General features: G+C 40.5%; 55 protein-coding genes and 2 pseudogenes (2 of these 57 only partly in view). 7 read left to right on the top strand and 50 right to left on the bottom strand.

Going from position 1 to position 57,671, the window contains the following annotated elements:
• Positions 1–294: the 5' end (the start) of an ABC transporter permease gene (locus tag EL097_RS04365; protein WP_003045264.1), read on the bottom strand. The gene continues 738 nt to the left of window position 1, outside the view; the window shows 294 of its 1,032 coding nt (coding positions 1–294); it begins with the start codon at positions 292–294; its stop codon lies off the left edge, out of view.
• 9 nt (positions 295–303) lie between these two features.
• The gene (locus EL097_RS04360; RefSeq protein ID WP_003045266.1) at positions 304–1,218 is read right to left on the bottom strand and encodes an ABC transporter permease; all 915 of its coding nucleotides are present in this window, start codon (positions 1,216–1,218) and stop codon (positions 304–306) included.
• Between the two features lie 237 nt (positions 1,219–1,455).
• On the opposite strand from EL097_RS04360, the pseudogene EL097_RS11040 reads away from it, so the two are divergent.
• Positions 1,456–1,899 (top strand): annotated as a pseudogene (locus EL097_RS11040) (transposase); the annotation flags it as partial.
• Between the two features lie 302 nt (positions 1,900–2,201).
• Here EL097_RS11040 and EL097_RS04350 read toward each other — a convergent pair.
• The 17 genes from EL097_RS04350 to rsgA all read right to left on the bottom strand — a co-directional run bounded on the left by EL097_RS04350 (position 2,202) and on the right by rsgA (position 22,578).
• Positions 2,202–3,857 carry a peptide ABC transporter substrate-binding protein gene (locus EL097_RS04350; RefSeq protein ID WP_003045268.1) on the bottom strand — a complete coding sequence of 552 codons (1,656 nt, stop codon included), beginning with the start codon at positions 3,855–3,857 and terminating at the stop codon, positions 2,202–2,204.
• 230 nt (positions 3,858–4,087) lie between these two features.
• A complete protein-coding gene (gene glnA, locus EL097_RS04345) occupies positions 4,088–5,434 on the bottom strand; it encodes a type I glutamate--ammonia ligase (RefSeq protein ID WP_003045270.1) in 1,347 nt (448 codons plus the stop codon).
• Positions 5,435–5,471: 37 nt separating this feature from the next.
• Positions 5,472–5,843, bottom strand: coding sequence for a MerR family transcriptional regulator (locus EL097_RS04340; protein WP_003045272.1), 372 nt, complete (start codon positions 5,841–5,843; stop codon positions 5,472–5,474).
• Between the two features lie 75 nt (positions 5,844–5,918).
• Entirely contained in the window at positions 5,919–6,440 is a 522-nt protein-coding gene (locus EL097_RS04335; RefSeq protein WP_003045274.1) for an FUSC family protein, read from the bottom strand.
• Positions 6,441–7,204: 764 nt separating this feature from the next.
• Positions 7,205–8,401 (bottom strand): phosphoglycerate kinase, encoded by a 1,197-nt coding sequence (locus EL097_RS04330; protein ID WP_003045276.1) that lies wholly within the window; start codon positions 8,399–8,401, stop codon positions 7,205–7,207.
• A gap of 322 nt (positions 8,402–8,723) precedes the next feature.
• Complete coding sequence (locus tag EL097_RS04325; RefSeq protein ID WP_003045277.1) at positions 8,724–9,581, bottom strand: 5'-nucleotidase, lipoprotein e(P4) family; 858 nt, start codon at positions 9,579–9,581, stop codon at positions 8,724–8,726.
• A 182-nt stretch (positions 9,582–9,763) separates the two neighbouring features.
• Complete coding sequence (gap, locus tag EL097_RS04320) at positions 9,764–10,774, bottom strand: type I glyceraldehyde-3-phosphate dehydrogenase (RefSeq protein WP_003045279.1); 1,011 nt, start codon at positions 10,772–10,774, stop codon at positions 9,764–9,766.
• Positions 10,775–11,115: 341 nt separating this feature from the next.
• The gene (fusA, locus tag EL097_RS04315; protein ID WP_003045330.1) at positions 11,116–13,194 is read right to left on the bottom strand and encodes an elongation factor G; all 2,079 of its coding nucleotides are present in this window, start codon (positions 13,192–13,194) and stop codon (positions 11,116–11,118) included.
• A gap of 339 nt (positions 13,195–13,533) precedes the next feature.
• Entirely contained in the window at positions 13,534–14,004 is a 471-nt protein-coding gene (gene rpsG / locus EL097_RS04310) for a 30S ribosomal protein S7 (protein WP_003045331.1), read from the bottom strand.
• Positions 14,005–14,024: 20 nt separating this feature from the next.
• On the bottom strand, positions 14,025–14,438 hold the full coding sequence (gene rpsL / locus EL097_RS04305; RefSeq protein ID WP_002986049.1) for a 30S ribosomal protein S12: 414 nt from the start codon (positions 14,436–14,438) through the stop codon (positions 14,025–14,027).
• Between the two features lie 210 nt (positions 14,439–14,648).
• A complete protein-coding gene (locus tag EL097_RS04300) occupies positions 14,649–17,270 on the bottom strand; it encodes an SEC10/PgrA surface exclusion domain-containing protein (protein ID WP_039994704.1) in 2,622 nt (873 codons plus the stop codon).
• A gap of 23 nt (positions 17,271–17,293) precedes the next feature.
• Positions 17,294–18,109, bottom strand: a complete 816-nt coding sequence (purR, locus tag EL097_RS04295; RefSeq protein ID WP_003045333.1) for a pur operon repressor — start codon at positions 18,107–18,109, stop codon at positions 17,294–17,296.
• Positions 18,110–18,207: 98 nt separating this feature from the next.
• The gene (locus EL097_RS04290) at positions 18,208–19,146 is read right to left on the bottom strand and encodes a 3'-5' exoribonuclease YhaM family protein (protein WP_003045335.1); all 939 of its coding nucleotides are present in this window, start codon (positions 19,144–19,146) and stop codon (positions 18,208–18,210) included.
• Positions 19,136–20,407: a DNA recombination protein RmuC gene (gene rmuC / locus EL097_RS04285; protein WP_003045337.1), complete on the bottom strand. Its 1,272-nt coding sequence runs from the start codon at positions 20,405–20,407 to the stop codon at positions 19,136–19,138. Before rmuC ends, EL097_RS04290 begins: the two co-directional genes overlap by 11 nt.
• Before the next feature lies 1 nt (position 20,408).
• On the bottom strand, positions 20,409–21,041 hold the full coding sequence (locus EL097_RS04280; RefSeq protein ID WP_003045338.1) for a thiamine diphosphokinase: 633 nt from the start codon (positions 21,039–21,041) through the stop codon (positions 20,409–20,411).
• Positions 21,034–21,696: a ribulose-phosphate 3-epimerase gene (gene rpe / locus EL097_RS04275; RefSeq protein WP_003045340.1), complete on the bottom strand. Its 663-nt coding sequence runs from the start codon at positions 21,694–21,696 to the stop codon at positions 21,034–21,036. The genes EL097_RS04280 and rpe overlap by 8 nt, the downstream gene beginning before the upstream one ends.
• Positions 21,697–21,705: 9 nt before the next feature.
• Complete coding sequence (gene rsgA / locus EL097_RS04270) at positions 21,706–22,578, bottom strand: ribosome small subunit-dependent GTPase A (protein ID WP_093998885.1); 873 nt, start codon at positions 22,576–22,578, stop codon at positions 21,706–21,708.
• 298 nt (positions 22,579–22,876) lie between these two features.
• Between rsgA and EL097_RS04265 the strand changes: the two genes are divergently transcribed.
• Both EL097_RS04265 and EL097_RS04260 read left to right on the top strand, forming a co-directional pair.
• Positions 22,877–24,376, top strand: a complete 1,500-nt coding sequence (locus tag EL097_RS04265) for an MDR family MFS transporter (RefSeq protein ID WP_003045343.1) — start codon at positions 22,877–22,879, stop codon at positions 24,374–24,376.
• A gap of 2 nt (positions 24,377–24,378) precedes the next feature.
• Positions 24,379–25,095: a DUF4811 domain-containing protein gene (locus EL097_RS04260; RefSeq protein ID WP_003045345.1), complete on the top strand. Its 717-nt coding sequence runs from the start codon at positions 24,379–24,381 to the stop codon at positions 25,093–25,095.
• A 70-nt stretch (positions 25,096–25,165) separates the two neighbouring features.
• On the opposite strand, the gene EL097_RS04255 is transcribed toward EL097_RS04260, so the two are convergent.
• The 3 genes from EL097_RS04255 to argF form a co-directional block, all read right to left on the bottom strand.
• The gene (locus EL097_RS04255) at positions 25,166–26,722 is read right to left on the bottom strand and encodes a YfcC family protein (protein WP_003045347.1); all 1,557 of its coding nucleotides are present in this window, start codon (positions 26,720–26,722) and stop codon (positions 25,166–25,168) included.
• Between the two features lie 106 nt (positions 26,723–26,828).
• Positions 26,829–27,761, bottom strand: coding sequence for a carbamate kinase (gene arcC, locus EL097_RS04250; RefSeq protein WP_003045348.1), 933 nt, complete (start codon positions 27,759–27,761; stop codon positions 26,829–26,831).
• Positions 27,762–27,772: 11 nt separating this feature from the next.
• Complete coding sequence (gene argF / locus EL097_RS04245; protein ID WP_003045350.1) at positions 27,773–28,771, bottom strand: ornithine carbamoyltransferase; 999 nt, start codon at positions 28,769–28,771, stop codon at positions 27,773–27,775.
• A gap of 104 nt (positions 28,772–28,875) precedes the next feature.
• Here argF and EL097_RS04240 point away from each other — a divergent pair, with 104 nt between their 5' ends.
• Together EL097_RS04240 and EL097_RS04235 are read left to right on the top strand one after the other, a co-directional pair.
• Complete coding sequence (locus tag EL097_RS04240; RefSeq protein WP_003045352.1) at positions 28,876–30,171, top strand: sensor histidine kinase; 1,296 nt, start codon at positions 28,876–28,878, stop codon at positions 30,169–30,171.
• Complete coding sequence (locus EL097_RS04235) at positions 30,168–31,016, top strand: DNA-binding domain-containing protein (protein WP_003045353.1); 849 nt, start codon at positions 30,168–30,170, stop codon at positions 31,014–31,016. The genes EL097_RS04240 and EL097_RS04235 overlap by 4 nt, the downstream gene beginning before the upstream one ends.
• 57 nt (positions 31,017–31,073) lie before the next feature.
• On the opposite strand, the gene rsmA is transcribed toward EL097_RS04235, so the two are convergent.
• The 5 genes from rsmA to EL097_RS04215 all read right to left on the bottom strand — a co-directional run bounded on the left by rsmA (position 31,074) and on the right by EL097_RS04215 (position 34,254).
• The gene (gene rsmA, locus EL097_RS04230) at positions 31,074–31,946 is read right to left on the bottom strand and encodes a 16S rRNA (adenine(1518)-N(6)/adenine(1519)-N(6))-dimethyltransferase RsmA (RefSeq protein WP_003045355.1); all 873 of its coding nucleotides are present in this window, start codon (positions 31,944–31,946) and stop codon (positions 31,074–31,076) included.
• Between the two features lie 376 nt (positions 31,947–32,322).
• Positions 32,323–32,913, bottom strand: coding sequence for a ribonuclease M5 (gene rnmV / locus EL097_RS04225; RefSeq protein WP_176693512.1), 591 nt, complete (start codon positions 32,911–32,913; stop codon positions 32,323–32,325).
• On the bottom strand, positions 32,885–33,676 hold the full coding sequence (locus EL097_RS04220) for a TatD family hydrolase (protein WP_003045361.1): 792 nt from the start codon (positions 33,674–33,676) through the stop codon (positions 32,885–32,887). Before EL097_RS04220 ends, rnmV begins: the two co-directional genes overlap by 29 nt.
• 93 nt (positions 33,677–33,769) lie before the next feature.
• Positions 33,770–33,934, bottom strand: a complete 165-nt coding sequence (locus EL097_RS10580) for a hypothetical protein (protein WP_003045364.1) — start codon at positions 33,932–33,934, stop codon at positions 33,770–33,772.
• Positions 33,935–33,990: 56 nt separating this feature from the next.
• Complete coding sequence (locus EL097_RS04215; protein WP_003045365.1) at positions 33,991–34,254, bottom strand: hypothetical protein; 264 nt, start codon at positions 34,252–34,254, stop codon at positions 33,991–33,993.
• Between the two features lie 193 nt (positions 34,255–34,447).
• Between EL097_RS04215 and EL097_RS04210 the strand changes: the two genes are divergently transcribed.
• A complete protein-coding gene (locus EL097_RS04210) occupies positions 34,448–35,011 on the top strand; it encodes an isochorismatase family protein (RefSeq protein ID WP_003045368.1) in 564 nt (187 codons plus the stop codon).
• Positions 35,012–35,105: 94 nt separating this feature from the next.
• Positions 35,106–35,936, top strand: coding sequence for a MurR/RpiR family transcriptional regulator (locus EL097_RS04205; protein WP_003045372.1), 831 nt, complete (start codon positions 35,106–35,108; stop codon positions 35,934–35,936).
• Positions 35,937–36,033: 97 nt separating this feature from the next.
• On the opposite strand, the gene EL097_RS04200 is transcribed toward EL097_RS04205, so the two are convergent.
• From EL097_RS04200 to EL097_RS04085, 23 genes and pseudogenes are all read right to left on the bottom strand, one after another.
• A complete protein-coding gene (locus tag EL097_RS04200) occupies positions 36,034–37,551 on the bottom strand; it encodes a PTS transporter subunit EIIC (protein ID WP_003045374.1) in 1,518 nt (505 codons plus the stop codon).
• Between the two features lie 5 nt (positions 37,552–37,556).
• Positions 37,557–38,264, bottom strand: coding sequence for an N-acetylmannosamine-6-phosphate 2-epimerase (locus EL097_RS04195; protein WP_003045376.1), 708 nt, complete (start codon positions 38,262–38,264; stop codon positions 37,557–37,559).
• Positions 38,265–38,589: 325 nt separating this feature from the next.
• Positions 38,590–38,724: a 50S ribosomal protein L34 gene (gene rpmH / locus EL097_RS04190; RefSeq protein ID WP_002885866.1), complete on the bottom strand. Its 135-nt coding sequence runs from the start codon at positions 38,722–38,724 to the stop codon at positions 38,590–38,592.
• A gap of 144 nt (positions 38,725–38,868) precedes the next feature.
• On the bottom strand, positions 38,869–39,255 hold the full coding sequence (locus EL097_RS04185) for a DUF3021 domain-containing protein (protein WP_003045475.1): 387 nt from the start codon (positions 39,253–39,255) through the stop codon (positions 38,869–38,871).
• Positions 39,256–39,274: 19 nt separating this feature from the next.
• Positions 39,275–39,496 carry a LytTR family DNA-binding domain-containing protein gene (locus EL097_RS10860; protein WP_223824837.1) on the bottom strand — a complete coding sequence of 74 codons (222 nt, stop codon included), beginning with the start codon at positions 39,494–39,496 and terminating at the stop codon, positions 39,275–39,277.
• Positions 39,497–40,071: 575 nt separating this feature from the next.
• Positions 40,072–40,980: an RNA-binding cell elongation regulator Jag/EloR gene (gene jag / locus EL097_RS04175; RefSeq protein WP_003045479.1), complete on the bottom strand. Its 909-nt coding sequence runs from the start codon at positions 40,978–40,980 to the stop codon at positions 40,072–40,074.
• An 11-nt stretch (positions 40,981–40,991) separates the two neighbouring features.
• Positions 40,992–41,819, bottom strand: a complete 828-nt coding sequence (locus tag EL097_RS04170; RefSeq protein ID WP_086014936.1) for a YidC/Oxa1 family membrane protein insertase — start codon at positions 41,817–41,819, stop codon at positions 40,992–40,994.
• Positions 41,785–42,144, bottom strand: coding sequence for a ribonuclease P protein component (gene rnpA, locus EL097_RS04165; RefSeq protein ID WP_003045482.1), 360 nt, complete (start codon positions 42,142–42,144; stop codon positions 41,785–41,787). The genes EL097_RS04170 and rnpA overlap by 35 nt, the downstream gene beginning before the upstream one ends.
• A gap of 382 nt (positions 42,145–42,526) precedes the next feature.
• Positions 42,527–42,991, bottom strand: a pseudogene (tnpA, locus tag EL097_RS04155) (IS200/IS605 family transposase).
• 452 nt (positions 42,992–43,443) lie between these two features.
• On the bottom strand, positions 43,444–44,184 hold the full coding sequence (locus tag EL097_RS04150; RefSeq protein WP_003045484.1) for a response regulator transcription factor: 741 nt from the start codon (positions 44,182–44,184) through the stop codon (positions 43,444–43,446).
• Between the two features lie 3 nt (positions 44,185–44,187).
• A complete protein-coding gene (locus EL097_RS04145; protein ID WP_003045486.1) occupies positions 44,188–45,471 on the bottom strand; it encodes a sensor histidine kinase in 1,284 nt (427 codons plus the stop codon).
• A complete protein-coding gene (locus EL097_RS04140) occupies positions 45,472–46,815 on the bottom strand; it encodes a GHKL domain-containing protein (protein ID WP_003045488.1) in 1,344 nt (447 codons plus the stop codon).
• Positions 46,816–47,435: 620 nt separating this feature from the next.
• Positions 47,436–48,884 (bottom strand): glutamate--tRNA ligase, encoded by a 1,449-nt coding sequence (gltX, locus tag EL097_RS04135; RefSeq protein WP_003045490.1) that lies wholly within the window; start codon positions 48,882–48,884, stop codon positions 47,436–47,438.
• 135 nt (positions 48,885–49,019) lie between these two features.
• Entirely contained in the window at positions 49,020–49,478 is a 459-nt protein-coding gene (locus tag EL097_RS04130) for an MFS transporter (protein WP_039994712.1), read from the bottom strand.
• A gap of 22 nt (positions 49,479–49,500) precedes the next feature.
• Positions 49,501–50,178: a hypothetical protein gene (locus EL097_RS04125; RefSeq protein WP_003045495.1), complete on the bottom strand. Its 678-nt coding sequence runs from the start codon at positions 50,176–50,178 to the stop codon at positions 49,501–49,503.
• 3 nt (positions 50,179–50,181) lie between these two features.
• A complete protein-coding gene (locus tag EL097_RS04120; RefSeq protein WP_003045497.1) occupies positions 50,182–50,628 on the bottom strand; it encodes a LytTR family DNA-binding domain-containing protein in 447 nt (148 codons plus the stop codon).
• A gap of 253 nt (positions 50,629–50,881) precedes the next feature.
• Entirely contained in the window at positions 50,882–51,598 is a 717-nt protein-coding gene (locus tag EL097_RS04115) for a TIGR00266 family protein (RefSeq protein ID WP_003045499.1), read from the bottom strand.
• A 153-nt stretch (positions 51,599–51,751) separates the two neighbouring features.
• The gene (locus EL097_RS04110; RefSeq protein WP_003045500.1) at positions 51,752–52,246 is read right to left on the bottom strand and encodes a beta-class carbonic anhydrase; all 495 of its coding nucleotides are present in this window, start codon (positions 52,244–52,246) and stop codon (positions 51,752–51,754) included.
• 191 nt (positions 52,247–52,437) lie between these two features.
• Positions 52,438–53,799 (bottom strand): DNA repair protein RadA, encoded by a 1,362-nt coding sequence (radA, locus tag EL097_RS04105; RefSeq protein WP_099983187.1) that lies wholly within the window; start codon positions 53,797–53,799, stop codon positions 52,438–52,440.
• A 97-nt stretch (positions 53,800–53,896) separates the two neighbouring features.
• Positions 53,897–54,343: a dUTP diphosphatase gene (locus tag EL097_RS04100; protein ID WP_003045504.1), complete on the bottom strand. Its 447-nt coding sequence runs from the start codon at positions 54,341–54,343 to the stop codon at positions 53,897–53,899.
• Positions 54,344–54,448: 105 nt separating this feature from the next.
• Positions 54,449–55,216: an epoxyqueuosine reductase QueH gene (locus EL097_RS04095; protein ID WP_003045505.1), complete on the bottom strand. Its 768-nt coding sequence runs from the start codon at positions 55,214–55,216 to the stop codon at positions 54,449–54,451.
• 116 nt (positions 55,217–55,332) lie between these two features.
• Positions 55,333–57,117, bottom strand: a complete 1,785-nt coding sequence (locus EL097_RS04090; RefSeq protein WP_003045507.1) for an ABC transporter ATP-binding protein — start codon at positions 57,115–57,117, stop codon at positions 55,333–55,335.
• Positions 57,117–57,671: the end of an ABC transporter ATP-binding protein gene (locus EL097_RS04085; protein ID WP_003045509.1), read on the bottom strand. 1,155 nt of this gene lie beyond the right edge of the window; only the last 555 of its 1,710 coding nucleotides appear in the window; the start codon falls outside the window, past its right edge — the gene reads right to left on this strand; the stop codon is at positions 57,117–57,119. The genes EL097_RS04090 and EL097_RS04085 overlap by 1 nt, the downstream gene beginning before the upstream one ends.

Below are 57,671 nucleotides of genomic sequence, written 5' to 3'. Positions count from 1 at the left end.
AATGGTTCCGTTCCAAAATGGCAAGCTACTGCTCAATTTAGGAGGTAAATTACGGTAAATGCTAACTTCCTTACTGTTAAAACTATTGGCATCTTGCTTAGAAACCACTGCATTTGACCCCATCGAAAAGACCAGTAGAATGACTAAAAATCCCATCGCAAGAACAGCTAACTTATTATGTTTTAAACGACGCCAAGCATCTTGCAGAAAAGACAGTGCTGGCTTTTGAATTTTTTCTTGTGAATCAGAGCTTCCTGCTCCCACAAGTTGAAATGATTTTCTTTCTTCTAGCATAACACTCTCCTATCCCAAACGCACACGTGGGTCCGCTATACTAATGATAATATCAGTTACCAAGATAGCTACCATCAACATAAGAGCATATACAATGGTTGTTCCCATAATCACAGGATAATCCTTGGTTGGGATGGACGACACAAATTGCTGCCCAATTCCAGGAATTGAAAAAATTTGCTCAATCAAGGCTGACCCCGTCAAAATATTAGCAGCCATAGGGCCCACTAGGGTTAAAACAGGAATCATCGAATTCCGATAGGCGTGTTTCCTGGTCACTTGACGCTTGGTCAATCCCTTGGCACGTGCCAATTGGATATAGTCAGAATTAAGGGTTTCAATCATCTCACTACGGAAGAAACGAGTCACTTGGGCAAAGACTGGAATAGCTAAGGCTAAGGTTGGCAAGATGGTTTGCCCAAAGGTTCCCCAGCCAGAAAGTGGCAACAAAGCCCATTTGAACCCAAAATAGTCCAACAACAATAACCCAATAATAAAGGCTGGCACAGAAATACCAAGTGTGGAAATCACACTCAAGACGGCATCAATCTTATTGTTTTTATTTCGAGCTGAAACCGCTCCAACAAACAAACCAGAGCTGATTCCCACCACAAGAGCTTGAAGCCCCAAATGGACAGAAACGCCCAAACGTTGTGAAATCAGTTTGGTCACTGACTGATTGATGGATTGGTAACTGGTCCCAAAATCACCATGAAGAATGTCCAAAAGATATTTCACATACTGCTGCCATAAGGGTTTATCCAACCCATATTGTTTATTCATGATGGCAATCATCTCGTCTGTTAATTTAGGATTATTGTAGGGGGTCCCCGGCATGACTTGCATCAAAAAGAAAGAGAGAGTAACCACAACCCCTAATGTCGCTAGCAAAATAGCCACACGCTTTAATAGATATTTCGTCATCATTATCATTCATTCCTTTCGTTTCACTCAAGGCACAACACTGAATGAAAAAGTATTGCGCTCTTTCTTTTGTTCTATAATATAAATGAGAAGACCTATCACTACTACAAATCACGGGGAAAAGAGTAAGTGAGAGGCAGAGCCACTAGCTCGCATATTTATAGGGGTAGCCCATTTCCTCAAGCATAACTAACTGTGACCAAGAGCACGTAAACTTATCCTTGAATAAACAACTCGTCAGACATTGGGTGTGATATAACTGTCTTTATTTCAGTTAGAAAACTTGGGTCTTGGGCTGGTCTTGTTCCTGCTCACAATGAAAGCGCTGGGAAACGTTTTCTACTCGTATTCCTAAAGAAGGACAATACCTACCATTTCTTGTTCAAATCGCAAACGCTGTTGTCAAGGCTAACAAGCACCCAGAACTGAGAAACAAGTATCTCAAATTCAAGAAACGACGTGGACACCGAAAAACGATTATCGCTATCTGTCGCAGATTACTCGTTTTTAGTTACCAAGTTCTCTGTAAAGCAAGACTGTTACAAGCCTGTTTGACAGGGACTGACCGAAATCAGAAATTCTGATAACACACTGTCTGTTCAAGACGCTGTTTGTTTTGCACAACAACATGGATTCTGTGTTGCTGAATGGCAAAAATCAGATTTCAAAACCTCTCTTTAGTACGCTCGACATTAGGGTAAGCAATAAATCAGTTAACTTTGATGTTTTCAAACGTCTCCTCTAACAAAAGCAAGAACTGGCCAAGGCCAATTCTTGCAATATTTCGGTACCATAGGCTTTGGAAATAGATTGAGATAGTCTAAATGTTGTAAACCTCACTGTTATAGTTGAATCCTGACTTGCTTAACACGGCTTGCTATAATCAAGGACAGCCATTCTCCCTTTGCCCCATTTAAAAACTAATCTGAACAACTAAACTAGCCTAACTGAACCTATTTCCATCAGTTACAGCGCTGCTTATCTTATTTTTTATAAGCGTATGTAAAGTCAACGTTTAAACCAGTTGAGTTACGGACAAGTCCTTTAATGCTTGGGTTCTGCAAACCTTTACCACTACGGAAGTAAAGTGGGTTGTAAAGAGCATTGTCATAAAGAGCTTTCTCAGCAGCCTTGTAATCATCAGCAGCCTTATCAGTATCAAGAGCATCTGTTGTTAAGGCTTTTTCATAAGCTGAATCGTAATCTGAGTTAGTGAATTTACCATAGTTATAAGCAGATCCTGATTTAAACAAACCATAGAAGGTTGAGCCTTCTGGATAGTCACCTCCCCAGAGGGTTACGGCTACTTCAAAGTTTTGATTTTTAGTATCTTCCAAACGTTGTTTAAACGGTACAAATTTTTCTTCAACAGTTAACCCTGGAAGAGCTTTTTCCCACGTTTCTTTAATGTAATCAACTGAAGCTTTGGCAACTGGAGTATCCGCATCAGCAGTGATGGTTACTTTTAGGGAATCTTTTCCAAGCTCAGCCAATCCTTCTTTGAAGAGCTTGCCAGCTTCTTTGTCATCGTATTTGTAGCCTGGTGCAACATGTTCTGCTAAGTCTGTTCCATCAGCTAACTTCGCTAAACCAGTGGGTGCAATTCCAGTCGCTGCTTTTGAACCAGTATCAACGGCCGCAGAGACAATTCCTTTACGATCAGTGGCTAGGTTTAGGGCTTGACGAATTTTAAGATTACTCAAGGCTTCAACTGAACCTGTTTGGTTATAAACCATGTAAGCAGTGGTTGCTTCTAACACTGGGATAACATCTTTATTCTTTTTATTGGCATTGTAGATGGCAGATGTTCCCGAAATATTAGCAAAATCAAGTTTGCCTTGTTTATACATTTGAACGGCTGTATCAGGTTTTTTAACCGTTTGAACCTTGACCGTTTGGGTCTTCACGTTTTTCGCATCCCAGTAATTTTTGTTTTTCACTAACTTAAAGGTGCCGCTGGTACCGTTCCAATCTTTAACTGTATATGGTCCAGAGTAAAGTTGTTTTTCTGACGATGTGCCATAATCTTTGCCAGCTGCTTTTACAAAGGATTCTTTTTGAGGAACAAAGTTAGAGAAAGACAACAAACTCTTGAATTGTGGAGCTGGTTCTGTCAAGGTAAAGATGACTTTGTTACCTTCAGCCTTAACCCCTAAACTATTCAAATCTGTATTTTTACCAGCGTTAATATCTGCAGCATTTTTTAAGTGAGATTCTGTTGCTAAATAAGCATATTCAGAAGCTGTCGCAGGATCCACCATGCGTTTCCAGGTATAAACAAAATCTTCAGCTGTCAAATCACTACCGTCAGACCATTTCAAGCCATCACGCAAGGTGGCTGTATAGGTCAAGCCATCTTCTGAAACATCTACTTTTTCAGCCAAATCAGGTTGTAGTTTTCCTTTGGCATCTACACGAAGAAGGTTACTACCAGAATTCCCAATAGCTAAGCTTGAATACGTGTCTGTATTTTTGGAAACATCAAGAGTAATGATTTCAGTTGGTGTGTACCAATTGATTTCATTCTTATTATCAGTAGATGCAGCTTTATTTCCACATGCCATTAAAAGAGTTGTTGATGCCAGTGTCAGTGTTCCAAGACCAACACGTTTCCATGTCTTTGATTGTAATCCTTTCATGTCAAAACCTCCTTGAAAAACAATAGTTAAATTTATTAAATTAAATTATATCACAATTCTGAAAAAAGGAAACACATTTATCTGAAAATTTTTGAATTTATTTTTATAACTCAATATTTTGTATAACCCTTATATAACAAGGTGTGTTATATTTTTACAGAATAAATAACCAAATATAATGAATAATAACATAAAAAGCCCACTCAAAAAAAGAGCGGACTTTTATTTTTCTAATAATTGTGGAGGTAATTATCAATTTCCCATTGTGACACAAAGGTAGCGTAAGAAGCCCATTCAATCCGTTTAGCCTCTAAGAAATTGGTGTAAATATGGTCACCAAGCGCCTCTTGTACCACCTCATCTTTTTGCAGCGCCTTCAAAGCATTGTGCAGTGTTGATGGTAAGTCAATAATACCCGCTGCATTGCGTTCTTCGACCGTCATGGTGTAAATATTAGCTTCCACTGGCTCTGGCGCATCAATTTTGTTAATAATACCATCCAAACCAGCTTCAAGCAAAACAGCAAGAGCTAGGTAAGGATTGGCAGTTGGGTCTACTGAGCGTAATTCCAAACGTGTTCCCATACCGCGTGATGCTGGTACACGAATCAATGGAGAACGGTTACTTCCTGCCCAAGCTACGTAAACAGGTGCCTCATAGCCTGGAACCAAACGTTTATAAGAGTTAACGGTTGGGTTGGTGATAGCCGTGTAATTGTAAGCATGTTTCATCAAACCACCCAAGAAATAGTAAGCATCTTCTGAAAGTTGCATGCCACGTTTATCATTTTCATCGTAAAAAGCATTCCTACCTTGCTTATCAAACAAGGACATATTGCAGTGCATTCCTGAGCCAGCAATCCCAAATTTAGGTTTGGCCATAAAGGTTGCATATAGCCCATGCTCACGCGCAATTGTTTTCACAACAAGCTTGAAAATTTGGATATTATCACAAGCTTTCAACACATCAGCGTATTTAAAGTCAATTTCATGCTGACCAACAGCCACTTCATGGTGACTAGCTTCCACCTCAAAGCCCATCTTGGTCAAAACATTCACGATTTCACGGCGAGTATTGTCAGCCAAGTCAATTGGCGCTAGATCAAAATAGCCACCATTATCATTGACGTCAAGGGTTGGATTACCCTTGTCATCCATCTTAAAGAGGAAAAATTCTGGTTCTGGCCCAAGGTTGAAGGATTGGTAACCCACCTCATCCATGTGTTTCAAAGCTTTTTTCAAATTCCCTCGAGGGTCTCCTGCAAAGGGTTTGCCTTCTGCGGTATAAATATCACAAATCAAACCTGCTACCGCTCCATTTTCATCTCCCCAAGGGAAAACAATCCAAGTATCTAAGTCGGGGTAAAGGTACATATCAGATTCATTGATACGGACAAATCCCTCGATAGATGAACCATCAAACATGGCTTTATTAGATAACACTTTTTCTAATTGCTCTTCAGTTGCAGGAATTTCCACATTTTTCATAATTCCCATAATATCAGTGAACATCAAGCGAAGGAAAGTCACATTTTTCTCTTTGACTTCGCGACGAATATCAGCTGCTGTGATTGCCATTGAATAGGTCTCCTTTGCGTTTCATCCAGTTCGTATCCTAGATACGAAAGTTGCTAATATGTTGTGAAGGGGTTGAAAAACCACTTTGAGTCAGCAATTCATCATGTAAGATTCGTCTCACATCCGCATCAGTCAAAGCTTTCTGCTTTTGTAACAATTTATCTTGGCGCTCAGCATATTCACGCTTAATCGCAGCAATATTGAGCCCTTCAGCCAAAAAGTCCTTGATTTCCAAAAGCCGATCCATATCATTTAAGGAAAACATACGGCGGTTACCCTCTGTTCGTTCAGGTTTGATCAGTTCCTGATCTTCATAATAACGAATCTGCCTAGCAGAGAGATCTGTCAATTTCATGACCGTCCCGATAGGAAAAACAGCCATTGACCGTCTAAGTTCTTTTTCTTTCATGACAAACTCCTTTCACACCCCTATTATAGGCCGAAAAAAATAGGCTGTCAAGTCTATATGTCAGATTATCTAACATCATTTCGTGGATTTTTTAGAAAACCACTTATTTTTGATGATTTCCACGTCAGTATTGACCAAAATAGCCACAAAAACCCCACAGAAAGTTTCAAATACTCGAGAGATCACGTAAATAAACGTTTGCCCCGTTGGAATAGACAAGGTGATAATCAAAAGAGCTGCTACCGCACCGATAATCCCAGATTTATTATTAAAAGCCACATTAAACATAATCGTCAACATGGTTAAAATAGGTACCAAAATCAAGGTCACTAGGATATGTTGGTGAAAAAGAGCATTAAAAAAATAAAAGACCAGAGCCAAAATCCCCCCGATACTATTTCCGAGAATTCTTGAAAAACCAAAAGAGACTGTTCTATCCAAATCTTCCCTCAAACTAAAAACAGCCGTCAAGGCTCCAATTTGTAATCCTTCCCAATCACATAGAGTAAACAATAGTAAAACAAAAAAGACTGACAGTCCTGTCTTAAAAGTTCTCATGCCAATTCTAAATTTTTGAGAATCAAATCTATATTTCATGCTTCTTGCTTTCCTTACCTTGCTTTCTTTTTTAGCTACAGTTTATTCTAACACGATTGAAGAACAATGAAAACTAATTTTATGTTTCCGATAAAAGAAGGCAATTGTTTTCCGATGGCTACAGACATAGAGGACTAAACTCGTCTTCACCACACCAAACATAATGCTTGCTAATATCAACTCACCTTCTCATCTACTGGCTCATTTTATCCTTTGAGTTCTTTTTTGGCACACAAAAAAGTAGCTGAGCACTACCTTTATGTTATTAGTTTAGTTTTTTGCTTTTGATCATCTCAAAGATTTCAGGAGCAGGCTAGCAAGATTTAGATTGCTGTCAAATCTGACAATCCAGAAATACATTATCTATATTTAGACTCATTGTTCCTATTCTCTTTATCTCCTAGAAATGATAACCGGTGTACTTAAAAAGAGTTGGGTCTCCAACTCTTTTTATTTTCATTCGAAGTAGCTGATTAATGGTTTGCTTCACCTTGTTCGCAACCCATTTAATCAGCCTTGCTGGGGCGCGTCAACAAAATCATTTTTGACAGAAGCTTCGCTTCTTCTATTTCCAGCCTCAAACTATCTCCCAAATAATTTGAGCTGACTTGCCGCCTATTTTTCAGTAAAGACCACAAGGCTAGGTAACACTTTATACCTTGTTAGATTTTCTAGTTCGCTACGCTTCACAGAAACTCTACCAATGCACAGAAAAAGACCCATATAAGGTCTTTTTCTAGCCTTCCCACAGGAGAAGGAGAAGCTTATTTTTCTGTAAGAGCCGCTAGGCCAGGCAATACTTTACCCTCAAGAAGTTCCATACTAGCGCCTCCGCCCGTACTGATCCATGAGAATTTGTCTGCACGACCAAGGTTGATAGCGGCAGCAGCTGAGTCACCACCACCGATAATTGATTTCACACCTGGTTGTTTCACAATCGCATCCATGACACCGATTGTACCAGCTTGGAAGTCAGGGTTTTCAAAGACACCCATTGGGCCATTCCAAACAACAGTTTTGGCACCAGTCAAAGCTTCGTCAAATTTAGCAATTGATTTAGGACCGATGTCAAGACCAAGGAAGCCTTCTGAAACTGCTTCACCTTCTGTATCACGAACAACATCGTAACCAGCAAAAGCATTGGCTTCTTTAGAATCAACTGGCAAGATCAATTTACCGTTTGATTTTTCAAGCAATTCTTTAGCCACATCAAGTTTGTCCTCTTCAACAAGTGAGTTCCCGATTTCGATACCTTGAGCTTTGTAGAAGGTATAAGTCATTCCACCACCAATAAGAACTTTATCAGCTTTTTCAAGAAGGTTTTCGATAACACCGATTTTATCTGAAACTTTTGATCCACCAAGGATAGCTACAAATGGCCGTTCTGGTGTTTCAACAGCTTCTTGAATATAAGCAATTTCATTTTCAAGAAGGAAACCAGCAACAGCTTTCTCAACATTTGCTGAGATACCAACGTTTGAAGCGTGAGCACGGTGAGCTGTACCGAAAGCATCGTTTACGAAGATACCATCGCCAAGTGAAGCCCAGTATTTACCAAGTTCAGGATCGTTTTTAGATTCTTTTTTGCCGTCAACGTCTTCAAAACGAGTGTTTTCAACAAGAAGAACTTGTCCATCTTCAAGTGCATCAATAGCTGCTTCTAATTCAGCACCACGTGTAGCACCAGGGAAAATAACGTCTTGTCCAAGTTTAGCAGCCAAATCAGCAGCTACTGGAGCAAGTGATTTACCAGCTTTGTCCGCTTCTTCTTTCACACGGCCAAGGTGAGAGAAAAGAATTGCACGACCACCTTGTTCAATGATGTACTTGATAGTTGGAAGTGCCGCAGAAATACGGTTGTCGTTAGTGATCACGCCATCTTTCAAAGGTACGTTAAAGTCAACACGAACAAGGACTTTTTTACCTTTCAAATCAACGTCTTTAACTGTTAATTTAGCCATTTGAATAGACTCCTTAATATTTTTTATACCCTTTTATTATACCACAATTCTTCTGATAAAGATAAAATATGAAAACAATAAAATAATTATTTCACAAAATAGAAAACCCTTTCCAAATAAAGAGATAGTTTTCAGAAAACAATTATCGAAAAAAGAGACTGGAGCAAAAAGATTTCTATTTTTGAAATTCTTTATTATCAGACCTAATAAATTCATCATTAAACAAAAAAAGCGAACAAAACTAGATTCCTGACAATCAGAATTATGTTTTGTTCGCTTTTTTTATTTAAGGTTGGACTTTTGTCCCCGTCTCTTATCTGACTTACTCTTCAAAACTTTTAAGAGCTTTACGACGTTCTTTCAATTGGTGAGTGGCATCAAGTTTTTCACCTTTGTAAACAGCACTTTCCCATGAACCATACATTGGGTTAGGGAAGATGATAAATCGACGTCCAAATTCTTCTTGTAATTCTGACAATAAAGCTGTTCTATCTTCTTGAGATTTCTTTGAAAAATCAGCAAAGTCAACAAGGTTATCCCCAAATAACATGATCAAGTTAGTTGTTTCCTTAACCTTTTGGCGACGACCTTCTTTAGATTTTACGCCTTCTTCTAGGAATAACAAGTGATCACGACCTTGAACAGGAATACCTTCTTTTTTGAGATTCTCCATTGTAGCATCAACTTGGCTAGCAGCACGGTCTGAAATATAATAGATTTGAACACCATTTTGATCCGCAAACTGCAAGAATTCCTTAGCTCCAGCAACTGGCTTAGCTTCTTTCTTTTGAACCCAAACATCCCAGCTTTCCGGTGTGAAACTTGTTCCTTCTAAAACATTCTTAGCTTGGTAAGGGCTATTGTCAAGAACCGTTTCATCAATGTCTAGCACAATAGAATAGGGCTTATCTGTTGCCTGACCTAGTTGATTTTTCAACCGATCAGTCGCTAATTGATAGCCTTGTAAATAAAGTGCTTTGGCTTCTGCAGCTTGCTGATACCACAATACAGACATGGTATTCTCATTAGAACGCAACTGCTCATCGCTATGTTGAACCTTGGTTTGTTTAACAGCTTCCTTACTGTTAACATTAGCCTTATGTTCACCCTTGGCACATCCTGTCACCAAAAAAATAGACAAAGCAAGGGATACGACGCTAGCAACTTTTTTCATTTTCATTGAAAATCTCCTTTTTTCTTGCTAAATTGATTTTAACCCGATTTAATTTAAAAGTCAAGATAGCCTAATCAGAAAATAAAATCATTTGATTTGCCAAACTAAGATAGGCTTTCCTCTTACCTTTTCCGAACAACATTAAAAAAGAACCTAGCAAAAGCTAGGTTCTAGACTTTAATAACTAATTATTTAGCGATTTTTGCAAAGTACTCAAGTGTACGAACAAGTTGAGCAGTGTAAGACATTTCATTGTCATACCATGATACAACTTTAACCAATTGTGATCCGTCAACTTCCATCACTTTAGTCTGAGTTGCGTCAAACAATGAACCGTATGAAATACCAACGATATCTGAAGAAACGATTGGATCTTCAGTGTAACCGAAGCTATCGTTTGAAGCAGCTTTCATAGCAGCATTAACGTCGTCAACAGAAACATTTTTATCAAGAGTTACAACCAACTCAGTTACTGATCCAGTTGGAACAGGAACACGTTGTGCAGCACCGTCAAGTTTACCGTTAAGCTCTGGGATAACAAGACCGATAGCTTTAGCAGCACCAGTTGAGTTAGGAACGATGTTTGCAGCACCTGCGCGAGCACGACGAAGGTCACCACCACGGTGTGGTCCGTCAAGAATCATTTGGTCACCAGTGTAAGCGTGGATTGTAGTCATAAGACCTTTTTGGATACCGAATGCTTCGTGAAGAGCTTTAGCCATAGGAGCTAAACAGTTTGTAGTACATGAAGCACCTGAGATAACTGTTTCAGTACCATCAAGAATGTCGTGGTTAGTGTTGAAAACAACTGTTTTAACATCGTTTCCACCAGGAGCTGTGATAACAACTTTTTTAGCACCATTAGCATGTAAGTGTTTTTCAGCTGCTTCTTTCTTAGCAAAGAAACCAGTTGCTTCAAGAACGATTTCAACACCGTCAGTTGCCCAGTCAATGTTTTCTGGATCACGTTCAGCAGAAACTTTAATGAAGTTTCCGTTTACTTCAAATCCACCTTCTTTAACTTCAACAGTTCCATCAAAACGACCTTGAGTTGTATCGTATTTCAACAAGTGTGCAAGCATGTTTGGATCTGTAAGGTCGTTGATGCGAGTTACTTCAACACCTTCAACATTTTGAATACGACGGAATGCAAGACGTCCGATACGACCGAAACCGTTAATACCAACTTTAACTACCATTAGTGATTTCCTCCTTATGAAAATCAAAAAAATATTATTAAAGGGAATACTCCCTACCTATTGTGAAAAGATTAACTTACAGTCATCTGCAATAACCTTCCAACAGAACTATTATATAACTATTTCAGAAAAAATGCAAATAAATTAGCTATTTTCACAAATTACAAATTCCCTAATGTATGCCTTAAACCAGCCTAAATTTAAGAAAACCCTTTCCTGATTCTCTCTTACCAAGCACCACTTTATTAGAAACATCATCTTCCCTTTTAAGACTGTACTATAACGTTATTTGAAACCCAAAAAAGAGGTTAGGGTAGAAATCCTTAACCTCTTAGTAGTGATTATTCACCTTTATTTTTCTTAATGATTTCTTCTTGAACTGACTTAGGAACATCTTCATAGTGGTCAAATACCATCATGAACGTACCGCGTCCTTGAGTAGCAGAACGTAGAACAGTTGCGTAACCGAACATTTCAGCAAGCGGTACATAAGCACGAACGATTTGGCTGTTACCATGTGCTTCCATACCATCAACACGTCCACGACGAGCTGTCACGTGTCCCATAACATCTCCAAGGTTATCTTCTGGAGCTGTAATTGTTACAAGCATCATTGGCTCAAGGATAGCTGGTTGTGCTGACTTAGCTGCTTCTTTAAGAGCAAGAGATGCTGCAATCTTGAAGGCAGTTTCAGATGAGTCGACATCGTGGTATGAACCATCGTAAAGTTTAGCTTTAACGTCAACCATTGGGTATCCAGCAAGAACACCGTTTGCCATAGATTCGATCAATCCTTTTTCAACAGCAGGGATGAATTCACGAGGAACCACACCACCAACGATAGCGTTTTCGAATTCGAAACCTTTACCTTCTTCGTTTGGTGTAAATTCAATCCAAACGTCACCAAATTGACCTTTACCACCAGATTGGCGTTTGAAGAATCCACGAGCTTGTGTAGAAGCACGGAATGTTTCACGGTAAGATACCTGAGGAGCACCTACGTTAGCTTCAACTTTGAACTCACGACGCATACGGTCAACAAGAACGTCAAGGTGAAGCTCACCCATACCGGCGATAACTGTTTCACCAGTTTCAACGTTTGTTTCAACGCGGAAGGTTGGATCTTCTTCAGCAAGTTTTTGAAGGGCAACCCCCATCTTGTCTTGGTCAGCTTTAGATTTTGGTTCAACCATCAACTGGATAACTGGTTCTGGAACTTCGATTGACTCAAGAATAATTTTTGCTTTTTCATCAGTCAATGAGTCACCAGTTGTTGTGTCTTTCAAACCAACAGCAGCAGCAATATCACCAGCGTAAACTGTTTCGATTTCTTGACGGCTGTTTGCGTGCATTTGAAGGATACGTCCGATACGCTCACGTTTACCTTTTGAAGTATTCATAACGTATGAACCTGAGTTAAGAACACCAGAGTAAACACGGAAGAAAGTCAAACGACCTACGAATGGGTCAGTCATGATCTTGAAGGCAAGGGCTGCGAATGGCTCTTCATCAGATGCTGGACGTTCTTCCTCAGCATCTGTATCTGGATTGATACCTTTGATGGCAGGGATATCAAGTGGGCTTGGAAGGTATGCGATAACCGCATCAAGCATCAATTGAACACCTTTGTTTTTGAAGGCAGATCCACAAAGAACTGGGAAGAATTCAACGTTGATAGTTGCTTTACGGATACCAGCAACCAATTCGTCGTTAGTGATTTCTTCACCTTCAAGGTATTTCATCATCAAGTCTTCATCAGTTTCAGCAACTGCTTCAACTAATTTTTCACGGTATTCTTGTGCTTGTTCTAAGTATTCTTCTGGAATATCTTCTTCAAGAATATCTGTACCAAGGTCATTAGTATAGATTTCTGCTTTCATCTTGATCAAGTCAATGATACCACGGAAGTCATCTTCAGCACCGATTGGTAATTGGATTGGGTGAGCATTTGCTTGAAGACGGTCATGAAGTGTTTGTACTGAATAAAGGAAGTCAGCACCAATTTTATCCATTTTGTTGGCAAATACGATACGTGGAACACCATATTCAGTAGCTTGGCGCCAAACTGTTTCAGTTTGAGGCTCAACACCTGATTGTGAGTCAAGAACGGTTACCGCACCGTCAAGAACACGTAGGGAACGTTGCACTTCGATGGTGAAGTCCACGTGTCCTGGTGTGTCGATGATGTTAACACGGTGACCATCCCATTGAGCTGTTGTAGCGGCAGAAGTGATTGTGATACCACGTTCTTGCTCTTGCTCCATCCAGTCCATTTGTGATGCACCTTCGTGCGTTTCACCAATTTTATGAATTTTACCAGTGTAGTAAAGGATACGCTCTGTTGTTGTTGTTTTACCGGCATCGACGTGAGCCATGATACCGATATTACGAGTTTTTGCAAGTGAAAATTCGCGAGCCATGTGTTTCTCCTATTTTTTAGTTTACTCTTTATTATAGCACTATTTAGTAAAAACGGATAGGCAGGACCTACCCGTTATGCTAAATATTTGTTGGTAAAGATGATGCCTACTGCCTTTTTAGGGCTCGGGATCTTATTGATTGAGGTCGAGCTAGAAATCATTGCCAAAAAGATAATCGTTCCTATTTTGGCTTGGACTTGCTTAACGCTCTCCCGTCTTATATTAGTTGAATTTTAGCTACAAATGTCTGCCAAAAAGATAAAATTGCCTAGAAACTGAAGTTTCTGCGTCAATTTCCCTATTTTGGCTAGCATTTGTTTGACGCTAAAATATCCTATATTACCAACGGAAGTGTGCAAAGGCACGGTTGGCTTCAGCCATTTTGTGAGTGTCTTCACGTTTCTTAACTGATGCACCTGTGTTATTTGCAGCATCCATGATTTCTTTTGCAAGACGATCTTTCATGGTGTGCTCACCACGTGCACGTGATGCGTTTACTAACCAACGAAGTCCAAGTGTTGTACGACGTTCTGGACGAACTTCAACTGGGACTTGGTAGTTAGAACCACCGACACGACGTGCGCGTACTTCAAGTACAGGCATGATGTTGTCCATTGCTGTTTCAAATACCTCAAGTGCATCGTTTCCTGTTGCCTCTTTGATAGCATCGAAAGCACCGTAAACGATGGTAGCAGCTATACCACGTTTACCGTCAAGCATAACACGGTTGATAAGACGTGTTACGATTTTTGAGTTATATAATGGATCTGGCAATACTTCGCGTTTGGGCGCTTGATTTTTACGACTCATTGATTCTTATCCCCCTTCTATTATCCTTTTGGACGTTTCGCACCGTATTTAGAACGGCCTTGTTTACGGTCAGCAACACCTGCAGTATCAAGTGCACCACGAACGATATGGTAACGTACCCCTGGAAGGTCTTTAACACGTCCACCACGGATAAGAACAACACTGTGCTCTTGCAAGTTGTGTCCGATACCTGGGATGTAGGCAGTTACTTCGATAAGGTTACTCAAACGTACACGAGCGAATTTACGAAGGGCTGAGTTAGGTTTTTTCGGTGTCATTGTTCCAACACGAGTTGCAACTCCACGTTTTTGTGGGGCTGCCATTTTAGTTTGAACTTTTTTGTGACTGTTGTAACCAATGTTTAAAGCTGGTGAATCTGATTTTTCAATTTTAGATTTACGTGGTTTACGTACCAACTGGTTAATTGTAGGCATCTACATTCTCCTGTGTTTTTTTATTTTTGGTTGACATGGCACTTGGTGACAGTCCATATCCGGTGCACTTTTTGCAACAATTGTCAGCACGTCTCTGTACACTTTTGAGAGACCAAAAGTAAAAAGTACCGTCTAATATAATAACACAGACAGTACTTCATGTCAAATAGAATTTCTTGTTTTTAGCTTATTTCACTAGCGTTTATGGAACTACTTGGTCTCCTTACGAAGCTTAACACCTGTCAAACCGACAGCAGCCAACATAACTACTCCTGCTTTAAGCGCCCGTTGGGTACTCTCGTCAACTTCAGATGTCATATTACTTGTAGTGGAAGAGCCTGCCCCATAAGATTTTTTACTTGAGGTTTGGGTAACGGCTGACGCTACTTTAGAAACAATAGCATTAGTCGCCACCATTTCAGAAGCTTTTCCAACAAGGGCTTCTGCTACAAAACTTGTATTTTCAGCAGCAAGTTTAGCTGATGCATCCAACAAATCTTTGGTTTCTTTGACTGCTTCTTTCACAATAGGAGCTCTATCCTCTCGAGTTGGTAAAAGAAATTCATGGCTATCGAGGATCGGAAGACTAGCCGACTCTCTTAATTCGCGAAGCCTTGCTTCTGACCAAAAATCTTCTTTTTCCCTAGCTAATGTTTTCAACAGAGTTAATTGCTGTTCTGCTGTTGCAATAGCTGCTGCTAAATGAGCTTTTTTAGTTTCTAATCTAGTTAAAACTTCTTGAGCATTTGTCAAAGCTGTTGTTGTTGCTGCTAAGTCTTGCTTTGTATGGTCAATCCGCTCACGTACCAACTGAATACGGTTAGGATTTGCTTTAAAGTCTCGAAGGGCTTCTAAATTAGCTTTTTTAGCCATCAATGCAGCTACTCTGGTACTTGCTTGAGCAGTCGCAGCCTCCATTTTGTGAAGGGTTACTTTGGATGAGGCTAATTTAGCTAAGGCCTGATCTAGCTCAGTTTGCAGTCTTTCTTGATCTGTTTTAGCAGCTAACAACTGAGTTCTCAAGGCACCTTTAGTATTCCTCAATTGTGTGACTTGATGACTTAGGTTGGCCGACCGATTGCTTGATGCTGCTAACTTGTCCTGCAATTGCTCCACTTTCGCTTGGGCTGCCATTATTTCTGCCTCTTTATCAACGGCTGTCAAACGGTTTTCAAGCAGGGCCATTTTCTCTTTAATCGTTGCAATACTAGTGGTCACCGTAGCCACTCTTGATGAATGATCTTGTGTATTTCCAGAAGCGCTAATTTGAGACCTGCTGAAACGTTGGGGATTAACAATGTTTGACTCCGGGAAAATCACGAAATGTTCGTTCAATGACTGAACATTACTTGTTGAAAAACCAAGGTAAACAGGGGCATCTGGACGATGTTTGTCCACTCGCAAAAAGTTAACTGCATGACCGTATGTGTTGCCATGCAAGTTATCTGTAAAGAGCATGTATTTAATACTGTCGTAAATACCACGTTTAATCCCGTTCACCGTATGAACATCGTTGAAGGCACCAATGTTTTCATACATGTTGTCATCTCGCTGAACAAGACCTACTGCTGCCGCAGAGGCTTCAATGATAGTTTTGTCATGAGGCCCTACTCCATAGTGACCCGAAACACCTGGTTGTCCATAGACAAAAGAGGGTCTAACATTGCCATGGGTTTGTTTGTAGCTAGTGCTAAGCAGGCGAGCAAATTCTTGAGAACCTGCGGTAACTACCACCGGCACTAAACCAAATTGCTGACGCACACTGTTAATCATGTGGGCAGCAAACTGAGCAAGTTCATTTTGAACTTCTGGCGTTAAATTGTCTGGGTCAACAAAGCGAGTGAGGTCAGCAGGAATATCCACGTATTGGTTTTGCTGATCACCTGGTTTTGCTTTGGCAATAATGGTTTCAGCATGCTCGTTATAATAACTATTGTAACTGGCAGAACCAATATAACCGCTGGCTGTTAATTTTTTGATTTCTTCAAAAGGATAACCTTGCGGTGCCTGCATGGTATTGTTGCCAACAATGCTGCTTTGTGTCGTTGGAGCACTTATTTTCAGATGATTTAATTCAGCCTCTTTAACGGCGAGAGCTGCTCTATTAGCTGCCAAATCTTCTGTCAACTGTGTTGTCACTAAAGCTCTCTGTTTGTCTAAATCTGCTTTAGCCTTTTCCAATTCAGCAGTAACCAATTTAGTGTTTTCATTGGCAACTTGAGCTTCTTCAGAAACTGCCTGTGGCTTACTAATCATATCATTTAGTTCTGCTACCTGCTTTTGAGCATCTATCACTTGCTTGGTTAACATTTTTGCTTGAGCGTTCTCTGCTGTCACAATCGTTTCTTGAGTTGCCTGTTCAGCTATCTTTGATTGGTTGTCAGCTTGAGCTTCGGTTAGTTCTGCTTCTGTAGCAATCAATTGGTCTTGGTGCTCTTTTGATTGGGCAATGAGCGTTTCCTCGCTGCTCGCAAGGGTTTCTGTATAAACCGTTTGTGTAGCTGTCAAGGCAGCTTCTTGTTCAGCTTGCTGCGCTTCTAACTGTGTCGCTTCAGTCCTTGTTTCCGAAATTGTCGCTTCAAGTGCAGCTAGTTCTTCTTTTTGTTGACTAAGATTTGTTTCAACAGTCTCAACAGTTGCCAATGCCTCTTCAAAGGTTTCTGGTTTTGGTAAGCTGTCTTCACTGGTATTGCTTGATTGGGTGCCTTCTGATGTTCGGTCATCCGCTTTTACTTGATGGGATACTCCTACACTGGCACTCAATAAAGCGATGGTCGATGTTAAGGCAATTTTTTGCTTAACTTGATTTTGCTTTGGTTGTTCTAAATCCATGCCCTCTCCTTTTCCCACTTGTCTCATTTGTCAAAAATATTGCCGACTTCTACCACAACATTGTTGTTTTTGACATCAATTTCTGATACTTTTAGCAATGATTTGAATGTCATTTGTTCACGTTCTGATTGGGCGTTTTCTGCAAAAACAGCTACCCCAACTAGGGTACTGTCAAATTCTGCCAAGAGGCTAATCATCCCTGTGATGGTTCCCCCACCTTTCAAAAAGTCATCGACAATCAAGACACGACTATTTGGTTTCAAACTACGTTTTGATAAAAACATTTTTTCGATACGGTCACTTGAGGCACTGGCATAGTTGACAGAAACAGTGGAGCCTTCTGTGATTTTCAAATCACGACGTACAATAACAAAAGGCACATTCAAAATATTAGCAACTGCATTTGCCAAAGGAACACCCTTGGTCGCAACCGTCATAACAGCATCAATCTTTTGACCCTTGAAGGCATTCGCAATAATGCGACCAATATTTTGTAACGTTTTAGGTGTGCTCAAAAGATCTGATAGGTAGATATAGCCCCCTGGCAAGATACGATCACTTTCTGATAAACGTTGGCACAAATCGTCAACAATGGTACGAGCCTCCGCCTCTGAAATGCTTGGTGTAAAAATCACACCTCCGCTTGCCCCTGTTAGGGTATCAATTTCCCCAATGTTAGCTTCTTCAAAAGCTTTTTTAATAATAGCGATGTCTTCTGAAATAGAAGATTTTGCAGCTTCATATTTAGTTGCAAAGGTATTTAAGCTGGTTAATTTATAAGGGTTGTTAATCAAATAATTTGAAATCACAACCATACGTTCACTTCGTCTTAATTTCATAGTTTCCCCATTTTTGTGTACTTTTTAATATTATATCATAAAAGTCACAAAAAACGAACATTCGACTAAGGAAATGTTCGCTTTTCTTGCTATTATAGTTAATATTTTGGTTTGTAGAAGGACCGATTATCCATGGCAAAAATACGATTGGTCATTTCACCCTCACCAACACGCCCTAGAGCTGTTGTCATCATCATCATATTAGCATCAATATTATCAATCATGTGAATAATTTCAGCTTCCATAATGCGTGGACGAACTGGACTACCATATTCTAGTTGCCCGTGATGGCTTAAAATCACATGCCGAAGGACAATCACTTCTTCCTTGCTATCATCAATATTGAGTTCTGCAATGGCCTTGGTGATTTCTTCATTAATCAGAGCAATATGACCAATTAAATTTCCACGCACTGTGTATTCAGTGTTATCAGGACCCGTCAACTCCAATACTTTTGCCAAGTCATGCAACATAATCCCAGCAAAGAGGAGGCTTTTATTTAATTCAGGATAAATATCACCGATGCTATCTGCTAATCTGACCATGGTTGCCGTATGGTAGGCAAGGCCTGATTCAAAGGCGTGGTGATTGGTTTTAGCGGCCGGGTAGGTGTAAAATTCCTTGTCGTATTTGCGATAGAGTGCTCGAACAATGCGCTGCCAGGTCGCATTTTCAATTCTAAAAAGCATCTGTTCTAAGTAATCACGTACGTCACTAACACTAACCGGGGCCTTTTCCTTAAAATCTTTAGGGTCATTAGGTTCACCCGGGCGAACATTTCGTAAGGTGATTTGATTAACCTGAGGCGTTCCGTTATAAACCTCACGGCGACCTTTCATAAAGACAATTTTCCCAGCAATAAACTCTTCAACATTATAAGGTTGAGCGTCCCAAAGATTACCTGAAATCTCCCCGGTATCATCTTGAAAGGTAAGGCTAATAAAATCCTTACCAGCCCTTGTCTTACGAACTTCTGCCGACTTAATGAGGTAAAACCCTTCAAAAAGCTGGTCTTTTTTCATTTGATTAATTTTCATCATTTTCCTCTTCTAATAAGGGCATGTTCAAAAGAGATGCCGTTGCTTGGTCTTGGTAGGTCTCAACTGTATTCAAGGCCCGAACAATAGCATTGGTTCTTGTTGAAATCAGTTGATCCAGTGTATTATTGGCTGTGTTAATTTGTTTTTGAGCCTTGACAAGCAAGCCACCAAATTTGTCAAATTCTAGCTTAACATTCCCCAAAATTTTACTGATGTCATCTGCATTTTTTTGGATATTAAGGGTTTTGAAACCAACAGACAAGGAATTGAGCAGAGCAGACAGGGTTGATGGCCCTGCAACCACAATGTTTTCTTCCCTACGAAGACTATCAAAGAAAGCCGCATTCCGAACAGCTTCTGAGTAAAGACCCTCGGTTGGTAAAAACATAATGCCAAAATTGGTCGTTTCTGGTGGGTTTAAGTATTTTTTATGAATGTCTTTGGCAAAGCGTTTGATAGCTGCTAGAAGTGCCTTGCGGCTAGCTTCGATGGCCAATTTATCGCCAACTTCGTAAGCATCTTCTAATCGGTAATAATCTTCAAGAGGGAATTTTGAGTCAATCGGTAGATAGATATAATCTCCTTGCCCATTCCCTGGCAACTTAATAGCGTATTCTACCCGTTCACTAGAGCCACTAACCGTTACAAATTCTCTTTCGTACTGGTGAGATGTCATAATGTCTTCAATGATTTGGCCTAGTTGAAGTTCGCCTAAAATGCCGCGTGTTTTGGTATTGGACAAAACTTTATTTAAGGTCCCTACATCTTGAGCCACGCTCCGCATTTCTCCCAACCCTTTATTGACACTTTCCAATTGTTTGGATACAGAATCAAAAGAGGCGTGTAGACGATTTTTTAAGGTTTCTTCCAATTTTTCTTCAACGATTTGGCGCATTTCCTCCAAACGTTTTTCGTTGGATTCCTGCATGTTTTTGAGGGATTGGTTGACCTGCTGGTTAATTACTTCTAAGCGTTGGTCAGATCGGTCTCTATTGTCTGACAAACTGTGATGCAAGACGTCTCGAATATCTGTTAATTGTTGGTAAAGGTCTGCCTGTTGCCGGTTCATCAGCTGCGTTAGCTCTAACAATTGTTGCTTGTTAGCGGCATCCAACTGATAGGTCATCTGGTCAGATAAGTTATCTGCATGACTGTCCAAAATTTGAGCAAGCTGTTGTTGAAGGCCATTGACTTTGAACAACAGATAAACTCCTAGACCTAAGAGAACCAATACCAAAAGGAACAAGATAAGGTCCATACTAACTCCAATCTTTACTTTGAATAATAATCAAGTAGCTACTTGGCAAACTAACTGTAATCGGTCGATGGATAAAGGCATTACTGGAATAGATTTTCTTTTTGAAAAAATGATCCTGCGTCAACTCAAACTTAGCGCCAGTAATGGTTAGGTCAGCCTCCCCCTCTGCCATGAAAGCTACATAGGTCATTCCTTCTTCTTGATGAATAAGGTGTCGACCTGCCGGTCGGTAGGTCAGCATATTTTGTTGGTCACGCAAGGCAATTTGACTCATAAAAGGAGCAATATCAGGGTCACTTGGCAAAAAAATATTGGATAAGAGGTGATCCATTCGACCCCCAAAAGCACCGAAAATAGTTACTTCTGCCTCAGGGAAACGTGCAAAGACCTCTTTAAGGGCTAATTCCGTATCCGTGTCATCTTTTTCTGGATGAGCAATAATGAGGAGCTCTGCCTTCTCTTTTATATCCGTAAACGTTTCTTGGGAAACCGAATCAAAATCACCAACAGCCATATTCAGAGGAAGCCCATTTTCTAATAAAAACAGACTCCCTCTGTCAATGCCAACAAAATAATCAAAGTCACGGCTGATATAAGAGAGATCTCCTCCCGCAAAAAGGGCAACTTTAGCCATTCAAGGCCGCCCTTAAGGTCTGTACTTGGCTCACTAGGTCACTGGCCTTGAAAAGGTATGAACCTGCCACAAAGACATTGGCTCCTGCTTGGTAGCAGGCATGGATAGTGTTGTTATCTACCCCACCGTCAACTTCAATGTCAAAGGATAGTCCTTTTTCATCTCGCCATTTAGCCACGGTGGCCACTTTTTCTAAACATTCTGGGATAAAAGCCTGACCACCAGACCCTGGATTGACTGTCATTATCAACACTTGGTCAACCAAGTCGAGGAGGGGTTCAAGAGCTGTTACAGGGGTACCAGGATTAATGACTACTCCTGCCTTCATGCCAGCTGCCTTGATTTTTTGAAGAGCTCCATGACCATGACGGGTGCTCTCTGTATGAATGGTCATGATGTCGGCACCAGCTTGAGCAAAGGCCTCAATATAACGTTCTGGGTCAACTACCATTAGATGACAATCAAATACCAATTTGCTGTGCTTTCTCATGCTTGCCACCACATCAGCACCAAAACTGATATTAGGGACAAATTGACCGTCCATAATATCAATGTGGACATATTCAGCATCTGTTTCTTCAATACGAGCTAATTCAGAAGCAAAATTAGCGTAATCAGCTGCTAGAATAGATGGGGCAATTTTTAGAGTTGACATGGGGAATTCCTACTTTCTTTTAATTACTTTTTTGTATGTTTCACGACGATTTTCAATTTCACTGAGAAATTGCAGGTAATGCTCATAGCGAACTGGCCACAAGTCTCCTGATTCCAGCGCAGCTTTGACTGCACATTTGGGTTCGTGGGTATGGGTACAAGACCTAAACTTACACTCATGGCTCAGTCGGCGCAGCTCTGGAAACGATTCGTTCAAATCTTCAGCATTATCAATATCATAGTCTAATGATGAAAAACCTGGCGTATCCGCGATTTTTCCGCCATGGGTATTATAAAAACTAACAGCTCGGGTGGTATGTCGACCACGCCCTAGGCTATCTGAGATTTCTCCGGTTTCAAGAGCCAATTCTGGAGCAATTCGGTTGAGGAGGGTCGATTTTCCAACCCCTGTTTGGCCCATAAAAACAGTGATGTTATCTGCTAACAACGGCAATAATTCTTCCAAACTGGTCACAAAATCATAACCAATCTCCTGATACCGTCGACCAGTAGCCTCAATCTCCTCTGCACTGTCCAAAAGATCCATTTTGGAAATATAAATCACTGGATGAATGGCTTTGTGTTCGAGCAAGATGAGGAAACGGTCTAGGAGATTACTGTTAAATTCTGGCTCTTTAGCAGACATGATGACGACCGCTTGGTCAATATTGACGATAGGAGGCCTGACCAAACTATTTTTACGGGCATGGATAGCCAAGACATAACCTTCAGAATTGTCCTCTGCTGAAAAATCCACGATGTCTCCAACGTAGGGTGTCTGTCCCCGTTTTCTAAAATTGCCACGCGCCCGTGTTTGATATACTTGTCCTTCTGACTCAACGTAGTAAAAACCAGCCAGAGATTTAATGATTGTGCCTTGCAACTGTGCTCCTTTTCCCTACTATAATAGTTTCATTATATCAGAAAACCGCTCCCAATTCAGCATTTGACTATAAGTTTCCTGCAAGTTATCCCCTTTGCATTAAGCACGGCAGGTCCAAATAAGAGGTGAGACCTCCAAGATTTTTTAATAATCAGAATTTCCAAGACAAAGATTTTGCTCTTGAATCTTTTTTGTGTTATAGTTCTCTAGGTAACTATTTTGTTTTCTGAAAATATAATATTTCATGAGATAAAGATCAGTTCACTAATGATAATTATTTTTTGAGATAGGAGATAATATGAATTCTAAGAAAACCTTTGATATTCATGGAAAAGAGTATAACCGTACCGCTATGGTCATGCTCTTGTTGATCGCTACTTTTGCAGGAGTGCTAAACCAAACCAGCCTTGGAACCGCTATTCCTACCTTAATGACCAGTTTCAAGATTAACTTGGCTACTGCCCAACAGGCTACTACTTGGTTTCTATTAGCAAACGGGATTATGATTCCGGTGTCAGCTTATTTAACCACACGTTTTTCAACTAAGTGGCTCTATGTCACCGCCTATGCTATTTTGATTTCTGGACTTTTAATAACTGCCTTCGCGCCGACAGATAATTGGACGCTTTTTCTTTTTGGACGTATTATTCAAGCTTCTGCTGTTGGTATTACCATGCCCTTAATGCAGGTAGTGATGGTTAATATTTTCCCAGCTGAACAACGTGGTGCAGCTATGGGCCTAAATGGACTTGTCGTTGGTCTCGCACCAGCCATCGGCCCTACTTTTGCTGGGTGGATTTTGAAACACGATCTTGTCTTGCTAGGCATTCACTTATCTTGGCGCGCCATCTTTATCTTGCCCTTGCTTATTTTAACACTAGCCTTTTTAGCGGCACCTTTTGTCATCAAAGATGTGATTGCTAATCGTGACATGACGCTAGATATGCCTTCCCTAATGTTATCCATTTTAGGTTTCGGAAGCTTCCTTTGGGGCTTCACCAATGTGGCTAATAATGGCTGGGGAAATCTCACTATGGTGATATTACCTATCCTTATTGGGGCCGCCGTTATTGCCCTCTTTATCCACCGTCAATTACAGCTTGACGTCCCCTTCCTTGATGTCCGTGTTTTTAAAGTCAAACAATTTTCTATCACTACTGCGGCCATTACTTTATCCATGATGGCTATGATGGGAGTTGAAATGATGCTCCCCTTGTATTTGCAAAATGTTCATGGTCTGTCAGCGCTTGATTCTGGTTTAGCACTATTACCTGGGGCTCTTATGATGGGGCTTGTTAGCCCGATTGCTGGTCGTGTTTATGACAAGGTTGGCGCCCGCCGAATGGCTCTCGTCGGTTTTAGTATTCTAGCTATCGGTACCATTCCTTTCATCTTCTTGACAGCAACCACACCAGACCACTTTATCACGCTCATGTATGCCATTCGTATGTTTGGGATTGCCACGGTCATGATGCCCTTGACTGCTTCTGCTATGAGTGCCCTACCACCACATGAAGCAGCTCACGGGACAGCAGCCAATAACACTGCTCGTCAAATTGCTTCTGCCATCGTTGTCGCCCTCCTCTCAAGCGTGACCCAAAATGTCATCAATACCAACAAACCAGCTAAACTATTACTAACCAATGACCCTCTGGCCTATGCCTCTAAAATGATTGATGCCAGTTTAAAAGGTTTCCAAACCTCGTTTACCATTGGCCTTATCTTTGCTTTACTAGGGATTATTGTTGCCCTTTTCCTCAGAAAAGGCAAACACATTGAAATAGAAAGGGACTTGTAAGCATGATTATTCTTATTATTGGTTTAGCAACCATTGCTTCTTTTATCAGTTGGATGTTAATTACTAAAGCTCGTACACGATTTTTCTTAGGAATTCTCTCGCTCTTGCTTCTACTTGGCTCTGTTCTTTATTTGACGAACCATTTTATCCACCATACAGGTATGGGCATTGAAACTAAGCATGAGACACAGGCTATTTATTCTGCTGGTGACACCAAAGCTCCTTTTGGCTTATTAATCTATCAACCTATTGGAAAAAGGAGTAACAATCAGGTCTTGATTTACCGAGATAAAGCCTCAGATCCAAAACCAAGCGCTCATTTTATGCCTGATCAAAAACACATGAGCCAAGCCATCAGAAAAGAAGCTCATTATCTTACCACCAATAGTGATGACGCTAAGGTCACAACCACTACCAAACGTTATATCTGGAAGTCCAAACTTGCCAAGGCTATGTTTGGTTTCGCTGGAGAAGAAGGTCAATTACTATCGCAAAAAACCGTGGTAACCATTCCCAAAGACACTTGGTTAGCCTTGACGCAAAAGCAGGCTCAGCAATTAACAACCCTCCTTCCAACAGTAAAAGAAGAGCAAAGCAAGCTAGCACAAAGCAATCCTCAAGCTGCCGCACAACTACAAGAACTCTTGAAAAAAGATTCTAAAACAGCCGCTAAACAGCAAGTTCAAGCCTTAAAAAAAGCTTTGGTCATCACTCCATAAGAAAAACCCCATACCTAGTGCCATGCACAACCAGGTATGAGGCTTTTTTAGTTAGTCATAAAGCAGCCGACTAGCCAGCTACTAACACTAAGAAAACTAAGAGGCAGCCGCCAAACACTAAGAGAAAAGTGACAACCGGCCAAACAAATTTTAACCAGTGAGAATACTTCATGTCCAACATTTGTAGCGTTGCCATGACCAAGCCAGTCGGTGCCAAAAAGAGCATGGCATATTGACCAAATTGATAAGCCATGACCACAATATAGCGGGGGATACCCACAGTGTCCGCTAGTGGGGCAAGAATTGGCATGGATAATACGGCTAAGCCTGAAGAAGAAGGCACGACAAAGCCCAAAAAGAAATAGATCATCATCATGACAATGATGAAAATAGGACCACTGACATGTGAAGCCACTTTTGAGGCCGCAAATAACATGGTATCTGAAATAAGCCCTTGATTAAGGATAATATTAATCCCACGTGCTAAACCAATAATCAAGGACACTCCTATCAAGCTAGCTGCACCATTTACAAATTCGTCAATAACTTCTTTTTCACCAATTCCATTTGGTCCAGTCGCTGTTAAAAACATGATGACAATCGTAATGGCTAAGAAAGAAGAAGCCATTGTCGGGAACCACCAGCCTTGGGACATAACCCCCCAGACCATTAAAGGAAATGATAGTGTAAAAAGAACTAAAATGAGTTTTTGCCTTAGGGTAAAGGCGACCTCTCCTAAGCCCGCCACTAATCCCCATTTTTGATTAAAAGCATCACGGTCTTCATAAGCATAAGAAAAGCGAGGATCTGCCTTGATCTTTTTAGCATACCAGCGGAGATAAGTCACTACAAAAATAGCACCTACAACGCAGCCAATGCTACGCCAACCCAAGCCTTCTGTAAAACTAATACCTGCCGCATTTGAGGCAATCACAGATGAAAAAGGATTAATGGTAGAAAATGAAGTCCCTACTGAACTAGCTAAGAAAATGGCACCCACACAAATAATAGCATCATAGCCCATGGCCAAGAAAACCGGAACAAGAATTGGATAGAAGGCCACTGCCTCTTCTTCAATCCCACAAAGAGTACCGCCCAAAACCATCAGCAAGGACACTAAAAAGACAAGGGTAAATTCTCTTCCCTTGGTTTTTTGCGTTAAAGCAAGTAAACCTGACTCAAAAGCACCACTGCGACGAACAACTCCAATCATTCCCCCTAAAACCATGATAAATACCATAATATCAACAGCTTCTATGGTTCCGTTTACCATACTGGTGGTAATATCAGCAGGACTAGCAGGATTTTGCTGTAATCTTTCGTAAGTATTGGGAACAGAAATCGGTTTACTAATGGCACCTGATGTAAACTCTTCAATGTTAATATGGACACCAAGCTTGTCCAATTCTTTCTGAGTAGCTGCCAGAGTCTCAACCTTTCCAGAAGGTTTGGTAACCACTAATTGAGAGGTTTCTGGCTTGTACAGCAACTTAGCATAAGACCCCGAGGGGACAATATAGGTAGCTAGAACAGAGACAATGGTTAAGATAAATAGTATCGTGAAGGCACCGGGCATGCGAAAACTCTTTGTTACCCTTCCTTCTTTTTTAGTATCACTCATTTTCATATCAATTCTTCCTTTACGATGTGCGGAATATTGTCTGCTTAAGGGCATCAAAAAGGGGGTGAAAATATTGGGGGGCTAACCCTCCTTATTTTCACACCCTGAGGCTTTACTTGGTAATATGGGTACCCGTTTTACCATTTAAAGCGTCTTCTAGACCTTCTAAGGAGGTTATGATAGCTGTTCCTGCCGGATTGTGATCAAGGAAACTCAAGCAAGCTATGATTTTAGGCAGCATACTGCCTTTGGCAAATTCCCCACGATTGACATATTCTATCAGTTCCTTGGTGGTTACCGTTGTCAAACTCTCCTGATTCGCTTTGCCATAGTGAATATAGACATGTTCAACAGCCGTCAGAATAATTAATTGGTCAGCTCCTAATTTCCCAGCTAGCAGAGCACTGGACTGGTCTTTGTCAATAACTGCTGGAACTCCTTGATAGGAACCGTCAGTGGTTTTGATAACAGGAACACCACCGCCACCCCCTGCAATTACCAAGATCCCTGCTTCAATCAGGGTCTTGATACTGGTCAATTCTAAAATATCTTTTGGTGCAGGTGATGCCACCACCCGACGATAGCCACGTCCTGCGTCTTCAACAAAGGTATAACCTTTTTCCGACGCTATTTTTTCAGAGGTTTCTTTATCATAAAAACGACCAATTGGTTTCGTCAGGTTTTGGAAGGCCGTATCCCTTGGATCAACCTCGATTTGAGTGACAAGGGTGGCTACTTCTTTTGCCATACCTTCTTGACGCAAGGCATTTAATAAACTTTGTTGCAGGTGATAGCCAATATAACCTTGACTCATGGCGCCACATTCTGGGAAAGGAAAAGTCGCCCCTTGACCATGTTCTGCCGCAAGATTCATGCCAAGGTTAATAGCTCCAATCTGAGGCCCATTACCATGACTAATCACCACTTCATGACCTGCTTGAATGAGGGCAACTAGAGATTTAGCTGTCCCTTTAACCAACTCAAGCTGTTCTTCTGGAGAATTGCCCAGGGCATTTCCTCCTAAGGCTACTACGATTTTTGCCATTGGCTTTCCTCCTAATCACCTAAAGTTGCCACCATAACGGCTTTGATTGTGTGCATGCGATTTTCAGCTTCTTGGAAGACAACAGAATGCGGCCCTTCAAAAACCTCGTCAGACACTTCCATTTCCTTTAAGCCATAGTGGTCGTAAATCTCTTTCCCAATTTTGGTATCACTATTATGGAAGGATGGCAAACAATGTTCAAAAATGACATTTGGATTTTGTGTCATGTCAATCATGTCTTGGGTGACACGGTAAGGTTCTAGAAGAGCAATTCTTTCCTTCCAGACGTCATCAGGTTCCCCCATAGAAACCCAGACATCCGTATAAAGGACATCAGAATGAAGAACCCCTTTTGCAATATCATCTGTAATCTCAATAACGGCACCTGTTTTCTTAGCAATGTGTTGACATTTTTCCAAAAGTTTTGGATCAGGACTTAATGCTTTAGGGCAGACCAAATGGTAGGTCATTCCCATAATGGAAGCACCAATCATTAACGCATTGGCCACATTATTACGACCGTCTCCAACATAAGTAAAGTTTATCTCACGATAGGGTTTGTTAAGGCATTCTTTAGCAGTTAAAAAGTCAGCCAAAACTTGGGTTGGGTGATCAGCATCTGTCAAGCCATTCCATACTGGTACCCCAGCATATTCAGCAAGGGTTTCAACGGTTTTTTGAGAGAAGCCGCGGTATTCAATCCCATCATACATGCCTCCAAGAACCCGAGCGGTGTCTTTGGCAGTTTCTTTTTTACCCATTTGACTACCAGTTGGTCCAAGGTAAGTCACACGGGCACCTTGGTCATAAGCTGCTACTTCAAAGGCACAGCGGGTGCGGGTAGAATCTTTTTCAAAGATGAGAGCGATGTTTTTACCAACCAATCGCTGTTGTTCGACACCTGCGTATTTGGCCCGTTTTAAATCTTCGGAAAGATTTAAAAGAAATTCGACTTCCTGAGTTGTGAAATCCAATAAGGTTAGAAAATTACGGTGACGTAGATTTTTCATTGCTTATTACCTCCTTTTTATTTATACTTATAATATAGTTAGCGCTTTCACAAATCCTCAATTTTACTCACAAATCTTCAAAAGATATTTTTTAGGAAGTCTCTATGCTCGATATTTTAACCAAAAATCATGTGGAAAGACGGCAACGAATTATGATTGCCGCCATCACTATTGCCTTAGCTGCCCAAATTTATATTTCTGTCATTACCGACGGTTTTATCCTAACCTTGTCGCTTTTTATTTTGCCAGTTTTTCTTTATTTTAACGATGATGTCAATCCTTTTCACATTTGTCTAGGCATTGCCCTTGTCTCTCCTATATTTAGAGGAATGATATTGACACTGGTCGGTGATGCCTCCTTTTTTAAAATTATAGAGTTTGTCTTTACCGACATGGTTTTTTACTTATGCTATGGCTCTTGTTTTTACATGTTATATTGGAAACGTTCCTATCGCCATAAAGGGACTTTTTTTCTAGCCATCATCATTTGTGATTATTTATCCAATATTTTGGAAATCAGCCTTCTCCTTAATTTTCAAAACTATACGGTTAAAACCTTTCAAATCCTTTTTCTGACAGCCCTCATTCGAGCCTTCGTCAGTTGTACTCTGGCCTATACTTATCGCTACCTGACCCTCTTGTTACTCAAAGAATACCACGAGCAACGCTACTATTATTTCATTTGGTCAACGTCCGCTGTCAAAAGTGAAGTTTATTTTATGCAAAAAAACATTCTTGAGATTGAAAACATCATGAAGAATGCCTACCTCTTAAATAAGGAATTAGAAAAACTGCAATTACCACAACACTACCAACATTTGTCCTTAGACATTGCAAGAGACGTCCATGAAATCAAAAAAGATTACCAAAATGTTATTAAAGGATTGGGGACTTATTTTAGCGTGGAAAATGAGTCCAGCATGCTTCTCAAAGACATTTTTCGGATTGCCTTGTCCTATGTTCGGAGTCTCATTCAAGCCCACCAGCAAGATATTATCATTACCGAACACCTTCAAAGCAAGATGACCGTTTCCAACTATTATTTTCTGTTGACGGTTATCTCTAATATTGTTCTAAACGCTGTGGAAGCTATCGGCGCTCAGAAAAAAGGAACCATTGTGGTCACTACCGAGGAAAACGGCCAAATGCTTCGCATTATCATTAGTGATAACGGCCCTGGTATTTCTGATAAAATGAAACCTCACATTTTTCAACCCGGCTTTTCAACAAAATTTGATGTCAATGGCGATATTTACCGCGGAATTGGGCTTTCCAATGTCAAGACAATCGTTGAAGAACAATTTAATGGGAGCATTTCTTGTTCAGATACCCTACCCAAAGGAGCTACTTTCACGATTACCTTGAGCAAAGAGCAGTTAATAAATGGAGTGAGCAAATGAAATTTTATATTATTGATGACGATCCTTCGATAACAATGATTCTCCAAGACATCATTGAGGCAGATTTTAACCACACCATCTGTAAAACAACGACAAACTCTAGAGAAGCTTACAATGATTTACTGGTTTCTGATGTTGATATTGTCCTTATTGACTTATTAATGCCCAAGCTTGATGGGGTAACCTTAGTAGAGAAGATTCATCAAAGCCGACCAAGTTTAAAGTTTATTATGATTTCTCAAGTCAAAGATGAAACACTACGCCAAAATGCTTATAAAGCTGGCATTGAATTTTTTATTACTAAACCCATTAATATCGTTGAAGTTCGATCAGTCGTGTCCAAAGTCAAAGAAAGTATTGAAATGGAAGCCAAATTAAAGCTAATCCAAGAACTTCTAGGACCCTCCTTAGCTAAAGAAACACAAGACACCATGGCAGCACGACAGCTTGACAAAATTCAGTCCATGCTATCTTACTTAGGGATTACAGCTGAAGCCGGTTATACTGATATTATGACCATCTGTAACCTCATGCTAGAATATACCATTTCCTTTGAACAGATTGATTTTGAAAAACACCTATCCCTAGATGCCCATGCTCAAAAAATTATGCTGCAACGAGTACGGCGAGCCGTCAAAAAAGCAATGGTGAACATTGCTCATCTGTGTATCAATGATTTTGAAAATGACATCTCACTCCAATATGCCAATGCCCTTTTTGGCTATCAAAATATCCACCTTGAAATGCAAGTTATTCAAAAACAAGGTTTACAAGGTGGGAAAGTCTCCCTACGAAAATTTTTTGACGAATTGATTGTTCAAAGCCATAATGCCTTGTTCACTTAGCAACAAACACAGGACACTTGGAAACAAAAAAGCTTCCCAAATAACTGGGAAGGTTGTTTATAATCCAACGTCTTTTAAAGCGTCAGCTAATTTTCCAAAATCTTGAATAGACAAGGCCTCACCACGAATAGAGGGCTTGATATTTGCTAGTGCCAGACCTTTTTCAAGTTTGGCTTTACTGTCTTCAGACTTACCAAAATGGCTGGTCAAGTTATTCCACAAGGTCTTGCGACGGTGGACAAAGCTGAGACGAGACACCCTGAAAAAGAAATCTTCGTCCTTAACCTCAATCAAAGGCTGGTCGCGACGCACCATTTTGAGGATAGCACTATCGACATTTGGAGCAGGTACAAAGACGGTGCGCGGCACAATGAAGGCAACCTTAGCCGTCATGTAATACTGCACCGCAATAGACAAGGAACCATAAGCTTTGGTATTTGGCTCAGCAGAAATACGGTCTGCCACTTCACGTTGCATCATGACTACAAATTCTTGGAATGGAATCTTACTCTCAATCAAGTGCATGAGGATAGGTGTGGTAATGTAGTAAGGCAGGTTAGCCACCACCTTGATAGGCAGATCAGGATTTTTAAACTGCTTGATTTGGGTCTGCAAATCAGCCTTTAAAATATCTTGGTTAACCACCTGCACATTATCAAAATCACGCAGGGTGTCTGCCAAAATTGGTACCAAGCGGTCATCAATCTCAAAAGCCATCACTTCGGCAGCATTTTCTGCCAAAAATTCTGTCAAAGCCCCGATTCCAGGACCAATTTCAATAACGTTGACCGACTGATCAATCTCAGCTGTGTCAACAATTTTCTGTAAAATATTAGTGTCGGTCAAAAAGTTCTGACCAAAAGACTTCTTAAAGGTAAACCCGTGACGATCAAGGACAGCCTTGGTCACGCTATAATCTGCAATACGCATCATGTTAGTTCTTTCTATTTCAAATCGTCAAAATAATAAGGGGTTAGAAACTCAGTTTCTTCAATCAGTCGCTGACACCGCTAATAGGTACGTACGATAGGATTCAACAACTGGACAAGGTAGCGGTAAGAAATCATCTATTTCTTAAGCATCAACAAGGTGGCACAACTTGGTCTGCAAAGAAATACCATCAGCATTCAAATATGAATCCTCCACAAATTCAGCTAAATAGCTTTGCCATTTTTCCTTGTTCATTGGCCTTTCGGAAATCTAAAAGTCAGGCTGCCTAACCAGTAAAATCACTTCATCATAGGAAGAGTAATCCTAATCATCTGATTCAAAGTGGTTGCAAAACAAACACTTGACACCATGTCCTTTATTCCCCATAGACTCCCATCACTTCTTCTACTTCTGCTAGGGTAATGCCAAATAATTCGAGACGCTTGAGCAGTTGTTTGCCGTTGGCATAGCCGATGCGGAGCTTTTCACTCAAGTACTCCCTACGTTTACGGCTATCTGCCGCCATTAAAAGGCCTAGACGAATCAGGTCTGCTTGGCTAATGTCAAAATAAGACTCATCATCATATTGCTGGGTGACCTGAGTAAGCGCCTTTTGGAGATCCTCAAAATTGGCATGTTCAACACCTAAGGAACGACCCTTAGTCTTAGAACTTGGGACAGCCTCATTTCGGTTTAAAAAGGCGTGACGAGCTGTTGGCACAGCTGCCATAATGAGCTTGCGAATACGCTCACCGTTATAATCTGGGTCTGTCAAAACGATGACGCCACGCAAGTCGTTAAGCCGATCAATCCGTTCTAAATCTTCTTCCGTAATGGCAGATCCTCTGGTCTCATAGGTGTCTACATTGTAAAAACGGCGGAGGTTAGCCGTGTCGTCCTTACCTTCTACAACAAGTACCTCTTGAATATTAATTTTTTCAGTCAAGCTTGAATACCCTCTTTGCATTAGCAGTCGTTGCTGCTGCAATTTCTTCCACAGTCATCCCACGTAGCTCTGCGATTTTATCAACCACATAGCGAGTATAGGCTGTATGATTTTGCTTGCCACGTTTTGGCACTGGAGCAAGATAAGGGGCATCTGTTTCTACCAAAATCTTATCCAAAGGCAAGTGCTGCGCTGCCTCTTGAATATCAAGAGCCTTTTTGAAAGTGACTACACCTGAAAAGGAAATCATCATGCCAAGTTCAATAAAACGCTCAGCCATCGCAAGCGAACCTGAGTAAGAATGCATAACACCTCCACGAGGGCCAACACCAGCTGCTTTGATGACCTCATAGGTATCTTCTAAAGCATCGCGGGTATGCACCACAAAAGGCAGGTCGTGATCTTTTGCTAATTGCATTTGGCGGTTAAAAACCTCTATTTGTACCTCTTTTGGGTCCTCCATCCAATAATAGTCTAAGCCAATTTCACCTAGAGCAATCACTTTGGGATGTGATAATTGAGAAACAATAGATTCCTCAACAGCCTGTGAATAGGATCCCGCTTCTGTGGGGTGCCAACCAATCGTCGCATAAACATTAGGATACTTGTCTGCAAGAGCCAGTGCTCCTTCAATGGTAGCCTGATCAAAGCCAACCACGTTGTGATAGGCTACACCCATGCCTTGGGCCAAAGCCAACTCTTCCGCTTCATGTCCTTGAAATTCTGCTACATTCAAATGGGTATGGGTATCAAAAATAGCCAGATGTTCTACTTTATTTATCATAGTTTTATTATAACACAAAGAGTTGATACATATGTTAAAACTTGGCAGCTTTTAAGAGACTAAAAAAGATTCCTAGGAGACTGTCCTCATTGCTTATGGCTTTCGGGGGAGAGTGAAAGATAGCATTAACCCAACAAGAGCAAGACCTGAAATGACCTGATAGGTAAACCGAAACCCCTGTTCTAAGGTTACTTTTGTTCCCATAAGGCTAATCGCTGTCCTAGTGGCTACAAAAAGTTGTCGCGTAGCACTATTCATGGCACTTCATGGCACTTCCATGAGGAATTAACCTTATCGGCAGAGCATTCATGGCACTAGTCGTTAGTGGGGTGCAGTGCCGTTACATATAACTTTTCACTTGAAAAACAGGTTGTGTAACAAGTTGATACAGGAATCATTATCCCATTGACCAACATGAAGATAGTGGTTAACCATTGAGCCCTATCCAAAGACAGATCAAAAGAAGCCATGATGCCTGGGAGAGCTGTTGTTAATAAGGTTTGGTTTAATAAGGCAACAAATACCCCCAACATCATGAACAAAACCGTCCAATAACGCTGTGTCCTACTTAGTGCCATAGATAATTCCCCTTTCAATTCTTTTTGCTTGAAAAGAAAACAAGTTTCATTTACAATACTCCTATCCTATATTACTATATAGTGCTATATAGTGCTATATCAATTCTTTCACCTTGCCTAGTTAAGAGCCTTCCTAACTAAGAAAAATCCTTGGCTAAGCTAACACTCATTGCACTAGAAACGGAGATAGCTCATGATTAACTTCAAGAAAACAGCCCTCGTTTTAATTGATTTGCAAAAAGGCATCTTAGAAATGCCTACAGCTCCTCACTCAAAAAGAACCGTTCTTTCAAATGCTCAAACGATGGTTGACCTTTTCCGCCAAAATGACGCCTTTATCGCCTTTGTCCGAGTTCAATTCCACGATGGCAAGGACAAGCTAGCTCCCAATGCCATCATGGACCTTCCTGGTAAGAAACCTTCTGCTACTTTTAGCGATTTCGCCGATGAACTAGGTGTTACTAAAACAGACTATGTGATTAATAAACGCGGTTTCAGTGCTTTCTTTGGAACTGATTTAGATTTACAACTCCGTCGTCGTGGCATTGATACTATTGTGCTAGGAGGTATTTCTACCCATGCAGGGGTTGATACAACAGCCCGTGATGCATATCAATATAACTATGACCAATATTTTCTTACAGATATGATGGCTGCTGCCACTGCTGAATTGCACGATTTTCCAATCAAACACCTTTTTCCGTTGATGGGGCAGCCCATGACCACCCAAGACTTCTTGGATACTCTAAACTGCTAAGCTTTTACGACTAACTAAAGAAATGGTCAACCACCCTTTTCTGATCTATGTTATACTAATAAGTAGTTAGCCCTTTAAGGAGTGTACCCATACCATGTCTAGAAATCACCGACTCATTACTAAAATCGAAGCTGCCTTGGACCACATGACCAGCTTGGAAAAAAGCATTGCGCAATTTTTTATCACAACTGACTTAACCCCCGAAGAATTAACAGCCTCCCAAATGACTAAACGGTTACACGTTTCTCAGGCAGCCCTGACGCGTTTTGCTAAAAAATGCGGTTTTACTGGTTATCGCGCCTTTGCCTTTGATTACATTCATGGTCTCCAAGAAGCCGAAGATAATTTCCAATCCATCAATTTAGAATTAACCAAAAGGGTCTTGATGGATTATGATGCTCTGATCAACAAGACATACGACCTGGTTGATGAAGAAAAATTACTACCTTTGGCCAACTTGATTGACAGGTCTGATCGTGTGTACTTCTTTGGAAAGGGTTCCTCTGCACTCGTCGCTCAAGAAATGAAACTACGGTTCATGAGACTTGGTTTCATCTGCGATGCCTATTCCGATACAGATGGCTTCATCTGGGCCAATAGTCTCGTTAACGACAACTGTCTTGTCTTTGGTTTTTCATTATCTGGTAAGACAAGCTCTGTGATTAAAGCCCTCCATCAAGCCAGCCAACGTGGAGCTAAAACCATCTTATTGACGACAGATACCGAAACTGACTTTGGTGAGATTTTCGATGTGATTCACGTATCGTCTACCCATCAGTTGAACTACGGTAATCGTGTATCCCCCCAATTTCCCCTCCTTATCATGATGGACATCATCTATGCTTATGTCTTAGCCATCGATAAACCGCATAAGGAGAAAATCTTTAAAGACACCATTATTGCTGAAGACAAAAAACATCTTTAGGAGAAGACAAAGAGAGACTGTTTGTCACAGTCTCTCTTTATTTTTATAGACGGTTTAGCTCTAGCCTTCCATGTGAAAAAGGTACTTGTTATTGAGACTAATCTTCTTTTTCAAGCAGTTGATTAATTTCTTGACTGTATAAGATAGCTTTTCCGCCATAAATAGCCTGAATACCATTTTTAACGTCTAAGACAGCAGTCGCACCAAGGGCTGTTAAAAGGTCTTTATTAACCTGCTGACTGTCAACAAGTGACACTCTCAACCGAGTTGCACAGGCAGTGACATCTTCAATATTAAATTTCCCTCCCAACGCTTCAATAATGGTTAGAGATTGCTCATGCAAAGTGGTAGCTGAAGAATGTCCTGTTCCTGCTACTGGTTTTTCAGCTGAGTCAGTTTGAGTAAGCATTCCTGGGATAGCTACCTTAAAGTGAGTAACACAGTATTTAAAGACAAGGTAATAAACCATGAACCAGACCACACCAACAGGAAGAACCAAAAGCCAATTGGTATGACTATTCCCTTGAAAAACTCCAAAGATCAAAAAGTCAATCAATCCTCCTGAAAAAGAATTTCCAATACGAATAGATAACAAATCTGCCACAAGGAAAGAACAGCCATCAAGAAAGGCATGAATAACATATAACCACGGTGCCACAAATAAAAAGGAAAACTCAATTGGCTCTGTAATCCCTGTTAACAAAGACGTCAAGGCACTACTTGAATAAAAACTCCCAAATTTTTTGCGATTGGTTTTTGGAATCGAGTGGTACATGGCCAAGCAGGCTGCTGGCAAGCCAAACATCATTGTTGCAAAGCGACCTGCAAAGAAACGTGTTCCATAGGTAAATAGACCACTGTGACGAGTATCAGCTAATTGAGCAAAGAAAATATTTTGTGCCCCTTCAATTGTTTTACCAGCTACAACTTCTGTGCCTCCCAAAGAAGTGTACCAGAACATCGGATAAATCGTATGGTGTAAACCAACAGCACCTGTTAGACGGAGAAAGAAGCCATAAAGGAAGGTTCCAAAACTTCCCATATCTGCAATCTTTTCTCCAAAAACCACTAAAAGCTGTTGAATCGGAGGCCAAATCACATAAAAAATACTACCAATCGCAATCGCTGCGAAAGCTGACACAATCGGGATAAAACGTGATCCGCCAAAGAAACCTAAAAAGGCAGGTAATTCTATCTTACGATAACGATTATGTAAACTAGCAACCACTAATCCGATAACCAAAGCTCCTAGAACCCCAGTATCAATTGTTGCATCTTTAGCAGCGAATAAGGCAAGATAGCCACTAATTGTTGCTGTAAAGACAAGGTAGGCAACCCCGCCAGACAATCCTGCTGTTCCCTTATCACCATTTGCAAGTCCAACAGCCACACCAATAGCAAAAATAAGGGCGATATTGGCAAAAACGGCATTACCAGCAGTGCTCATAATTGTAAAAATTGCCTGCAACCACCCTTGATTTAAGACAGGAAATTGAGCAATAGCGTTACTATTAGATAAGGCTCCACCGATACCCAACAACAAACCAGCTACTGGTAAAATCGAAATTGGCAGCATGAATGCCTGCCCCAATTTTGAAAACTTTTTAAAATCCATTACGTTTACTCCTCCTTAAGCGCTTCAATAAAACGCTCTGCAATTTCTTTAGGTCTTGTGATGGCACCGCCAACAACAATACCTGCAACCCCTATCTCATTAATTTTCTTGGCTTCTTCTGGGGAATGAATCTTCCCTTCAGCAATAACCGCAATGCCTTCTTTGCAAAGAGCTGCTATCAATGCCACATCAGGACCTGCTTCTTGACGACTATATGGGGTATAACCTGAGAGCGTCGTTCCAACAAAATCAACACCAGCCTTGGCAGCTGCTACTCCTTCTTCAAGGGTACTAATATCTGCCATTAAAAGCTGACTGGGGTATTTTTCCTTAACTTGTCGAATAAAACTAGCAATATCCAAACCATCATGTCGATCACGTTTGGTACAGTCCATGGCAATCACTGCGATGTTTAAGGCAGCTAATTGGTCCACTTCAGTCATCGTTGCCGTGATAAAAGGCTCTTGCGGTGGGTAATCTTTCTTAATAATACCAATAATCGGTAAATCTGTTAGGGCTTGAATTTCTTTAATATCCCTAACCGAATTGGCTCTGATGCCAACAGCACCAGCTTCTTGAGCAGCTTTTGCCATCAATGGCATAATACCCCCAGTCTCTGAATAGAGGGGCTCCCCTGGCAAAGCCTGACAAGAAACAATAATCCCACCCTTCAGCTGCTCCATCAGCTTTTCTTTGGTTAGTTTATCAGACATAGCTTCTACTCCTTGTATTCTTATTTTGTAATCAAGAGGACATTCACAAATTTATTATAACAATAATTAAAGCGTTTTCGATGCCTGTCAAGCGTTTAGAAACCACTTTCATTTTTTTCTCAAAATTCCCATTTTTTTGAATTTGTTTTCAGAGCGTTAAAAAAGCGCCATTAACGCCCTGATAAACCAAAACGTGTCCTGCATTCTTTTCTAATAAACGTGGTGAGAAAGGTTTCTGATAACAGTAAATATCAAGGGCAGGCTGACAAACAAAAAACCAAGAGCCTCGAGCACTCTTGGTTTACTTTAATTGTATTCTTTGCAATTAAGCTGATAATACTTTACGTCCTTTACGACGACGTGCAGCAAGCACGCGACGTCCGTTTTTAGTTGACATACGGTGACGGAACCCGTGTTTACGTTGACGACGGATTTTACTTGGTTGATAAGTACGTTTCACAGTGAATACCTCCTCATAGATTTTGTATTCGTTTAGCCGGCTATTTGTGATATCAGTTACTAAACATACCATAATATTTTATAAGAAATCACACTGCTTGTCAAGGTATATTTCCCATTTGTTTTGGCAACTGCTTTTTTCTACCTACCTTTGCCTTTCCCGCAATTTTTGATTGATAGCTTGACTGCTACGATAATTCAAGACGTAAATGCAAAGCCAAATAATGAGATAGATGAACGAAAATTCTAGGAAAAAACCTAGATATTCTTGCGGCGATAGCCAATGATTATAGGTATTCATGGCAAAAACAATAAGAACCGTGGTTAAAAAATGACAAGCACTTTTTTGCAAGAATGACCAGTTCTCAATATCATAATAGAGTGAAGCTAGTCCCATCAAACCACTAAAAACTAAACAGGATACCATTTTTGAGGCGGTTTGAGTTTTGATCCCTGCGACCATTAAAGAAAGACTATAAATGATCCCCCCTATACCGACACCATAGAAATACATGTGAATGACTTTTTTCATTTTTTCTCCCTCACAATCCTCATTTTTCTTCTAGATTTTTCACGTAACGACGGCTAATGACCATTTTGGTCCTGTTGGTTAAAATAGCTAGCATATTGCCAGAAAAAGAAGCTTCCATCATCTGCAAGTAATCCAAATGAATCAAAGCCTGTTTGGATACTTGAATAAATTGATCAGTGGGTAAACGGTCCTTCATCTTGTACAGGCGTTCCCGCATGCGGTAGGAGTTATCTCTAGTCATGAGAGTCCCCATCAACTTGGAGGGCAATAATCTCCTCTATTTTCAGCAAATAAATGTCGTCATCGGACTTAACCGCAATAACATCTATTTTCATGACTTGAACGTTTCCAAATAGACTAGCAAATCTGACACTTCTCTATCATACTTGTGCTTTCTCAATAGTCAAAACCAAATCGTTCTGCGCTTTGTTTTCTTTAAATAGCCACTTCATCGCTAATCCCCTTCATTTCTTTCTTACCCACACCATCTCAAAAAATGGATGCTCTGAGGGCAACTGTCAGCTAAGAGGTTCCATTTTTGAGGTAAGCGGTTCAAATGATGTCTGGTTTTCTGGAAATTTTATTTCTTGCAGCCATTCTTAGCAAAAATAGCAAACAAGATTATAGCAAGTAAAATCACGATGGCTATGCCATTCTTGACCTCAACTGGTTGAGATTTTCTCCCTTTTTAATCAGCTATCTGAGCTTCTCCCCCTATTTTTTGACCCTCTCCTTACCTTCCAACAAACGCTTACAACTCTGTGACACCTTTTTTAACAAAAAAATCTTGTAACAAGTTGTTACAAGATTAGGCTGTTATTCTGATAATGTTACCACCACATAGCGGTTAGGGTCATTCCCTTCGGAATAACTATCAACACCTCTAATGGTTGAAACCGTTTTGTGAACAATTTTACGCTCACTATTGCTCATAGGATCCATGGTATAATCTTGACCAGACTCCAAGACACGTTTAGCAACCTTCTGGGTAAAGTCAATCAAGATTTCTGTGCGATGTTCAACATAATCATGCACATTCAAGGATACTGAAAAATTCTTGGAATAACGATCGTGCAAGAAGTTTTGCGCCAACAGCTGAAGGGACTTCAACACCTTACCATGATAACCAATCACACGACCCGCTTCTGGTGTTTCAATTTGTAGATTGATTTGACGACGGTTATTACTGGTTTCGATAGAAACTTCAATATCCATTTCGTAAATGATTTTAGTCACATAATCAGAAACTTCTTGAGCAGCTTTTGCAATATCCTTACTCAAGCTGTCATCACTAACACCTTGGCTAGCCTGCGCCCCCTCAACAGGAGATGACATTGGAACTGTATCTTCCACCTCTTTAACAGGGGTATTAGAAACCTGAGCTGGACTATTTTCGGGTGTTAAACTGACTACTTTATCATTTTCCACCGCCATCTCTTGAGCAGTTTTTATCTCCTCAAGTTCCACTTCAGCAGGATTGACCACTGGAGCATTCTGACGATTAATATCGTCTGGAACACCACGAGTGGCTTTTTTATCGGCCTTGTAGACTGTCTTATCGCTAATACCTTCGATAGCAACTTGGGCTGGTTTTTTACCAAAGCCTAGGAAGCCCTTCTTCTCTTTTGAAATGACCGTAATATGCGCTTTAAGACGTGATAACTCCAACTCTTGGAGGCCTTTTTCGATAGCTTCCTCGACCGTTTTTCCTGTAAATAATGCCATAACCTAAACTCCTATTTTCTCTTCATTGCTTTTTTACGAGCACGACGTTCACGAAGGCGACGCTCTTTTTCTTCAGTCGCAAGACGCTGTCTTTCCGCAATAATCTTAAAGGGATTGTTTAATAATAATAGTTGAACCACTTGGAAAGCATTAGATACCGCCCAATAGAGCACAACCCCGCTGGCCAAATTGAAGCCCATGAAAAAGATCATCAGTGGCATCACATAAATCATAATGGCCATCATCATGTTCTTTTCCTTGGCAGCTAAATTGGTCAACCAAGTGGACAAGAAAGTAAAGACAGCTGCCAAAATCGGCAAAATATACAAATGGTCATGTTGTGCCAATTCAACCCACAAGAAGGTTCCTGTTTTCAAGAAAGGCACGCGCGTCAAAGCTTGGAAAAGAGCAATCATAACTGGCATTTGAATCAAGAGAGGCAAAAGACTGGCATATGGATTGACTCCGTATTTTTTGTAGAGAGCCTGACTTTCTTCAGCCAATATCATGCGTGTCTCTGCATCCTTGCTAGCGTATTTCTTTTGCAACTCCCTAAGTTCAGGTTGGATGTCTTGCATCTTCTGGCTAGATTTGATTTGCATGTTAAACAAAGGCATGAGTAAGAGACGAATGATGAGGGTAAAGAGAATAATACCTACCCCGATTGACCCATCAAAGGAAAGCCATTGAATCGCTCTGGCAAAAAGGTAAACCAATTGCTCCCAACCACTGGTTGATTGGGCAGTTACTTCACCACGGCCGCAGGCCACTAATAATAGGACTACGGGAACTAAACCTACAATTTTAATTTTTTTCTTCACTCTCAAAACCTTCCTCAAGCAACTGCGCTAACTTTAAAACATGATGTAAATTTTGTTGAAGCTCATGATAATCTAAGGTTTCAACACCCTTGCGGGCAATCACCACAAAATCTTCTGACTTTAACTGATCTCCTAGAGCCATAAGAACATGACGAATCCTACGTTTAACAGCATTTCTGGACACTGCATTTCCTAATTTTTTACCAGCAGAAATCCCCACTCTGAAGTGTTTTTGGTCTTTTTTTAAATGATAAATGACAAATTTTCGATTTGCCATGCTTTTGCCAGCCTTAAAAATGGCCTGGAAATCTTTCTCACGCTTGACACGATAGGTCTTCTTCAAAACTTAACTCCATAATCTAAATTATTATCATTATACCACATCCCTTAAAAAATTAAAAAGCCCTAACCCTTTTAGATTAAGCCTTATTCTCATAATATTTTCTTTTTTCAAGCCCTCAGCGACCTAGTCAGGACAAAATCCTCTCATCAAATAAGCATTTCTCTCCTAAAAAAGAGCCAATTCTTTGAACAAATAGGGTAGCTTTCTCAAAATATCAACCAAGGTTTCAAAACGAGGGAAAACATGACCACCCGTTAGACGGGTGGTTTGAACCGGGGCTATAAGCCCACATCACCAGCCAGCGCCTAAAGACGCTGGCTTTCACTTTGTTCAAGCCTCGCTGCTCTTGACTCGTCACTAGCCTCTTAAAGAGGCAGTTGTACTACTTGCCACTATCCCTAAAGGGATCCTCATATTCTTTCACACTCAACTTATCAAGTGCTATATCATGTTTTTCCTGCTCTTGAATATATTTCTTTATGGTGGCTTCATTGAGACCAACTGTACTCACGTAATAGCCCTCTGCCCAAAAATGTCGATTCCCAAATTTGTATTTTAAGTTGGCGTGTTTATCAAACATCATTAAAGCACTTTTACCTTTTAAATACCCCATGAAACTTGATACACTTATTCGTGGTGGAATGCTCACTAACATATGAACATGGTCTGGCATCAGATGTCCTTCTATAATTTCCACTCCTTTGTAACTGCATCATCGGCGAAATATCTCGCCTAAACTGTTTCTATATTGATTATAAATAACTTTTCGTCTATACTTAGGTGTAAACATAATGTGATATTTACACATCCACTTTGTGTGTGATAAACTATGTGCCTTTTGTGCCATATTATTGTCTCCTTTCGCTTTACAGTTGGCTTGAACACCCTTATTGTATCGCGTTTGGAGATTTTTTTGTATAACATCTGATGCGCACCCGCATAGCGGGTGGTTTATTTGTCTCGCACCTATCGGAGCGAGACGGGCTTAAAGCCACATAAACAAAAAACCCGGCAAGCCGGGTCTTGATACTGATCTTACAATCAGCTAATGTGATATCCAAACAAAGACAACTGAAATGATCATGTCGCATACCGAGTCATCATATCAAAAATACTATCCTGTTTATGGAGAGAGAGAAAATAATATTTTGATTGAATTGGGGATTGACCACCCGATAAACTGATGATTTCGTAGATCTTTATTTACACTAGCTATTATAGCTGAAAATATCCTGATGAGGTCATCATTTCCTGAAATGTTGCTTTTTCGTCCTAAAATGTTATCTTTTTTCTTTATTTTTAATGAAGGGACTCCCATTTTTCAAAAAGACATTTCATTTTCAAACGTGAAACCATGCAGGAATCCCCATTTTCAAAATAAAGCAGCTGCTTGGCCTTGTCAATGCGGACAACCCTATCAAGATTGACCAAGTAGGACCTATGACATAAGAAAAGCTTAGGAGCAACGGCCTGTATTTCAGATAAATTACCATAGAATTCCAGTCTCTCCGTCTGGGTCCACAAACACACCTTGTGGGGCGTAGTTGCTGTGGCAAAGTATAAAATATCTTTGTAGGGTAGCTTTAATCTGGTCTGGGGCGTTTCAAACAAAAATATATCTTCAGATTCCCGACTTGACATCATCTCATAGGTGTAGCGAATACAGTCTTCAATTTGTTCCTTGAACTGCTCCTTATCTGCCGCCTTATCAATAAAATCCAGAGCAGAAACCTTATATTTGAAGGAAATAGGTGCAAATTCAGAATGAGTGGTCACAAAAACAATCACTGCATTGGGATCTTTTTGCCGGATATCTACTGCTAACTCAAGCCCACGACGAGCCTCATCACCAATCTCAATATCTAAAAAATACAGTTGATGGTCTCCTCTTTCTTGAATGCTCTCAAATAATTTTTGGGGATTTGAAAATACTTCTAGCTGATTACAAGGGATTTTAGTTGCTTCCAAGATAGCCACCACCACGGACTCAATGCGTGTCTGCTGGATAAAATCATCTTCAAGAATAAAAATATTCATCATACCTTATCTCATTTCTAACAGTTGTCTCAAGCGGTAATGATCGCTTTTAGTCGAAAACGTTATTTGGGGATGACCATTTAAGATTGTAAAGAAGCGAGACAGACTCTTTTGCTGAACATTAAAGAGTCTTGCCATATTAATACGGTTCGTTTTCGTGCTATTTTCAATAATAAAAAATTGTTTGCCATCTTGTTTAAAGTAGGCAATCGATAAGAAGGGCCTTCGGCTACCTTTTGCTGTCTCAATGGCATTATCCACTAAGCCAGTAAAGAGCACAATTAAATCGAGTAACTTAATAGGTAAATCATCAATCACATCTGGAATATCAATATATAACTTAATCCCATAATGTTGTGCCTCTAGTAATTTGGAATTCATAACACTGCGAATAACAGCCTCTTGGATATTGTCTAAAGAAGACACTTCATAACTGTTGCGCATCATGGAGGTTGCCGATTGCTGGATAACTGTTTCATAGACTTGGGTAATGGAGGTCATGTCCCCACTATCAATACTATCTTTTAAACTAATCAGGATATTTTCCGAATCGTGTTTGACTGTCCTGATTTCCTGATAAAGTTGCTCAATGGAATGATTGTAATTCTCGAGGTAACCAATACGTTCATTCTGAGCTTGAACTAGTTTTTGTGATAATTGATCTTTGGCAAATCGGTCCAATTTGACAACCACCCAGATTAAAATAGCTAAGTAGATAAAAATCAACATGGAGCGGCAGCGAAAGTAAAGGCTTAAAAAGTCGCTCTGCACATTGACCAAAAAATGCACAAAGAAATAATAAGAAAACATGGCAGTGTTCATCCAGAAAACCCATTTTTTCATCTTATCTTCGCTGATAAAGCGGAGCAGGCTAAGGTCAATGCTGAAAATGTAGCTAAAAAGATAAAACATCGGCAAAACACAAAGGTAACACAGTTCTAACAGCCTGAGGTCATTGTTGATTTGACTGATGGTAAAGCCTATAACAACGGGCAAAAAGAAGGAGCCAATCACACGAAAGAGCAACTCAACAATCATAATGGCAAAAAAACCATTAAAAATATGTTCGGATAATTTCTTTTGAGGAGCAAACAGTAAACTCACAATGATAAAAAAGAATTGGTCAATCAAAATCAGATTGTCAAACATCATATTTGCAATGATAAACATTAGCCCTGTCAGACACAAACGCTTCCAACTGAGCTTAATGCCTGAAGACTTTGAAAAAATGACCCAGCTATCAATAAAAATGGTGACATAGAAGAAAAACATACTGTGTGTCAAATTCATCTAGTTAACCTCCACTTTGGGAATTGTCAAGGTTTGACTAAACTGTTTGCGATAACTTTTGGTTCGTAAACCCAATTGAGGGTATTTTTGAAGAATACGCTGAGCATTTGCAAGGCCAATACCACGACCTGAACCTTTAGAAGAATAACCTTCCTCAAAAACTTTGCTAATATCAACCTTTCCCTTGGTGCTGTTGGTCACTACAAAAACCTGTTGATCATCTAGTAAAAAATAGGCGATGGACATGCGAGGTTCCTTTGCTTCCAAAGCTGCCTCGATAGCATTGTCACAAAAAATAGACATCAACAGCAGCAAATCTAGTTCAGAAATATAGGTACTTTCAATAATATCTGGAACTTCTACATTTAAAGCAATGCCAGATTTTTCAGCATTGATAATTTTAGCTGACAATAGACTTTTTATGGAAGAAATGCCAATTTTCCCTAATTTGGAAATATTATAGTGCTTATCATCCCAATAATCATTGGCTTCATGGACTGTTTTGGCATAAATGGTTTGAATATGACTAATAGAGCCGCTCTTGATAGCTTGACCTAGCTGCTCCAGTCGATCTAAATAATCATTTTGGAAGACCCGTACATCTCGATAGAGTTTTTCAAGGTGTTTGCCATAGGTTTCCAAATTGGCCACATAGGTCTGCTGCTCTTTTTTCAGTTCATTTTTAAGGTATTCTTTAGACCTATGGTTAAAGTAAGATAAGAGGTAAATCAACAGTAACATGAAAACCAAAAACAAAAGTTTATAAGACGTTGGGACAAGAAGCGAATGGTCAAAATGAAGAAAAGGATCCGTAAAGCCTAAAATCATGAAAATATCCACATAGTAGGCCACAATAAAAATCAGTAAAATTTTATAGAAATTACGAGACCTCATCGAATAATCTGCTTGGAATATCACTTTGTAATCTTTACCAACTAGGTAATTAATCACAGCAAAGCTGGGGAAAATCATCAGGTAAGTCAACAAATCAACAACAATATGATTCACGTAAAAACCATTGGTCAAAAAAATATAGGGAATGATAATAATCACAATAAAGCGTGACAAAAGGTCAATAAAGACACTGGGCGCAAAGGCCAAAAAGAGTGACTTTAGAGATGAAATGTGATGATTTTCTTGTTTTAAAATAAAGAGAAACAAAAAAGGATCAATTAATAACGGCGATAAATACGGAAACTGATTAAAAAATAGGGCTAAAGCCAAGACCAATAACTGTTTCCAAATCGGTAGGTTAATATCTGACAAGAAGGAAAAAATATAAAGTTCTGTCATATAATAGGCTATGATTGACAGAAATAAAAATACATAGTCGCTATGAGCCATTTTTCTTCCTTTCCAACTTTATTATTTTAGCATATTTTCTGACAATGACTATAATACTATTTGGTTACAGTTCGTTGACTAAAAACAGGCTAGAAGAATTGACCTTGACAAAATATTAAAGGATTATTGTACAACAATTGGGCAATAAAAACCATCTCTAAAACCAAGATTATACTAATCTTCTGAAAAAGTTCTTAAACAGGGCTATGACATTGAGATTGCCCCAAAAGCTTTACAAGTCAGCCCTGTCCCCCTATCCCTACGAACTACTGCTAACAGAACTGCTTGGGATATTTCTCTACACACTCTAAACAAAATGGTTGAAAAAAGATAAAAAGACTGAGAATTAAATTTCTCAGCCTCAGATTGAAGAAAAAGTCCATTTAGGACAATTTTTCTTCAATCTTTTTTCACTCTTCTAAAAAAGAAAAACTCCTGAAACACGACAACATAAGCGTTTCAAGAGTTGGTTGACATCATGATCATTAAATCATTTTCATTGACACCTTCTAAAAATAAAGTTTGTCTACGTTCTAAGACTGAGAATTAAATTTCTCAGCCTTATGACTGTACCATTATCTCTTGGCTCTTTGGTATGGAAAAGCAAGTTCAATAACTCCTTACAGCATCTTGTTAATGTGCTCAATGGATTTGTCACGACCTAATAAGTAAATGGTATTTGGTAACTCAGGACCGTGCATTTCACCGGACACTGCAATACGGATTGGCATGAAGAGGTTCTTGCCCTTGATACCTGTTTCTTTTTGCACAGCCTTGATTTGTGGGAAAATATTTTCTGGCTTGAAGTCTTCGTCTGACATGGCTTCTAGTTTTTTCTTGAAGGCTTGCAAGACTGTCGGAACGGTTTCACCAGCCATCACTTCTTTTTCAGCTTCTGTTAATTCTGGGAAGTCTGAGAAGAAAAGGTCGGTCAATGGAACAATCTCATCAGCCGATTTTAATTGAGGTTTGTAAAGCTCAACTAATTTTTCTGCCTTGTCAGTCAAGCGTCCTGCTGCTTCAAGGAAAGGTTTGCAGAGGGCATAAACAGTTTCAAAGTCCGCATTTTTCAAGTACTCATTGCTCATCCAATCCATCTTCTTCTGATCGAAAGCAGCTGGAGACTTGCTGAGGCGATTTTCATCAAAAAGAGCAATTAATTGTTCACGAGAGAACATTTCTTCTTCTCCACCAGGATTCCAACCAAGAAGGGCAATAAAGTTAAAGACCGCTTCAGGCATATAACCCTTCTTACGGTAATCCTCGATAAATTGGAGGGTATTTGTATCGCGTTTGGACAATTTTTTCCCTGTTTCAGAATTGATGATGAGGGTCATGTGACCAAAGGCTGGCGCTTCCCACCCAAGGGCTTCATAAACCATTAATTGCTTTGGTGTGTTGGCGATATGGTCGTCCCCACGGATAACATGGGAAATTTGCATGTCATGGTCATCGACAACAACCGCAAAGTTGTAAGTTGGGTAGCCATCTTTTTTCTGAATGACCCAGTCTCCACCGATATTGCCACCTTCAAATTCAATATCGCCTTTAACCATATCCGTCCATTTGTAAATGCCAGCTTCGTTAACAGCTAACCGAACGGTTGGAACAATTCCTGCCGCTTCGCGTTCAGCAATGTAAGCTGCTTTTTGGTCTTCTGTCATGCCAAGGAATTCATTGATATAGCGAGGAGTTTCACCTGCTGCTTCTTGGCGCTCACGCTCTGCTGCCAATTCTTCCTCAGTCACGTAAGACTTATAGGCCTTACCTTCTGTCAATAATCGGTCAATGTATTGTTGATAGAGCTCTAGGCGTTCTGACTGACGGTACTGGTCATGGGTTTCTGGACTTTCGTCCCAATCCATGCCAAGCCATTTCAAATTTTCTAATTGTGAACGCTCACCATCTTCCACATGACGTTTACGGTCGGTATCTTCAATACGAATGATAAACGTACCGCCATGATGACGTGCATAAAGGTAGTTAAAGAGCGCTGTCCGCGCATTTCCGATGTGTAATAATCCAGTTGGACTTGGTGCGTAACGCACACGAATTGGTTTTGTTGACATGTGAGTCTCCTGTAACATTTTCAAAATTCAATCGTTCTTATTATAGCACTAATTAACTAAAAAGGGGAGGAGATTTGTCTTTTTCAGACCATATCATGGTTTCTCTTGCCAAGAAAAGAGACACTTTTTAGTCCATTAGTCCTCTTTTTTGATAGAAATTGTCGAAAGAGAGAAGTCATGAGTTTTATAAACGTAGATAATCAGTAAGAAACTAAAAGCTATCAATAGCAGGCTAATCCAATCCAAAGAAAGCAGGACAACAAGAACTGAAACCAGAAGGCGGGATAAAACAGCACCAAGCTGGACATAAGTTCCTACTCCAGAGCCAATCATGGCAATCTTTTCTTCTGGTAAAGTATTCTTGATTAAGGCATTTAATTTGGGATTAATCATACCAGAAATAATGGTTGTTAAGACAAGGCTGATGTAAAGCCCATAAATAGAGTGACAGAGAAGACTGATAAAAATAAAAGGAACCATCAAACTAATCCCTTTGACCAGAACAAGCAGCTTACTTTTTTTAAACAGGGGCATGGCTAAAAAGCCACCCATAATGGTACCTGCAATACTAAAAAAAGAGCAGAACCAAAACAATTTATTCTGCTCTATGAATGGTCTAAAGGTAATGAATGTCAAGACTTGAGAAAATCAAATCGGCATCAAGTACCAAGACCTTTTCAGCTGCTGGGTAATTAGGGGCTTGGTTGACCGAACTAAAAACATGGTCGCCTTTGACATCAACGCGCCAATGGCTAGGAACATAAACAGTCACTGATGAGAAGATGGCATCAACCTGATAACAGGCCCTCTCCCCTTCTATCTCAGCTTCATTGAAATAGACCGTCGAACTGCCAAATACAACGTCTATTGAATCTTCTGAAAAATGGTTGTCGTTAATATAGCGGTTGAAACTGCCAAACACCTTACTAAATCCTTGGCTTTTCCCTTCTTGCTGATTTGAATAACGGGAGATAGTCCGATTATAGTAACCAGAAAGGCTGGACCCTTTAAAAATTAAGAGCAAGCCCATGGCCACTAAGACGGTCACCACCATTAATAGACCACTGGATATATTGATCCAATGGAAAATATCATTCAACTGGGCAAGGCTCCAGATCGCTAAAAGAGTACCTAAAATAAAATGTCTCTTACTGAATTGAATGATTGCTCCAATAGTTAAAAAGGTGATCCATAGAATGGTCCAAATCGGTAGCTGATAAAGCCCTAATTGTTCTTTGAAAACCAAGAGGGCAGCCAATAAAATCAATCCTATTCCTAAAAATGTACGTTTCATGCCTTACCTCGTTTCTCTAAGTTTTTCTTTTAATAATTGGTAATAATGCCGCGACACATGAACTTGTTTGTGAGTATCATAGAAACAAATACGACTAGTTCCTGAAAAGGACTTTTCGAGGGAATAAATGCAACTGGTATTGACAATGGTTGCTTTAGCCACACGACAAAAGGATGGAGGAAGATAAGCTTCCAGTTCATACAGTTTTAATTTGACCTCGTAAGCATTGTCTTTAGAGTGCCCAAAAACTTTGGACCCGTCTGTCTCAAAAAAGAGAATTGTTGATAGGTCTAAGAAATACTCACTATTGCCCTTATAAAAAACCAGCGGTCTTCGATCCATTTGAAGAAGGGCCTGTTGAAGTTGAAGCACCTGTTCAGTGATATGAGCAGCTTTAATGGTCACTTCAATAGCATCACAAGACGCATCTAACTCAATCACAATTTTCACTGGGTACCTCCCTTCTAAAAATCATCACTGCTAAGGCTTATAAACATCTCGCAGTTATCTCTTATCACTTTGTTATTCTATTATAGCAAGCTTTGGGGTGAAAACAAGAGGGTTTGTGTAAGTGGTCATTTTTTGAAGGCAAGTGGTTTCAAACAACACCTCAAACAAAGGAGAGAGGATGCTTTAGATGTCATTTAATACCTGCCTTTCACTAACTTCCCAGCAAAAAAGCCCCTTAAAGGAGCTTCGTTGGTTAATGGTTAGTTGCTAAAGGTAAAAAAGGTTTGAGAACTGCTGCAAATTGTTCCACATTCAAACTTTGCACATAAATATCACCAGTTCCTCTAAAGGTATTTACAATACCTTCTCCAGTACCAATGGACTGCAGAAAGCCATTTTCCAAATGGATATCATAATCCAACTCTTGACTCCAGGCCACCACATGGGCATTATCAATAGTGATGCTGTCTTCTCGTAAACTTATTTTTTTGATAGAACCAAAGGCATTAGCCAGTAAAGTGCCCTCACCTTGCGTTGACATAACAAAGAGACCACCTTGGCCACCAAAAAGAGCCTTACCTACTGATTGTCGTCTCATTGTATAATGGGCGGAGCCATCCAAAGCTAGAAAGGCACCATCATTTAGGCAATATTGGTTGATTCCCAAGTCTAAGGCCATGACCTGACCTGGCATAGAGGGGGCTAAAGCAAGCTTGCCATGCTCATCATTGGCAAGCGCCTTTGTTACAAACATGGACTCACCTGAAACCATAGAACGTCCAATAGCGCCCACTAATTTCCCTAGCCCTGACCCACGACTGTTCAGGCTAGTGGTGAGACCCACAGAAGGGGTATGATAAACCATGCTCCCTTGCTGAAGAAAAACTGATTCTCCTGCCTCTAACTCAATTTCCACCAGAGGAAACTGCATATTACTGTCTATCCGGTACTTCATGCGATTATCTGCCATTGTCATCTCCTTTGTATGATGCTATTCATACAAACAGTATAGTCCTTTTTCAAACTGCTGTCCACTAATAACCTACGTATCCCTTAGGAAAATTGACCTGTTGAAAATAGCTGATCAAAGCAGCTGATGGACTTTTTAAATGAGAGGAGCCACTTACACCACTGAGATCATACGTCCTGTATCCACATCATAGACAGCGCCATTAATCACCACATCATCTGGAATCAAGGGAGATTGGCGCAAAATAGCCATATCTTCACGAACACTGGCTTCCACATCTGTAAAGGGCAGAAAATCTTTGTCGCCAACCTCAACGCCTAAACTATCTCGAAGCTGCTTGGCAAAGCTTTCATTGGTGAAGGTTTGCGCCCCACAATCTGTATGATGTAAGACCACAATTTCACGAGTTCCCATTTGCTGCTGAGAGATAACCAGTGAACGAATCATATCGTCTGTCACGCGCCCACCCGCATTTCGCAAAATATGAGCATCTCCTAGGGCCAGTCCCAGAGCTTGGGCCACATGTAGCCGTGAATCCATGCAAGTCACAATAGCCACCCGCATTTTAGGTTTCAAAGGTAAATGAGCAGTGCCATGTAAGGCTACATAAGCCTTATTAGCCGATAAAAAATGGTCAAAGTAAGACATCAATAAACTCCTTTTGAAAAACAGCAAAGCCAGTTTAGCTGTTAGTTTATCTTATCTTAACATCTTTTATGAAAAATAGCTGGATCAGCAACTCAACATAAAAAGAATGGTCGTAAATGTTAAAAATCCCCTCTAAACGACTTCTTAATGACGACACTTTCCTTGCTTGCTTTGCTCTTACCTATTTAACCTTAGCCAAAAACGGCTTTTAACACTTGGCCAACGGTAGTCACCCCAACCACAGCAATTCCTTTTGGAATAGCAATCCCTTGCAGAGCATTTTTAGGGGCGTAGATTTTAGTAAAGCCTAGCTTAGTTGCTTCATTAATCCGTTGCTCAATACGGGTCACTCGCCGAATCTCACCTGTTAACCCAATCTCGCCTAAGAAAGCTTCTTGCGGGCTAGTTGGTTTTTCCTTGTAACTAGAAGCAATGGCCACAGCGACTGCCAAATCAATAGCAGGCTCATCCAATTTGACACCACCAGCTGATTTAAGGTAGGCATCTTGATTTTGTAAAAGAAGCCCACAGCGTTTTTCTAAGACTGCCATAATGAGGCTTACACGATTGAAATCAAGTCCAGTTGTGGTTCGTCTAGCATTGCCAAAAATAGATGGTGTTACCAAAGATTGAACCTCCGCTAAAATCGGTCGGCTGCCTTCCATGGTTACCACGATGGCTGAACCTGTGGCACCATCTAAACGCTCTTCAAGAAAGACTTGACTTGGATTTAGAACCTCAACAAGTCCGGCTGACTGCATTTCAAAAATACCAATCTCATTCGTAGAGCCAAAGCGATTTTTCACAGCCCGCAAAATACGAAAAGTATGATGCCTTTCCCCCTCAAAGTAGAGAACGGTGTCCACCATGTGTTCTAACATACGAGGTCCTGCCAAAGTCCCTTCCTTGGTGACATGCCCCACAATAAAGGTTGCAATATTATTGGTCTTTGCCAACTGCATCAATTCGGCAGTGACTTCTCTCACCTGACTAACTGATCCTTGAACACCTGTAATCTCAGGACTCATAATGGTTTGAATAGAATCAATAATCAAGAAATCTGGCTGCAAGTTTTCAACTTCTGATCGAATAGCCTGCATATTAGTCTCAGCATAGAGGTAAAATTCATTGTCAATATCCCCCAAGCGCTCACTGCGCAGTTTAATCTGCTCTGCTGATTCTTCCCCGGAGACATAGAGAACGGTTCCCTTATTGGCTAGCTGGGTGGATACCTGCAAGAGCAAGGTGGATTTTCCAATACCTGGATCGCCACCGATTAAGACCAAACTTCCTGGAACGACACCGCCACCGAGAACACGATTAAATTCTGCCATATCGGTCTGTGTCCGATGATAGCTGATATTGTCCACATCTTTTAGTTTAATAGGTTTACTCTTCTCACCTGTCAAACTAACACGAGCATTTTTGACTTCTTTGACCTCTACTTCTTCCACAAAAGAAGACCAGGCTGAACAGTTTGGACAGCGCCCTAAATATTTGGGTGACTGGTAGCCACACTCTTGACAAATGAAGGTCGCTTTTTTCTTTGCTATGGTAATCTCCCTCCCTCAATAAAAACAGCAGGCTGTTAAGGTGGCGAGGCATTCAAAGTCCCCTTAACCCCTGACTAGTAACTATAAGACAGTTCCCTTATTTGCCTGTTGAACCAAAGCCACCTGTTCGTTCACCGCTGGCTTGATCACCATCAGCAATCAAAAAGGGCATGAAAACACCTTGAACAATACGTTCGCCGACTACCAATGTAACCGGCTGGTCTGTAATGTTTTGCATCTGCGCAAAAATATGCCCCTCATTGGCTTCATTGCCATAGTAATCCCCATCAATCACCCCAACGGAGTTAATCAAGACCAAGCCTTTTTTCCGAGGATTTGACGAACGGTCATAGAGGTAAAGTACCTCGCCATCTTGCATATAGGCTTTCACTCCCGTTGCTACTAGCTTAATTTCTCCTGGCGCAATAGTCACCTCTTCAGCAACAGACAAGTCATAACCAGCTGCATGCGCTGTCTCACGTTTTGGTAATAGGTCCTTATTGGTAAAGCCTGATACAAGCTCAAACCCACGAATCTTGGTCATTGTTTCATATCCTTTCAAGTCAATCATATCCTCTTATTATAGAATATTCGTAAAAGAATAGCAAAAAAGCGGTCATTTTTGAAGGAACCACTTTTAAGGATACTGTCACATCTCCTCCCCGCGATAACTAAAACGAATGTGGGGAAAATCCTTGTCCAAATCTTTGTCTGCCATAAAAGCTTTGGCATCTTTTTTCACTTGAACCAAGTCAATGCCCTGCATTTTGGCAGCGTAGACACAGCCACAATAACACTGGCGGTAAATATCATACTCCTCACACATTTCAACGGATCTACGATAACCGTTGTTTTTCTTGAAATCACTTGGCAGGTATTTGGTGGTGTAAACCTTTTGCACATCAATACCCACATCGTTAATGGTTTGTGAATTTTTATGAGGACTGATGGTTAGGGCACTAGCAAAGTAGTCAAAACCAAGTTCCACTGCTTTTTGAGCGGTCTTGTCTAAACGGTAATCGAAGCAAACACGGCAACGATCACCGCCCTCTGGCTCCTCTTCTAAACCTCGCACTTGTCGAACGTACTCATTGGGGACATAGTCGGCTTCGAGAAACTGAACGGTGTTGCCTGTTTTAGCATTGAATTCGGAGACAAACTGTTGTGTCACATAAGCTCTGCGATGGTATTCGTCCTTAGGGTGTATATTAGAATTGGCAAAGTAAACCGTAATGTCAGCAAACTGCGTCAGGTATTCTAGAGTATAAGTAGAACATGGGGCGCAGCAGACGTGCATTAAAATACTGGGGCGCACGGATTCCTTAGCCCAAACCTTGGTCATCTGCTGCATGACCCTGTCATAATTTATCTTTTGATTGGGATTCATTTTAGCGAGAATCTCTTGTAAATCAATCATTTTTGCTACTTTCTAGTTGTTTTTTCTCTTGCTTGCTATTATACCATATCAATCAAGAAAACTTGACTACTGATCGATCACCAAAAAACTCCGCTAAGAAGCGGAGTCGATGCCATCTATTCAAAGACGAATTGATTGTGATACAATTCGGCATAGAAACCTTTTTGATGCAATAACTCATGATGATTTCCTTGCTCAATAACTTTACCATCTTTGAGAACAATAATTTGATCGGCATTTAAAATGGTTTTGAGTCGGTGAGCAATGACAAAGCTGGTTCGACCTGCCACGATAGCTTCCATGGCCCGTTGAATTTTACTTTCGGTAACCGTATCAACATTTGAAGTAGCTTCATCCAAAATTAAGACTTCAGGATCGGTAAGTAGGGTTCTGGCAATGGAAATTAACTGCTTTTGACCTGTTGAAAAGACATTGTCATCATCTGAGACATAGGTATTGTACCCTTCTGGCAAGGACATGATAAAATCATGAATATGGGTTGCACGCGCAGCGGTTTCAACCATGTCTTGACTAATGGTCTGATCACCAAAACGAATATTATCGGCAATGGTTCCTGAAAAAAGAACTGACTCTTGCAACACAATCCCAACCTTCTGACGAAGACTATCCAAATCGTAGTCACGAATATCACGACCATCAAAGGTAATCGAACCTGCATCCACATCGTAGAAACGGTTAATCAAGTTCATAATAGTGGTCTTTCCAGAACCTGTCGGTCCAACCACGGCAATCATTTTGCCCTTGGGTGCCACGATAGACACATCTGATAAGACTTTTTGACCAGGAAGGTAACCAAAATCAACGTGGTTGATGGCCACTGCTTCTTTTAGGTTGGTGAATGCTGGTGCATTTTGTGGACGAACTTCCTCGGTCTCATCAAACATTTCTTGAATACGATGGGCACCCGTAAAGGCCAACTGCAATTCTCCCCAACTAGAAGCAATTTGCATCATGGGTTGGTAATATTGTTGTGAATATTGAACAAAGGTTACTACCAAACCAAGAGCTACAGCTGCTGGCATGGATTTGTCATTGAGGACAATTGTTGAGCCAACAAAAATCACGATAGCCGTGTTAACAAGGCTCATACCATTCATGACTGGGAACAACAGTCCTGAGAACAGACGACCTTTAAAGGTTGCCTGCCGAACCTTCTCATTGTGTTCCAAAAAACCTGCAACGGTTTCTTCTTGAACACCCTGTACGATAATCGCCTTTTGGCCAGAAATCTTTTCATCCATGTAAGCATTCAAGGCACTAACCTCTTGCTGTTGGATATTGGTGTATTTTCTTGCCAAACGAATGATAATGACTAGGAAAATAAGAGCAACTGGTGTTGAAGCCATGGTTAACAAAGCTAAGCGACTATCTTGCCTAAACATCATCCAAACCAGGCCGATGTAAAGGGCGATATTCGTCACTACTTGAACCAAGGATTGGTTAAGCGAGTTTTGAATATTATCCAAATCACTAGTGAAACGAGAAAGAATATCCCCATCTTTATGACGGTCAAAAAAGGCGACCGTTAATCGTTCTAATTTACCAAACAACCCCTTGCGCATACGATTGGTCGAATGGGCCACAATACGTGTAAACAAGAAACTGTAAATCAAATTGGCTAAGACCGTAAAGATGTAGGCCATCAACAACTTGAACATCACCGCATGAAAGGCTGACAAATCAGGACTAAAGTGTGTCTGACCACTCATCTTAGCAACGTAGTAAGCCTGACCGATTTTACCTAATTCGGTCAAGGACTCGCCTAAGAAGACAGGCGCTTTGACCTGCAAATAAGTTGCCAGAATAATAGCAACAGCAATCACAACAAATGATAACCGATAACGCTTAAAATAAAACCAGAAAAAACGTGCTACCTTCATTAGTCTTCCTCCTTACCTTTTTGTGTGTCATAAATTTCACGATAAACCGCATTATTGGCTAACAATTCAGCATGAGTTCCTTCGCCAAGCAGCTGACCCTGATCAAGAACTAAAATCTTATCAGCCTTCACCACTGAAGAAATCTTTTGGGCAATAATAACGGTCGTTGTGCCTTTCAATTCCTTGTTTAAGGCTTCTTGTACCAATTTTTCTGACTTGGCATCCAAGGCAGACGTTGAATCGTCTAAAACAAGAATCTTAGGCTGGTTAATGACACCACGCGCAATCGACATCCGTTGTTTTTGCCCACCAGAAAAGTTGTTGCCTCGTTCTTCAACTTGGCTCTCATAGCGACCATCCATGCGGTCAATAAATTCCATGGCCTGCGCAATACGTGCTGCCCGTTCCATGGCATAATCATCTGCAGTCGCTGACCCCTGGCGAAGGTTGTCCGCAATAGTTCCTGAAAAGAGAATAGCCTTTTGCAACACAATCGAAACCGTCTGACGAAGAGTCGCTTGACTAAGAGATGTAATCGGTTTGCCTCCCAGCAA

Origin of the sequence: Streptococcus canis (assembly GCF_900636575.1) — a bacterium.
Taxonomy (GTDB): Bacteria; Bacillota; Bacilli; order Lactobacillales; family Streptococcaceae; genus Streptococcus; species Streptococcus canis.
Note: the sequence above shows the minus strand (reverse complement) of the source record. Positions and strands in the feature narration are given on the sequence as shown.

Bases quoted from the DNA above. Each gene is read 5' to 3' on its own strand.
- EL097_RS04360 (WP_003045266.1), bottom strand. From the start codon at position 1,218: ATGACGAAATATCTATTAAAGCGTGTGGCTATTTTGCTAGCGACATTA.
- EL097_RS04350 (WP_003045268.1), bottom strand. From the start codon at position 3,857: ATGAAAGGATTACAATCAAAGACATGGAAACGTGTTGGTCTTGGAACA.
- glnA (WP_003045270.1), bottom strand. From the start codon at position 5,434: ATGGCAATCACAGCAGCTGATATTCGTCGCGAAGTCAAAGAGAAAAAT.
- EL097_RS04340 (WP_003045272.1), bottom strand. From the start codon at position 5,843: ATGAAAGAAAAAGAACTTAGACGGTCAATGGCTGTTTTTCCTATCGGG.
- EL097_RS04335 (WP_003045274.1), bottom strand. From the start codon at position 6,440: ATGAAATATAGATTTGATTCTCAAAAATTTAGAATTGGCATGAGAACT.
- EL097_RS04330 (WP_003045276.1), bottom strand. From the start codon at position 8,401: ATGGCTAAATTAACAGTTAAAGACGTTGATTTGAAAGGTAAAAAAGTC.
- EL097_RS04325 (WP_003045277.1), bottom strand. From the start codon at position 9,581: ATGAAAATGAAAAAAGTTGCTAGCGTCGTATCCCTTGCTTTGTCTATT.
- gap (WP_003045279.1), bottom strand. From the start codon at position 10,774: ATGGTAGTTAAAGTTGGTATTAACGGTTTCGGTCGTATCGGACGTCTT.
- fusA (WP_003045330.1), bottom strand. From the start codon at position 13,194: ATGGCTCGCGAATTTTCACTTGCAAAAACTCGTAATATCGGTATCATG.
- rpsG (WP_003045331.1), bottom strand. From the start codon at position 14,004: ATGAGTCGTAAAAATCAAGCGCCCAAACGCGAAGTATTGCCAGATCCA.
- rpsL (WP_002986049.1), bottom strand. From the start codon at position 14,438: ATGCCTACAATTAACCAGTTGGTACGTAAACCACGTAAATCTAAAATT.
- EL097_RS04300 (WP_039994704.1), bottom strand. From the start codon at position 17,270: ATGGATTTAGAACAACCAAAGCAAAATCAAGTTAAGCAAAAAATTGCC.
- purR (WP_003045333.1), bottom strand. From the start codon at position 18,109: ATGAAATTAAGACGAAGTGAACGTATGGTTGTGATTTCAAATTATTTG.
- EL097_RS04290 (WP_003045335.1), bottom strand. From the start codon at position 19,146: ATGAAAATTAATCAAATGAAAAAAGACCAGCTTTTTGAAGGGTTTTAC.
- rmuC (WP_003045337.1), bottom strand. From the start codon at position 20,407: ATGGACCTTATCTTGTTCCTTTTGGTATTGGTTCTCTTAGGTCTAGGA.
- EL097_RS04280 (WP_003045338.1), bottom strand. From the start codon at position 21,041: ATGGCTAAAGTTGCCCTTTTTGCGGGAGGAGATCTCTCTTATATCAGC.
- rpe (WP_003045340.1), bottom strand. From the start codon at position 21,696: ATGTCAACTCTAAAAATTGCCCCATCTATTCTAGCAGCTGATTACGCT.
- EL097_RS04265 (WP_003045343.1), top strand. From the start codon at position 22,877: ATGAATTCTAAGAAAACCTTTGATATTCATGGAAAAGAGTATAACCGT.
- EL097_RS04260 (WP_003045345.1), top strand. From the start codon at position 24,379: ATGATTATTCTTATTATTGGTTTAGCAACCATTGCTTCTTTTATCAGT.
- EL097_RS04255 (WP_003045347.1), bottom strand. From the start codon at position 26,722: ATGAAAATGAGTGATACTAAAAAAGAAGGAAGGGTAACAAAGAGTTTT.
- arcC (WP_003045348.1), bottom strand. From the start codon at position 27,761: ATGGCAAAAATCGTAGTAGCCTTAGGAGGAAATGCCCTGGGCAATTCT.
- argF (WP_003045350.1), bottom strand. From the start codon at position 28,771: ATGAAAAATCTACGTCACCGTAATTTTCTAACCTTATTGGATTTCACA.
- EL097_RS04240 (WP_003045352.1), top strand. From the start codon at position 28,876: ATGCTCGATATTTTAACCAAAAATCATGTGGAAAGACGGCAACGAATT.
- EL097_RS04235 (WP_003045353.1), top strand. From the start codon at position 30,168: ATGAAATTTTATATTATTGATGACGATCCTTCGATAACAATGATTCTC.
- rsmA (WP_003045355.1), bottom strand. From the start codon at position 31,946: ATGCGTATTGCAGATTATAGCGTGACCAAGGCTGTCCTTGATCGTCAC.
- rnmV (WP_176693512.1), bottom strand. From the start codon at position 32,913: ATGCAAAGAGGGTATTCAAGCTTGACTGAAAAAATTAATATTCAAGAG.
- EL097_RS04220 (WP_003045361.1), bottom strand. From the start codon at position 33,676: ATGATAAATAAAGTAGAACATCTGGCTATTTTTGATACCCATACCCAT.
- EL097_RS10580 (WP_003045364.1), bottom strand. From the start codon at position 33,934: ATGAATAGTGCTACGCGACAACTTTTTGTAGCCACTAGGACAGCGATT.
- EL097_RS04215 (WP_003045365.1), bottom strand. From the start codon at position 34,254: ATGGCACTAAGTAGGACACAGCGTTATTGGACGGTTTTGTTCATGATG.
- EL097_RS04210 (WP_003045368.1), top strand. From the start codon at position 34,448: ATGATTAACTTCAAGAAAACAGCCCTCGTTTTAATTGATTTGCAAAAA.
- EL097_RS04205 (WP_003045372.1), top strand. From the start codon at position 35,106: ATGTCTAGAAATCACCGACTCATTACTAAAATCGAAGCTGCCTTGGAC.
- EL097_RS04200 (WP_003045374.1), bottom strand. From the start codon at position 37,551: ATGGATTTTAAAAAGTTTTCAAAATTGGGGCAGGCATTCATGCTGCCA.
- EL097_RS04195 (WP_003045376.1), bottom strand. From the start codon at position 38,264: ATGTCTGATAAACTAACCAAAGAAAAGCTGATGGAGCAGCTGAAGGGT.
- EL097_RS04185 (WP_003045475.1), bottom strand. From the start codon at position 39,255: ATGAAAAAAGTCATTCACATGTATTTCTATGGTGTCGGTATAGGGGGG.
- EL097_RS10860 (WP_223824837.1), bottom strand. From the start codon at position 39,496: ATGACTAGAGATAACTCCTACCGCATGCGGGAACGCCTGTACAAGATG.
- jag (WP_003045479.1), bottom strand. From the start codon at position 40,980: ATGGCATTATTTACAGGAAAAACGGTCGAGGAAGCTATCGAAAAAGGC.
- EL097_RS04150 (WP_003045484.1), bottom strand. From the start codon at position 44,184: ATGATGAATATTTTTATTCTTGAAGATGATTTTATCCAGCAGACACGC.
- EL097_RS04145 (WP_003045486.1), bottom strand. From the start codon at position 45,471: ATGAATTTGACACACAGTATGTTTTTCTTCTATGTCACCATTTTTATT.
- EL097_RS04140 (WP_003045488.1), bottom strand. From the start codon at position 46,815: ATGGCTCATAGCGACTATGTATTTTTATTTCTGTCAATCATAGCCTAT.
- gltX (WP_003045490.1), bottom strand. From the start codon at position 48,884: ATGTCAACAAAACCAATTCGTGTGCGTTACGCACCAAGTCCAACTGGA.
- EL097_RS04125 (WP_003045495.1), bottom strand. From the start codon at position 50,178: ATGAAACGTACATTTTTAGGAATAGGATTGATTTTATTGGCTGCCCTC.
- EL097_RS04115 (WP_003045499.1), bottom strand. From the start codon at position 51,598: ATGGCAGATAATCGCATGAAGTACCGGATAGACAGTAATATGCAGTTT.
- EL097_RS04110 (WP_003045500.1), bottom strand. From the start codon at position 52,246: ATGTCTTACTTTGACCATTTTTTATCGGCTAATAAGGCTTATGTAGCC.
- EL097_RS04100 (WP_003045504.1), bottom strand. From the start codon at position 54,343: ATGACCAAGATTCGTGGGTTTGAGCTTGTATCAGGCTTTACCAATAAG.
- EL097_RS04095 (WP_003045505.1), bottom strand. From the start codon at position 55,216: ATGATTGATTTACAAGAGATTCTCGCTAAAATGAATCCCAATCAAAAG.
- EL097_RS04090 (WP_003045507.1), bottom strand. From the start codon at position 57,117: ATGAAGGTAGCACGTTTTTTCTGGTTTTATTTTAAGCGTTATCGGTTA.